48 protein-coding genes, 1 other RNA gene and 1 pseudogene (2 of these 50 running past the window's edge) are annotated in these 56,900 nt (G+C 71.1%); 11 read left to right on the top strand and 39 right to left on the bottom strand.

All coding sequences use genetic code 11. The annotated features are described in order from the left end of the window. Positions 1-594, bottom strand: the 5' portion of a protein-coding gene (gene pstS, locus ABC766_RS28095; protein ID WP_043345532.1) for a phosphate ABC transporter substrate-binding protein PstS. 447 nt of this gene lie to the left of the window's left edge; the window shows 594 of its 1,041 coding nt (coding positions 1-594); the start codon lies at positions 592-594; the stop codon falls past the left edge of the window. 267 nt (positions 595-861) lie between these two features. On the opposite strand from pstS, the gene ABC766_RS28090 reads away from it, so the two are divergent. After that, positions 862-1,107, top strand: a complete 246-nt coding sequence (locus ABC766_RS28090) for a hypothetical protein (protein WP_043345535.1) — start codon at positions 862-864, stop codon at positions 1,105-1,107. Positions 1,108-1,122: 15 nt separating this feature from the next. Here ABC766_RS28090 and ABC766_RS28085 read toward each other — a convergent pair whose 3' ends face one another. The 13 genes from ABC766_RS28085 to ABC766_RS28025 form a co-directional block, all read right to left on the bottom strand. Continuing rightward, on the bottom strand, positions 1,123-1,323 hold the full coding sequence (locus ABC766_RS28085; RefSeq protein ID WP_043345537.1) for a hypothetical protein: 201 nt from the start codon (positions 1,321-1,323) through the stop codon (positions 1,123-1,125). A gap of 116 nt (positions 1,324-1,439) precedes the next feature. Next, on the bottom strand, positions 1,440-3,113 hold the full coding sequence (gene recN / locus ABC766_RS28080; RefSeq protein WP_345820012.1) for a DNA repair protein RecN: 1,674 nt from the start codon (positions 3,111-3,113) through the stop codon (positions 1,440-1,442). A 172-nt stretch (positions 3,114-3,285) separates the two neighbouring features. Continuing rightward, positions 3,286-4,167, bottom strand: a complete 882-nt coding sequence (locus ABC766_RS28075; RefSeq protein WP_043345570.1) for an outer membrane protein assembly factor BamD — start codon at positions 4,165-4,167, stop codon at positions 3,286-3,288. Positions 4,168-4,358: 191 nt separating this feature from the next. Beyond that, on the bottom strand, positions 4,359-5,306 hold the full coding sequence (lpxC, locus tag ABC766_RS28070; protein ID WP_043345543.1) for a UDP-3-O-acyl-N-acetylglucosamine deacetylase: 948 nt from the start codon (positions 5,304-5,306) through the stop codon (positions 4,359-4,361). Positions 5,307-5,744: 438 nt separating this feature from the next. Further along, positions 5,745-7,532, bottom strand: coding sequence for a cell division protein FtsZ (gene ftsZ, locus ABC766_RS28065; protein ID WP_345820011.1), 1,788 nt, complete (start codon positions 7,530-7,532; stop codon positions 5,745-5,747). A 93-nt stretch (positions 7,533-7,625) separates the two neighbouring features. Continuing rightward, entirely contained in the window at positions 7,626-8,948 is a 1,323-nt protein-coding gene (gene ftsA, locus ABC766_RS28060) for a cell division protein FtsA (protein WP_043384227.1), read from the bottom strand. A gap of 52 nt (positions 8,949-9,000) precedes the next feature. Continuing rightward, the gene (locus tag ABC766_RS28055) at positions 9,001-9,954 is read right to left on the bottom strand and encodes a cell division protein FtsQ/DivIB (RefSeq protein WP_345820010.1); all 954 of its coding nucleotides are present in this window, start codon (positions 9,952-9,954) and stop codon (positions 9,001-9,003) included. Beyond that, on the bottom strand, positions 9,921-10,844 hold the full coding sequence (locus ABC766_RS28050) for a D-alanine--D-alanine ligase (protein WP_043356331.1): 924 nt from the start codon (positions 10,842-10,844) through the stop codon (positions 9,921-9,923). Before ABC766_RS28050 ends, ABC766_RS28055 begins: the two co-directional genes overlap by 34 nt. 120 nt (positions 10,845-10,964) lie before the next feature. After that, positions 10,965-11,891, bottom strand: a complete 927-nt coding sequence (gene murB, locus ABC766_RS28045; RefSeq protein WP_345820009.1) for a UDP-N-acetylmuramate dehydrogenase — start codon at positions 11,889-11,891, stop codon at positions 10,965-10,967. Beyond that, positions 11,888-12,424, bottom strand: a complete 537-nt coding sequence (locus ABC766_RS28040; protein WP_345820008.1) for a DUF559 domain-containing protein — start codon at positions 12,422-12,424, stop codon at positions 11,888-11,890. Before ABC766_RS28040 ends, murB begins: the two co-directional genes overlap by 4 nt. A 4-nt stretch (positions 12,425-12,428) precedes the next feature. Continuing rightward, positions 12,429-13,835, bottom strand: coding sequence for a UDP-N-acetylmuramate--L-alanine ligase (murC, locus tag ABC766_RS28035; protein ID WP_043356325.1), 1,407 nt, complete (start codon positions 13,833-13,835; stop codon positions 12,429-12,431). A 49-nt stretch (positions 13,836-13,884) separates the two neighbouring features. Continuing rightward, positions 13,885-14,994: an undecaprenyldiphospho-muramoylpentapeptide beta-N-acetylglucosaminyltransferase gene (murG, locus tag ABC766_RS28030; protein WP_345820007.1), complete on the bottom strand. Its 1,110-nt coding sequence runs from the start codon at positions 14,992-14,994 to the stop codon at positions 13,885-13,887. Continuing rightward, positions 14,991-16,157: an FtsW/RodA/SpoVE family cell cycle protein gene (locus tag ABC766_RS28025; protein WP_043356321.1), complete on the bottom strand. Its 1,167-nt coding sequence runs from the start codon at positions 16,155-16,157 to the stop codon at positions 14,991-14,993. The genes murG and ABC766_RS28025 overlap by 4 nt, the downstream gene beginning before the upstream one ends. Before the next feature lie 263 nt (positions 16,158-16,420). On the opposite strand from ABC766_RS28025, the gene ABC766_RS28020 reads away from it, so the two are divergent. Beyond that, a complete protein-coding gene (locus ABC766_RS28020) occupies positions 16,421-17,896 on the top strand; it encodes a methyl-accepting chemotaxis protein (RefSeq protein WP_053608389.1) in 1,476 nt (491 codons plus the stop codon). Positions 17,897-17,909: 13 nt separating this feature from the next. Here the strand turns inward: ABC766_RS28020 and murD are convergent, their stop codons facing one another. From murD to ABC766_RS27975, 9 genes and pseudogenes are all read right to left on the bottom strand, one after another. Then, a complete protein-coding gene (gene murD, locus ABC766_RS28015; protein ID WP_345820006.1) occupies positions 17,910-19,274 on the bottom strand; it encodes a UDP-N-acetylmuramoyl-L-alanine--D-glutamate ligase in 1,365 nt (454 codons plus the stop codon). A 201-nt stretch (positions 19,275-19,475) separates the two neighbouring features. Next, a complete protein-coding gene (gene mraY / locus ABC766_RS28010; protein WP_043356717.1) occupies positions 19,476-20,561 on the bottom strand; it encodes a phospho-N-acetylmuramoyl-pentapeptide-transferase in 1,086 nt (361 codons plus the stop codon). A 77-nt stretch (positions 20,562-20,638) separates the two neighbouring features. Continuing rightward, positions 20,639-22,087, bottom strand: a complete 1,449-nt coding sequence (locus ABC766_RS28005) for a UDP-N-acetylmuramoylalanyl-D-glutamyl-2,6-diaminopimelate--D-alanyl-D-alanine ligase (protein WP_345820005.1) — start codon at positions 22,085-22,087, stop codon at positions 20,639-20,641. Positions 22,088-22,107: 20 nt separating this feature from the next. Next, the gene (locus ABC766_RS28000) at positions 22,108-23,565 is read right to left on the bottom strand and encodes a UDP-N-acetylmuramoyl-L-alanyl-D-glutamate--2,6-diaminopimelate ligase (RefSeq protein WP_287089810.1); all 1,458 of its coding nucleotides are present in this window, start codon (positions 23,563-23,565) and stop codon (positions 22,108-22,110) included. A 10-nt stretch (positions 23,566-23,575) separates the two neighbouring features. Continuing rightward, the gene (locus ABC766_RS27995) at positions 23,576-25,417 is read right to left on the bottom strand and encodes a peptidoglycan D,D-transpeptidase FtsI family protein (RefSeq protein ID WP_427902332.1); all 1,842 of its coding nucleotides are present in this window, start codon (positions 25,415-25,417) and stop codon (positions 23,576-23,578) included. Positions 25,418-25,471: 54 nt separating this feature from the next. Continuing rightward, complete coding sequence (ftsL, locus tag ABC766_RS27990; RefSeq protein ID WP_043384256.1) at positions 25,472-25,885, bottom strand: cell division protein FtsL; 414 nt, start codon at positions 25,883-25,885, stop codon at positions 25,472-25,474. Continuing rightward, a complete protein-coding gene (gene rsmH, locus ABC766_RS27985; protein WP_427902269.1) occupies positions 25,882-26,946 on the bottom strand; it encodes a 16S rRNA (cytosine(1402)-N(4))-methyltransferase RsmH in 1,065 nt (354 codons plus the stop codon). Before rsmH ends, ftsL begins: the two co-directional genes overlap by 4 nt. Positions 26,947-27,373: 427 nt before the next feature. After that, positions 27,374-27,772, bottom strand: an RNA gene (gene rnpB, locus ABC766_RS27980) — RNase P RNA component class A. 53 nt (positions 27,773-27,825) lie between these two features. Continuing rightward, positions 27,826-28,267: pseudogene (locus ABC766_RS27975) on the bottom strand (VOC family protein). A 399-nt stretch (positions 28,268-28,666) separates the two neighbouring features. Between ABC766_RS27975 and pepN the strand changes: the two are divergent. Both pepN and ABC766_RS27965 read left to right on the top strand, forming a co-directional pair. Further along, the gene (gene pepN, locus ABC766_RS27970; protein WP_345820002.1) at positions 28,667-31,288 is read left to right on the top strand and encodes an aminopeptidase N; all 2,622 of its coding nucleotides are present in this window, start codon (positions 28,667-28,669) and stop codon (positions 31,286-31,288) included. Between the two features lie 187 nt (positions 31,289-31,475). Next, positions 31,476-33,845, top strand: coding sequence for a PAS domain-containing sensor histidine kinase (locus ABC766_RS27965; RefSeq protein ID WP_043384266.1), 2,370 nt, complete (start codon positions 31,476-31,478; stop codon positions 33,843-33,845). Between the two features lie 10 nt (positions 33,846-33,855). Here ABC766_RS27965 and ABC766_RS27960 read toward each other — a convergent pair whose 3' ends face one another. The 5 genes from ABC766_RS27960 to ABC766_RS27940 form a co-directional block, all read right to left on the bottom strand. After that, the gene (locus ABC766_RS27960; RefSeq protein ID WP_043350706.1) at positions 33,856-34,110 is read right to left on the bottom strand and encodes a hypothetical protein; all 255 of its coding nucleotides are present in this window, start codon (positions 34,108-34,110) and stop codon (positions 33,856-33,858) included. A gap of 341 nt (positions 34,111-34,451) precedes the next feature. Then, complete coding sequence (locus tag ABC766_RS27955; protein WP_345820001.1) at positions 34,452-35,591, bottom strand: GNAT family N-acetyltransferase; 1,140 nt, start codon at positions 35,589-35,591, stop codon at positions 34,452-34,454. Further along, positions 35,588-36,928 carry a lipopolysaccharide biosynthesis protein gene (locus ABC766_RS27950; RefSeq protein ID WP_287090009.1) on the bottom strand — a complete coding sequence of 447 codons (1,341 nt, stop codon included), beginning with the start codon at positions 36,926-36,928 and terminating at the stop codon, positions 35,588-35,590. The genes ABC766_RS27955 and ABC766_RS27950 overlap by 4 nt, the downstream gene beginning before the upstream one ends. A gap of 56 nt (positions 36,929-36,984) precedes the next feature. Continuing rightward, positions 36,985-37,917 carry an SGNH/GDSL hydrolase family protein gene (locus ABC766_RS27945; RefSeq protein WP_345820000.1) on the bottom strand — a complete coding sequence of 311 codons (933 nt, stop codon included), beginning with the start codon at positions 37,915-37,917 and terminating at the stop codon, positions 36,985-36,987. Continuing rightward, positions 37,878-38,975 (bottom strand): OpgC family protein, encoded by a 1,098-nt coding sequence (locus ABC766_RS27940; RefSeq protein WP_043757619.1) that lies wholly within the window; start codon positions 38,973-38,975, stop codon positions 37,878-37,880. Before ABC766_RS27940 ends, ABC766_RS27945 begins: the two co-directional genes overlap by 40 nt. A gap of 169 nt (positions 38,976-39,144) precedes the next feature. On the opposite strand from ABC766_RS27940, the gene ABC766_RS27935 reads away from it, so the two are divergent. Then, the gene (locus ABC766_RS27935; RefSeq protein ID WP_051044598.1) at positions 39,145-39,411 is read left to right on the top strand and encodes a hypothetical protein; all 267 of its coding nucleotides are present in this window, start codon (positions 39,145-39,147) and stop codon (positions 39,409-39,411) included. A gap of 28 nt (positions 39,412-39,439) precedes the next feature. Here the strand turns inward: ABC766_RS27935 and rfbA are convergent, their stop codons facing one another. The 4 genes from rfbA to rfbC all read right to left on the bottom strand — a co-directional run bounded on the left by rfbA (position 39,440) and on the right by rfbC (position 42,933). Beyond that, a complete protein-coding gene (gene rfbA / locus ABC766_RS27930) occupies positions 39,440-40,339 on the bottom strand; it encodes a glucose-1-phosphate thymidylyltransferase RfbA (protein WP_043384277.1) in 900 nt (299 codons plus the stop codon). After that, the gene (rfbD, locus tag ABC766_RS27925) at positions 40,336-41,241 is read right to left on the bottom strand and encodes a dTDP-4-dehydrorhamnose reductase (protein ID WP_342142610.1); all 906 of its coding nucleotides are present in this window, start codon (positions 41,239-41,241) and stop codon (positions 40,336-40,338) included. Before rfbD ends, rfbA begins: the two co-directional genes overlap by 4 nt. After that, a complete protein-coding gene (rfbB, locus tag ABC766_RS27920) occupies positions 41,241-42,290 on the bottom strand; it encodes a dTDP-glucose 4,6-dehydratase (RefSeq protein ID WP_179696692.1) in 1,050 nt (349 codons plus the stop codon). The genes rfbD and rfbB overlap by 1 nt, the downstream gene beginning before the upstream one ends. Positions 42,291-42,381: 91 nt before the next feature. Beyond that, a complete protein-coding gene (rfbC, locus tag ABC766_RS27915; protein WP_345819999.1) occupies positions 42,382-42,933 on the bottom strand; it encodes a dTDP-4-dehydrorhamnose 3,5-epimerase in 552 nt (183 codons plus the stop codon). Between the two features lie 175 nt (positions 42,934-43,108). Here rfbC and ABC766_RS27910 point away from each other — a divergent pair, with 175 nt between their 5' ends. Beyond that, positions 43,109-44,020, top strand: coding sequence for a DUF6925 family protein (locus tag ABC766_RS27910; protein WP_182593117.1), 912 nt, complete (start codon positions 43,109-43,111; stop codon positions 44,018-44,020). A gap of 8 nt (positions 44,021-44,028) precedes the next feature. Here the strand turns inward: ABC766_RS27910 and ABC766_RS27905 are convergent, their stop codons facing one another. From ABC766_RS27905 to ABC766_RS27895, 3 genes are all read right to left on the bottom strand, one after another. Continuing rightward, entirely contained in the window at positions 44,029-44,457 is a 429-nt protein-coding gene (locus ABC766_RS27905; protein ID WP_345819998.1) for a DUF4339 domain-containing protein, read from the bottom strand. A gap of 27 nt (positions 44,458-44,484) precedes the next feature. Next, positions 44,485-44,652 carry a hypothetical protein gene (locus ABC766_RS27900; protein ID WP_158498453.1) on the bottom strand — a complete coding sequence of 56 codons (168 nt, stop codon included), beginning with the start codon at positions 44,650-44,652 and terminating at the stop codon, positions 44,485-44,487. A 101-nt stretch (positions 44,653-44,753) separates the two neighbouring features. Then, entirely contained in the window at positions 44,754-45,170 is a 417-nt protein-coding gene (locus tag ABC766_RS27895; protein ID WP_345819997.1) for a hypothetical protein, read from the bottom strand. 538 nt (positions 45,171-45,708) lie between these two features. Here ABC766_RS27895 and ABC766_RS27890 point away from each other — a divergent pair. Further along, complete coding sequence (locus ABC766_RS27890; protein WP_342142616.1) at positions 45,709-45,927, top strand: hypothetical protein; 219 nt, start codon at positions 45,709-45,711, stop codon at positions 45,925-45,927. A 123-nt stretch (positions 45,928-46,050) separates the two neighbouring features. Here ABC766_RS27890 and queE read toward each other — a convergent pair whose 3' ends face one another. After that, complete coding sequence (gene queE, locus ABC766_RS27885) at positions 46,051-46,683, bottom strand: 7-carboxy-7-deazaguanine synthase (RefSeq protein WP_345822849.1); 633 nt, start codon at positions 46,681-46,683, stop codon at positions 46,051-46,053. A 265-nt stretch (positions 46,684-46,948) separates the two neighbouring features. Between queE and ABC766_RS27880 the strand changes: the two genes are divergently transcribed. The 4 genes from ABC766_RS27880 to ABC766_RS27865 all read left to right on the top strand — a co-directional run bounded on the left by ABC766_RS27880 (position 46,949) and on the right by ABC766_RS27865 (position 51,389). Further along, positions 46,949-48,481 (top strand): D-alanyl-D-alanine carboxypeptidase family protein, encoded by a 1,533-nt coding sequence (locus ABC766_RS27880; protein ID WP_287090296.1) that lies wholly within the window; start codon positions 46,949-46,951, stop codon positions 48,479-48,481. Positions 48,482-48,547: 66 nt separating this feature from the next. Next, positions 48,548-49,639 (top strand): CobW family GTP-binding protein, encoded by a 1,092-nt coding sequence (locus ABC766_RS27875; protein WP_043384296.1) that lies wholly within the window; start codon positions 48,548-48,550, stop codon positions 49,637-49,639. Between the two features lie 103 nt (positions 49,640-49,742). Next, a complete protein-coding gene (locus tag ABC766_RS27870) occupies positions 49,743-50,606 on the top strand; it encodes a hypothetical protein (protein WP_345819996.1) in 864 nt (287 codons plus the stop codon). Positions 50,607-50,768: 162 nt separating this feature from the next. Then, entirely contained in the window at positions 50,769-51,389 is a 621-nt protein-coding gene (locus tag ABC766_RS27865; protein WP_345819995.1) for an endonuclease III, read from the top strand. Between the two features lie 3 nt (positions 51,390-51,392). Here ABC766_RS27865 and ABC766_RS27860 read toward each other — a convergent pair whose 3' ends face one another. From ABC766_RS27860 to ABC766_RS27850, 3 genes are all read right to left on the bottom strand, one after another. Next, complete coding sequence (locus ABC766_RS27860) at positions 51,393-51,710, bottom strand: HPr family phosphocarrier protein (protein ID WP_043349643.1); 318 nt, start codon at positions 51,708-51,710, stop codon at positions 51,393-51,395. A gap of 129 nt (positions 51,711-51,839) precedes the next feature. After that, positions 51,840-56,192, bottom strand: coding sequence for a translocation/assembly module TamB domain-containing protein (locus ABC766_RS27855; RefSeq protein ID WP_345819994.1), 4,353 nt, complete (start codon positions 56,190-56,192; stop codon positions 51,840-51,842). After that, positions 56,193-56,900 carry the final stretch of an autotransporter assembly complex protein TamA gene (locus ABC766_RS27850; RefSeq protein WP_342145601.1) on the bottom strand. The gene runs 1,206 nt beyond the window's last position, so 708 of the gene's 1,914 nt are visible here — the last part of the coding sequence; its start codon lies off the right edge, out of view; the stop codon is at positions 56,193-56,195.

The raw sequence follows: 56,900 nt of genomic DNA, 5'->3' as shown, positions 1-56,900 counted from the left end.
GCCCTTGCCACCCTGCCCCACCGGCCAGGAGATCGTCGTGGCGGCGCCGTATTCCTTCTTCCAGGGCTCGGAGACCTGGGACAGGTACGTGGTGAAGATGTTGGTCGTGCCCGACGCGTCGGAGCGGTAGACCGGGGTGATGTTGGAGTCGGGGAGCTTCAGCCCGTCATTGAGTTTCGCGATCCGCGGATCGCTCCACTTGGCGATCTTGCCGGCATAGATGTCGGCCAGCACGTCGCCGGTGAGCTTGAGCTTGCCCGGCTCGATCCCGGGGATGTTCACCACCGGCACGACGCCGCCCATCACGGTCGGGAACTGGACGAGACCGTCCTTGGCGAGCTGCTCGGGCTTGAGGGGCGCGTCGGTGGCGCCGAAATCGACCGTCTTCGCCTGGATCTGCTTGATGCCGCCCCCGGAGCCGATCGACTGGTAGTTGAGGCCCGAGCCGGTCTCCTTGCGATAGGCCTCGGCCCACTTGGAGTAGACCGGGAAGGGGAACGTAGCCCCGGCGCCGGTGATATCGGCGGCGAGCGCCGCGGACGCCAGCTGAACCGTCGCGAGGCCGACGGCGAGCGCGTAAGCGAAGGGTCTCAAGGGATTCTCCGTTGCCGTCGGGCAAGAGCCTGCGCTGCCCTGCCGGCAAGCCCATGCCCGCGGCAGAGCTCTGCGGCCGATCTTCCGAAGAGACCCAGCGCCGGCCGCCCGATGGAGGGGCGCATACGACAGGCAGATGACACCGGGATGACATCGCGCCGCGGGCCGGACGGCACGGTTCGTGGATCTCGCGCGTTCATAACCCGCATGGGCAGCGGCAATGCCGGAGCAATGCCAGCGGCAGTGACAGCGGGAGGACGTCGGATCGTGGGCGGCGAGGAGGTCGATACGGGGGCGGATGCCGACCCGGTCTGGTCGGCCCTGCATGCGGAGCGGGAAGCCGTGGAGCGTGCCCTCACGCTGGCGCAGGCGCGCCAGAAATTCTCCACCGATCCGGAGCTTGCGGCCGCAGCGCGGCGCGAGGAGGCCGAGCTGCTGGTCAACCTCGACCGGGTGCTGACGTTGATTCGTGCCGCCGAGTATCGTCGACGGCCGGGGGCGCGCCGCTGGTAGCGGCGCGGGGCCGGATCAGATCGCCCGGCGCAGCTCCCGCTCCTTCTGGCGCAGTCGCAGAAGCAGCTCGACGTGCGTGTCGGTGATCGGCTGCGTGTCGACGCTGCCTTCGTAGACCGTGCGAAGGTTGAGGCCGAGCTGGCGCGTGTCGAGCGCCCGCTTCAGCGACTGTCCCGCAGGCAGATGCCCATCGGACTCGACGATAGCCGGCTTCATGGCTCCCTCCCGCCCATCGACCGCCCATGCCTTCCGCGGTACCGGGATGACGGCACTTTCAAGTCGAATAGTTAACGCATCGTTAAGCTCAACCAACGGTTAAGGCTGTCGCCGGGCTACGCCTCGGCGCCCTGAAGCAGGCGCGCGGCTGCCGCCCGGGCTTCGTCGGTGACGGTGGCGCCCGCCAGCATCCGGGCGATCTCCTCCCGGCGCTCGGCGACCGGCAGGCTCGACACGCGGGTGGCGACGCGGCCGGCCCCCTTCACGGGCGCCTTGGCGATCAGGAAATGCGTCTCGGCGCGCGCGGCAACCTGGGGGGCATGGGTCACCGCGACCACCTGCACGGTGGCCGCCAGCCGGGCGAGGCGCAGCCCGATGGCGTCCGCCACCGCGCCGCCGACCCCGGTATCGATCTCGTCGAAGATGAGGGTCGGAGCGGAGCCCTTGTCGGCCAGCACCACCTTGAGCGCCAGCATGAAGCGCGACAGCTCGCCACCCGAGGCGACCTTCATCATCGGACCGGGCTTGGTCCCCGGGTTTGTCTGGGCCCAGAACTCGACGCGGTCGGTGCCGGCGGCATCGCGGGAATCCGGATCCGTGACGATCTCGGTGATGAACCGGGCCCGCTCCAGCTTGAGGGGCGGCAGCTCGGCCTTCACGGCGGCGTCGAGCTGCTTGGCCGCCCGGCGGCGCCCGGCGCTGAGCTTCTCGGCAGCCTCGGCGTAGGCGGCCTCCGCCGTCGCGAGCCCCTCCTCGAGGCCGGACAGCGCCGCCTCGCCGGCATCGATGGCCGCGACGTCGTTGGCGTAGCGCTCCGCCAGGGCGGCGAGGTCGTCGGCGGCCACGTCGTACTTGCGCGACGCGGCGCGCAGGGCGAAGAGCCGCTCCTCCACGCGCTCCAGGTCGCGGGGATCGAACTCCGTCTCGGCCACCGCCGCATCGAGGACCGCCCGGGCTTCGTCGAGGGCGACCATCGCGGCGTCGAGGGCGTTCACGCACGGGTCGACGAGGGCCGGCAGCTGCGCGGCGCGGCGCTCCAGCTTGCGCAGGGCGGCCGAGAGATGCGGCACGCCGGAATGAGGTCCGCCGACCGCCTCCAGCGCCTCGTTGAGTTCGCGCGCCACCTTCTCGGATTGCTGCATGATGGTGCGGCGCTCGGCGAGCTGCGCCTCCTCCCCCGGAAGCGGCGCGAGTTCGGCGAGTTCCTCCACGGAATGGCGCAGGAAGTCGGCCTCCTTGCGGGCCGTCTCGACCCGGGCGCGGTGCTCGGCGAGTTCGGTCCGAGCCGTCCGGACGGCCCGAGCGGCGGTGCCGACCTTGGCGAGCTGGGGCTGAAGCCCGCCGAAGGCGTCCAGGATCGCGCGGTGCGAGGCGGGGTCGGCGAGCGCCCGGTCGTCGTGCTGCCCGTGGATCTCCACAAGGGCCGCGCCGATCGCCCGCAGGACCTGCACGCCCACCGGCTGGTCGTTGACGAAGGCGCGGGTCCGGCCGTCCGCCATCTGGGTCCGGCGCAGGATCAGGTCGCCCTCGGTGTCGATCTCGGCCTCCTCCGCGATCCGGCGCGCGGGATGGTCGACGGGCAGGTCGAAGACCGCCGTGACCACGCCCTGCGCCTCGCCGTGACGCACCAGGCGGCCGTCGCCACGACCGCCGAGGGCCAGGGCGAAGGCGTCGAGCAGGATCGATTTGCCCGCGCCCGTCTCTCCGGTCAGGACGCTGAGTCCCGATCGAAAATTCAGTTCGAGCCTGTCGATCAGGACGATGTCGCGAATCGCGAGCTGCGCCAGCATGCGGCGACGGGGATTCCTCAGGACGGGACCGCACACATAAGGCCGCTGCGGCGCGGATTCACCCCAAAAATGCGTCGCACCACGCAAGGGGGCGCCGCAACGGGAAAGGCCCGGAGCGGCGGCTCCGGGCCTCGATCTGTGCGCGGGACGGCCCGGTCGCGGGCTCCGATGCCTACTCGGCCGAGGCGGTCTTGCCGGTGACCGTGCGGTAGATCTTCGAGAGGAACGAGGACTTCTCCTCGCGGGGCTCGAGGCCGCCCTGAGCCAGGAGCGCGTGGGCGTCCTTGTACCAGGGGCTTTCCGGGAAGTTGTGTCCGAGCACCGCGGCGGCATTCTGCGCCTCCTGGGTGATGCCCAGCGCCCAGTAGGCCTCGGTCAGGCGCTCGAGCGCCTCCTCGGCGTGGCGGGTGGTCTGGTACTTGGCGACCACGTCGCGGAAGCGGTTGATCGCCGCCGGGAAATTCCGCTTCTCGAGGTAGAAGCGGCCGATCTCCATCTCCTTGCCGGCGAGCTGATCGCGGGTGATCTGGATCTTCGCCTTCGCGTCGGCAGCGTATTCCGATGTCGGATACTTCTGTACCAGTTCCTGGAGGGCGACGAGCGCCTTCTCGGACCGGTCCTGATCGCGGGTGACGTCCGGGATCTGCTTATAGTTCGACATCGCCATCAGGTACTGCGCGTAGGCGGCGTCCTTGCTGGCCGGATGCCGCTGCAGGTAACGCTTCGAGGCGCTGATGGCGTCGTCGTATTTCTGGCCTTCGTAGTTGGCGTAGGCCGTCATCAGCAGTGCCTTCCGAGACCACTCGGAATACTGATACTGCTTGTCCAGATTGTCGAATTTCTTGACTGCGCCCTCGTAGTCGCTGTCCTCGAGCTTGGCCAAGCCATCGCTGTACAGCTTGTCGGCCGGGACGTCCGGGACGACTTCGGGTTTGTACTTCTCAGCGAAGATGCTGGTCGGGTCGAAGTCGCAGCCGCCGAGGCCCAGGCCGAGGATGGCCACGAGGGGCGCCGCGAAGGCCGCTCCCCGGCGATGACGAATGGTGACAGGCATCTGGCGCTCTTTCCCGGAACCGGCGCCGTCTCGCGCCGTCATGCCATCGCGTGGGTGGATCCGGCCCGCCCCGGGCCGTGCCCGCCGTTCACGGACCGTTAAACCGTGCCGTTCGATTCGGGCACGAAAGCGGCAAGGCTGCGGCAGCCAGGATCGGTTGCCGGCTGTGTCCCACCGGCCACAGGCGCTTTCTAGAGGTCGCCCGCGAAGGCGGCGATGCCGAGGCCGACGCCGAGTTCGGACAAAACGGTCTCGCGGCGCGAGCCCTGCGCCTCGACGATGGCGTAGTTCGCCCGGTCGGCGAAGAGGGCCGAGAGCACGCCGACATTCATCCGGTGGCCGCCGCAATAGGAGCGGTACGCGCCCTGGATCGGCAGCCCGGCCAGCGCCAGGTCGCCGATCGCGTCGAGGATCTTGTGGCGGACGAATTCGTCCTGGAAGCGCAGCCCCTCGGGGTTGACTACCGCGGTCTCGCCGACCGCCACGGTGTTCTCCAGCGAGGCGCCGAGGGCGAAGCCCGCCTTCCAGTAGCGCTCCACGTCCCGCATCATCCCGAAGGTGCGGGCGCCGGCGATCTCGCGGCGATAGGTGGCGGGCGAGAGGTCCATCGCCTTGCGGGAGCGGCCGATCACCGGGCTCTCGAAATCGATCTCGACATCGAGGCGGAAGCCGCGATCGATCGGACGCAGCTCCGCGAAGGACGTGCCGGTCTCGATGCGGACGTGGCGGAGGATCTTGAGCCAGCGCCGGGGGGTGTCGCAGGTGGCGATCCCCACTTGGTCGATCGCCTGGACGAAGGGGAGCGCCGATCCGTCGAGGATCGGCATCTCCGGGCCGTCGATCTCGATCAGGGCGTTGTCGACGCCCAGGCCGAACAGGGCGGACATCAGGTGCTCGACGGTGGCGACTGCGCCCGTCTCAACGTCACCCAGAACGGTGCAGAGTTCCGTGGCGGAGACGAGGGCGTGGTGTGCCTTGATCAGCCGGTCGTTGCCGTGAGTGGTGCCGGTGCGGAGGAAGGCGATGCCATGATTGGCCGGAGCGGGCCGGATCGTGATCTCGGCGGGATTGCCGGAGTGAACTCCGATGCCCGAGAGAGTCGCCGGCCCTTTGAGGGTCGTCTGTTTGTGCGTTCGCATTCCTTAGCCCCCGGGCGCGACCAGATCCCGACACCCCGACCGGGGGTGAAGAGAAAACCGACTGATCCGTCCGCTGCTTGATGCCCTAGCCCACGCGATCAGGTTGTGTCCCGATGCGTGTCGTCTCGATCACATGGTTTCTATAGCTGCACCGCACAGGGCAGCCAAATCACGGATTCTTACGGTCTGTTACAGACACGCTTACCGGCTCGTTGCCGCAAAACGCTGGTCCACCAAAGGCTTAAAGCTTGGTTAACGCATGGCTAACCGGCGGCCGTTCTGTGGCGCGGATGCACCACGGTCCCGGCCTCGCGAGACGCCGCATGCCCACGCGATGGGGCCTGTTTCAGGCCGTAACAACCAAGAGTTGCTTTGTTGCAGCGCGAAGGGGCCGGCGGTTTCCCGCCGGCCCCCTGCCGTGTCCGCGATCTGGGCCGGTCAGTTCGCCTGACGGCGCAGGAAGGCGGGGATCTCGAGCTGATCGTCGTCCATCATCCGGGGCTGCGCGGAGACCCGGCCCTGCGCGTCGAGGTTGCCCTGGGCCGGGCGGTATTGCGGCACCGCGGGCGCGGCCGGAGCACGGGGGGCCGGCGGCACGTGGGACTGGGCCATGTGCGGCTGGGCCATGTGCGGCTGGGCCATGTGCGGTTGGGCCATGTGCGGCTGGGCCAAATGCGGCTGCGGGGCGGCGGGAGAGGCCGGCCGGGCCGCCGGGGCGCCCTCCATGTCCTCGCGGCGGCCGCCGAAGCCCACGGTGGCGAGCCGGCGCAGCAGCGAGGTCCGCTTGGATTCCGGAGCGGCCTCCTCGGCCGCGCGGTTCGCCATGATCTGGGTCTGAGCGATCGGCGGCAACTCGTGGATCTGCGGCATGCGCGGAGCGCGGGCGAGCGGCGTGCCAGTCGGGGCGGCGGGACGCGGCGGCACGAACGGGCCGGCCTCGATGGCCGGTGCCGGCTCGGCCCGCTGCGGTGCGGGAGCCGGGACGAACGGTGCCGCGGCGCGCGCCTGGGCCGGGGCGAGCACGACGTCGTCGCGGGTCACCGGCGCGGCGCTCTCCATGCGGCTCTCGATCCGCGGCTCGGCCCGCATCTCCGTGCCGGGCTGCGGCGCGGGGGCCGGCGCGGCCGACTCGGTGCGGATGCTCGGCACCGGCGAGGCGGCGCGAGAGCGAGCCTCGGCGCGCAGGCGCTCGGCAACCTCGGCGATGCGCTGCTCGGTCTCGGCGATGGCCGGGTTGTTGGGCGAGTTCGCCGAGATCAGCAGCGGCTCGATGCCGGTGGCGACCACCGACACGCGGATGATGCCGTCGAGGCTCTCGTCGAAGGTGGCGCCCAGGATGATGTTGGCGTCCTGGTCGACTTCCTCGCGGATGCGGGTCGCGGCCTCGTCGAGTTCGTACAGGGTCAGGTCCGAGCCGCCCGTGATCGAGATCAGCAGGCCGCGGGCCCCCTTCATGGAGACGTCGTCGAGGAGCGGATTGGCGATGGCCGCCTCGGCGGCACGGTTGGCGCGCTTCTCGCCGGAGGCCTCGCCGGTGCCCATCATGGCCTTGCCCATGCCGCGCATGATCGCGCGGACGTCGGCGAAGTCGAGGTTGATGAGGCCTTCCTTCACCATCAGGTCGGTGATGCAGGCGACGCCGGAGTAGAGCACCTGGTCGGCCATCGCGAAGGCGTCCGCGAAGGTGGTCTTCTCGTTGGCGACCCGGAACAGGTTCTGGTTCGGGATCACGATCAGGGTGTCGACCGCGGCCTGCAGCTCCTGGATGCCGGATTCGGCGGTGCGCATGCGGCGCATGCCCTCGAACTGGAACGGCTTGGTCACGACGCCGACCGTCAGGATGCCCATGTCGCGGGCCGCACGGGCGATGACCGGAGCGGCGCCGGTGCCGGTGCCGCCGCCCATGCCGGCGGTGATGAAGCACATGTGGGCGCCCGAGAGCTGATCACGGATCTCGTCGATCACCTCGTCGGCGGCGGCCGAGCCGACCTCCGGGTGCGAGCCGGCCCCGAGGCCCTGCGTCACGCCCAGGCCCATCTGGATCACCCGCTCGGCCTTCGAGGAGGTGAGCGCCTGGGCGTCCGTGTTGGCCACGACGAATTCGCAGCCGAGGAGGCCCGACTCGATCATGTTGTTGACGGCGTTGCCGCCGGCGCCGCCGACGCCGAAGACGGTGATGCGGGGCTTGAGTTCCCGGATGTCCGGCGCCTGGAGGGTGATGGCCATGGTGTCGAGCCTCTCGCTAACTGTGCTTTCCGTGCGACGCCTGGGCGCCGGATACTCTTCGATCCGCCCGTCCGCGGGGGCGGATGCGAAACCCTAGAAGCTGTCCCGGAGCCAGCGGCCGACCCGGTTCAGGTAGTTGTCGGTTCCGGTCGCCGCGAAGGCGCCGTGCCCCCGCGGCTCGAAATGCTCGGCATGCGCCACCTGCGGGTAGACCAGCAGGCCGACCGCCGCCGAGAAGGCCGGGCCCTTTGCGGCTTCCGGCAGACCCCGGATCCCGAGGGGCCGTCCGATTCGCACCTGACCCTGGAGGACGCGGCGGGCGACCTCCGGCAGGCCGACGAGCTGGCTGGCGCCGCCGGTGAGGACCACGCGCCGTCCGGCCTGGGCCGCGAAGCCCGCGTCCCGCAGGCGGTCGCGGACCAGCTCGACCACCTCCTCGACCCGCGGCTTGATGATCCGCACGAGCTGCGAGCGCGGGATGTGGGCCGGGGCCTCGCCCTCGTCCTCGCCGACCCCGTGCACCGCGATCATGTCGCGGTCGTCGGAAGGCGTGGACAGGGCCGAGCCGTAGAGGGTCTTCAGCCGCTCGGCCGCGGCCATCCGGGTGGAGAGGCCGCGGGCGATGTCCATGGTGACGTGGTGGCCGCCGACCGCCAGGGCGTCCACGTGGACGAGGTGCCCGCCGGAGAACACGCCGACGCTGGTGGTGCCGCCGCCCATGTCGACGACGCAGACGCCCATCTCGGCCTCGTCGTCCACGAGCGCGGAGAGTCCGGCCGCGTAGGGCGTGGCGATCACCGCCTCGACGCCGAGGTGGCAATGCTCCACCGCCAGCATGACGTTGCGGGCGGCGGCCAGCTCGCTGGTGACCACGTGCAGGTCGACGCTGAGCGCCTCGCCGATCATGCCCGACGGGTCGATGACGGCCCCCTGCCCGTCCAAGGCGTAGCCGGTCGGCAGGGCGTGGAGCACGGCCCGGCCGGGGCTGACGCCGTGGGCGCTCGCGGTCTCGAGCACCCGCTCGACGTCGCTGCCCGTGACGGTGCCGGAGCGGACGTTCACCCGCGCCTGGAAATGCTGAGAGGCGAGCCGGCCGCCCGACATGTTGACGATGACCGACTGGACCTCGACCTTGGCCATCCGCTCGGCGGCGTGGACCGCCTGACGGATCGCGCCCTCGGCGGCGGCGAGGTCGACGATGGCGCCGCCCTTCAGGCCGAGCGAGCGCTGGTGGCCGATGCCGATGATGCGCGCGAGGTGGGTGCGCCCGCGCAGCGTGGTGAGCGCCTCGGCGGGCTGCAGCTCGGCGATGAGGCAGACCACCTTGCTCGTGCCGATATCGAGCACCGAGAGGGTGGTCGAGCGCCGGGCGGAGAGCGGCTTCAAGCGCGGCGTGAGGCCGTGTTGGCTGTGCATTGACGCTACCGGACGCGGGAGGCGGGACGGGCGGAGATCGACAGGAAGGGCATCAGCTGGCCGCGCCCTTCTTCTTCGCCTTCTGGGCTTCCGCACGGGCGGCGGCGGCCTCCTCGGTCAGGCGCACCACGAGGCGGTCCGGCATGCGCAGGTCCACCGCGATGATGTCCTTCTCAAGCAGGCCGGCCTCGCGCTCGAACCGGACGAGGCGGGCGAGCGCCGCGGCCGGGTCGGCCTCGGGCAGGCGCACGTCGATGCCGTCGAACTTGAGGGTCCAGCGCCGACCGGACACGTAGGTGCCGGCCTTGATCCGCTCGGCGAGCGGACCGGCGGCGGCGATGAGGGCGAGATATTCCGGAAGCTTGGTGTTGGCGTCGTCGCCGACCACCAGGGGGAGGCTGGCATAGCGGTCGTCCCGCATGGCGTCGATGACGGTGCCGTCGGCGGCGATCACGCTGATCTCGCCGTTCTTCTGCCAGAGGGCCGCGGGCTCGCGCTCCACCTGGGTGATGGCGATCTCGTTGGGATAGATCTTCCGGACGGAGGCCTGGGCGATCAGCGGCACGCGCAGCAGCCGCTCGCGGACCTCGTTGACGTCGAGGAAGGGAACCGAGGAGCGCCAGTCGATGCCGGCGGCGGCCAGCACCTCGCGCTCGTACATCCGGGAGATGCCCGAGATGGTGACGCGCTCGACGCCGAAGCCCGCGACGCGCGCCGCGATGTCGAGGGGACGGCCCTGCTCCGCCACGAAGGCGTCGTAGCGGCCGCTCGCCACGAAACCGGCGAGCGCCATGGCGGCGGCGGACACGGAGACCGCCACCACGCCGACGCCGCGCGGCAGGCGCTCGCTCAGGCGCTGACCCGAGCGGGCCCGGCGGACCGAGAGCGACCGAGGCGAGACGCGGCCGGCGAGCCGGCCCAAGATCGCGCCAACGAGGCGCGCGGGACCGGTCCGGCCGGCGGCGTCGCCGCTCAGCGATTCAGGGAAGCGTCCTCCACCATCCATCGGACGAGCTCACCGAAACTCAGGCCCGCATGGGCCGCCATCTCCGGCACAAGGCTCGTCTGGGTCATGCCGGGTTGCGTGTTGACCTCCAGCACGACGAGCAGACCGGTTCCACCCGGTGTGTCGTCGTAGCGAAGGTCGGCACGGCTGACGCCCCGACAGCCCAGTGCTTGATGCGCCGTTAACGACAGTTCTTGGACACGCTGGTAAACATTTGGTTTAAGTTCGGCCGGGAGCACGTGCACCGACCCCCCCGGGGCGTATTTAGCGTCGTAGTCGTACCAATCCCCCGTCGCGGCCTTCACCTCGATCACGCCGAGGGCCCTGTCGCCCATCACCCCGCAGGTGAGCTCGCGGCCGGCTATGTAAGGTTCTACAAGGACTTGCTCGCCGAACGTCCACTCCTCGGAGGCGAGGATCTGGGGCGGGTGCGAGCGCCCGTCGCGCACGATGATCACACCCACCGAGGAGCCCTCGGCGATGGGTTTCACCACATAGGGTGGCGGCAGGGGGTGTGTCCTGGCGGCCTCACGACGGTTAACGATCCGGCCTTCCGGCACGTCGACGCCGGCCGCGCGCATGACGGTCTTGGCCTGCTCCTTGTTCATCGCGAGCGCCGAGGCGAGGACGCCGGAATGGGTGTAGGGGATCCTGAGGATCTCCAGGAGACCCTGGATCGTGCCGTCCTCCCCGTCCGGGCCGTGCAGCGCGTTGAAGGCCACGTCCGGCTTGAGCGCCGTCAGCACGGAGGCGATATCGGGACCGACATCGACCCGGGTGACCCGGTAGCCCTCGCCTTCGAGGGCGTCGGCGCAGGCCTTGCCGGAACTGAGCGAGACTTCGCGCTCGGCGGAGGTGCCGCCCAGCAGGACGGCGACGTGCTTGGACATCAGGGCACCTCGAATAGGTCGGCTTCAAACAGACTCTGCAGGGACCGGACGGTCACCGGTGGCAGACGAGCACCGTATCCCGGCCGCATCGGCGAGGCGGGAACACCGCGCTCACCGCGCTCACCGGGGGGCGGCCGCCGCGCCGATCCGCCGGATCTCCCAGCGCAGCTCGACGCCGCTCGTCTCGCGCACCCGGCGACGGACTTCCTCGCCCAGTCCCTCGATATCGGCGGCGGTCGCATGGCCGGTGTTGATCAGGAAATTGCAGTGCATCTCGCTGACCTGGGCGCCGCCCCGGGTCAGGCCCCGGCAACCGGCGGCGTCGACGAGCTGCCACGCCTTGCCGCCCTCGGGATTGGCGAAGGTCGAACCGCCGGTGCGCTCGCGGATCGGCTGGGCGGCCTCGCGAGCGGCCGTGACCCGCTCCATCTCCGCCTCGATGGCGGCCCGGTCGCCGGGCTTGCCCCGGAACAGGGCGCTCGTGAAGATGACGTCCTCCGGGGCATCCGAATGCCGGTAGGAGAAGCCCATGTCGGCGTGGCTGAAGGTGCGCAATGCGCCCCGGCGGTCGATTCCGCGCGCCTCCACCAGCACGTCGGTGGTCTCGCCGCCATGCGCGCCGGCATTCATGCGCAGCGCGCCGCCGATCGAGCCCGGGATGCCGCGGTAGAAGGCGAGCCCGTCGAGACCGGCCTCGGCGGCCGCCTTGGCGAGGCGCATGTCGGGAACCGCGGTGCCCACGGCCAGCGTGTCGCCGTCGATTGCGACGCTGCCGAACGCCTTGCCGCCGAGCCGGACCACCACGCCCGGCACCCCGCCGTCGCGGACGATCAGGTTCGAGCCGAGACCGATGACCGTGACCGGCACGTCGGGTTCCAGGGTGGCGAGGAGGCGCGCGAGATCCTCCTCGTCGGCCGGGGTGAACAGGACCTCGGCGGGGCCGCCGACCCGGAACCAGGTGAGGTCGGCCAGCGGCTGGTCGGCGAGCAGACGCCCGCGAAGATCGGGCGCGGCGGCGCGGATTCGGTCGTGGAGGGATGCGGTCATCTTTGGATCTCCCCGCTCCCCGCCTGCGGGGAGAGGGATGCGACGACCGTGTCGTCGCATCGGGGCGGCAGCCGAGGGTGAGGGGGCGGCTCCAGCTGTGGCTTGACTGAAGCCGCCCCCTCACCTTCGCCCTTCGGGCGGTCCCTGCCGACGACGGGGTCGTCGCGGCCCTCTCGCGGCAAGCGGTGAGAGGGGGGCGGCACGGACAAAATCGTGTCTCGGACGCCGGCGACGGTGTTCACGATCCCGACGTTCCAGAACCCCAGGACGCGAGAGCCCTGTGCGGTCAGCCACGGGGCCCGAACGCGATCATGGTCGCTGGCCGCGTGGTGGTCGCCATTCCGCTCGACAATCAGGCGTGACGTTCGGCAGCAGAACTCCGCAACAGAGCGCCTGATCGATTCCTGCCGGACGACCTCGGCCCCGCCGAGACGCCGGTCCCGCAAGCGACACCGGAGGCGGCGCTCGGCCTCGGTTTGTGATCCGCGCAGGCATCGCCGGAAACGGGCCGGTTCCGGATCGGCCCCGCGCATCCCCTCACCGTCCCCGCGCGGCCAATTCGCCCGGCAGCGCGTAGGCCCATTGGGTGATCGTACCGGCCCCGAGGCACACCACGTAGTCGCCCGGCTTGGCGAGCTCCGCGATGATCCCCGAAAGTTCCTCCGGCCGCTCCAGCGCCCGGGCGTCGCGGTGGCCGCGGGAGCGCAGGCCCGCCACGAGGCTGTCGCGGTCGAAGCCCTCGATCGGCGTCTCGCCGGCCGCGTAGACGGGCGCCACGATAACCGTGTCGGCATCGTTGAAGCAGGTGCAGAAATCGTCGAAGAGCGATTGCAGCCGGGTATAGCGGTGTGGCTGCACCACGGCGATGACGCCGTGCTCGGTCGAGGCGCGCGCGGCCTTGAGCACCGCCTTGATCTCCACCGGATGGTGTCCGTAATCGTCGAAGATCGTCGCGCCGTTCCACTCGCCGGTGCGGGTGAAGCGCCGCTTGACGCCGCCGAAGCCGGCGAGCGCCTGGCGGATCGCGTCGGGCTTCACGCCGAGCTCGTGCGCCACGGCGAGCGCCGCGGTGGCGTTGAGCGCGTTGTGCTTGCCCGGCATGGGCAGGACCAGGTCCTCCATCTCCATCCGGTAGCCGGGGCGGCGGTCGCGGATCATCACCCGGAAGCGGCTCTGGCCGCCGCGCAGGTCCACGTCGATCAGGCGCACGTCCGCCTGCGGATTCTCACCGTAGGTGATGATCCGCCGGTCCTCGATATGGCCGACGAGATCCTGCACCACCGGATGGTCGATGCACATCACCGCGAAGCCGTAGAACGGGATGTTGTCGATGAACCGCCGGAACGCGTCCTTCACGGCATCGAACGAGCCGAAATGATCGAGATGCTCGGGGTCGATGTTGGTGACGATGGCGACGTCCGCCGGCAGCTTCAGGAAGGTGCCGTCGGACTCGTCGGCCTCCACCACCATCCAGTCGCCTTCGCCCATGCGGGCATTGGTGCCGAAGGCGTTGATGATGCCGCCGTTGATCACCGTCGGGTCGAGGTTGCCGGCCAGCAGCAGCGTCGCGACCAGCGACGTGGTCGTGGTCTTGCCGTGCGTGCCCGCGATGGCCACGCAGGACTTGAAGCGCATCAGCTCCGCCAGCATCTCGGCCCGGCGCACCACCGGCAGACGGCGCTCCCGGGCGGCTTGCAGCTCGGGATTGTCGCGCTGGATCGCCGTGGAGACGACGACCAGGGCCGCCTCCTCGACGTTCTGGGCATCGTGGCCCACGAAGGTGCGCATGCCCTTCTCGGCGAGACGGCGGACATTGGTGTTGTCCGAGGCGTCCGACCCCTGCACCGTGTAGCCGAGGTTGTGCATCACCTCGGCGATGCCGGACATGCCGATACCGCCGATGCCGATGAAGTGGATGGGTCCGAGCTTGTCGGGCAGCTTCATGGGTCGAACCGTCTGGTGTCGGGATCGCCGGTGCGGAATCCCGGGAGGATCAGGTGTGGGCGGCCGTCTCGACGACGACCTCGGCCAGCCTCTCGGCGGCGTCATGGATGCCCGCGCTTCTGGCCGCATCGGCCGCTGCGGTCAATTTTGCCGGCGTCTCGAAGCAGGCCGTGAGGTCCGCGGCGAGGCGCTCGGGCGTGAAATCCGACTGTTTCACCGCCAGCGCCGCGCCGATCGCGTCGAGGGTCGCGGCGTTGGCAGCCTGGTCCTGATCCAGCGAGCCGGGCAGCGGGACCAGGATCGCCGGGCGGCCGATCGCCGCCAGTTCGGAGACCGTCGAGGCCCCCGAGCGCGAGACCACGAGGTGGCTCGCGGCCATGCGGGCCGGCAGGTCCTTGAAGAACGGCGCCGCCTCGATCCCCGCGAGACCCATGGCGAGGTAGCGGTTCTGCACCGCCGTCAGGTCCTCGGGCCGGACCTGCTGGACGAGGTGCAGCCGGGCGCGCAGCGCGGCGGGCAGACGGGCGATCGCCTCGGGCACGACCTCGCCCATGACCCGGGCGCCCTGGCTGCCGCCGAAGACCAGGAGTCGCAGGGCGTCATCCGGACCGAGGGGGGGATACGGGATCTTCGCCGCCTCGATCACCGCCGGGCGAAGCGGGTTGCCGGTGTGGATCCGCGGGGCTTTGGCCTTCTCGGGCACGCCGCGCACATCCTTGAAGCCGGTGGCGATGGTGCGGGCGCCCCGCGCCAGGAAGGCGTTGGCCCGGCCCATCACGGCATTCTGCTCGTGCAGGATCGTCGGCACGCGCAGGATCTGGCCGGCCAGCACCGGCGGGACGGTCGGATAGCCCCCGAAGCCCACGATGGCGGCCGGGTTGATCCGTCGGATCTCCTTCGCGGCCACGCCGAAGCCGCGGCCGAGCGTCAGCACGGCGCCGGCCCGCTTCAGCGGCGAGCGGCCGGACGGCGTCGCCGAGGCGATGGTGACGACCTCGGAGGCCGGGAACTCGGACGCGATGGCATCGACCCGGGCGTCGGTGGCGAGGGCCACCCGGATGCCGCGGGCGCGCAGCGCGTGGGCGAGGCTCTCGGCCGGGAACAGGTGTCCGCCGGTGCCGCCCGCGCAGAGCAGGATCGTGGGGGTGAAGACCGTCACCGCATCACTCCGGCGACGGTGGCCGGCGCGGTGCCGGGGGGCTTCTGGCTGAGCATCACGGTGCGGGGGCGCTTGCGGGTCAGGGCGACGAGGAAGCCGGTGCCGAGCGCCAGCGAGATCAGCGAGGAGCCGCCGTAGGAGACGAAGGGCAGCGTCATGCCCTTGGCGGGCATCAGCTGGGTGTTCACCGCCATGTTGATGCAGGCCTGGAGGCCGAACAGCGTGGTCAGTCCGGTGATCGCCAGCCGCGAGAAGGTGTCGTCGGTGCGGCGGGCGAGCTTGAGGCCGCGCAGGACGATGAAGGCGAACAGGGCCACGAGGCACAGGCAGACGATCACGCCGAACTCCTCGCCGGTGACCGAGAAGATGAAGTCGGTATGCGCGTCCGGCAGGTGGCGCTTGGCCACGCCCTCTCCCGGCCCGGTGCCGAACCAGCCGCCCGAGCGGAAGGATTCCCGCGACCAGAAATCCTGGAAGCCGCCGCCGGAATCCCGGTCGAGGAACTTGTTGAAGCGCTCACGCACGTGATGGAAGAACAGATAGGCAGCGAACACGCCTCCGAGGCCCAGCACGCCGAGGACGGCCACCCAGATCAGGTGGAGGCCGGCCACGAAGAACAGCGCGCACCACACCATGGTAATCAGCATGGTCTGGCCGAAATCGGGCTGGAGCAGCAGCGGCACGATGGTGATCGGCAGCAGCAGCAGGGCGAGGATCCCGCCCGGCATGTCGCGGCGCTGGGCGCCTTCCGAGAAGGCCCAGGCGGCGACGACCACGAAGGCGGGCTTCACGAATTCCGAGGGCTGCAGGCCGAAGGAGCCGAACTGGATCCAGCGGTGCGCGCCCTTGATCTCGGGCCCGAACTTGCCGGCGAGCAGGCACAGGACGACGCCGCAGACCCAGGTGACCAGCGCGAGCCGCCGGATGCCGCGCAGCGACAGGAACGACACCGCGCAGATCAGCAGGATGGTCGGCGCGAGGTACATCGCCTGCCGGTTGAGGAAGTAGAAGGTCGGGAGGCCGATGCGTTCGGCCACCGGGGGGCCGCCGCCCATCAGGAAGACCAGACCCGCGATCATCAGCGCGAACAGGGCCGCGAGCAGACCGCGGTCCACGGTCCACCACCAGTCCGTCAGGGGCGTGCGTTCCGCGCGTGACATCATGCCGGGCAACGACTCCAGGCCGCGCGGATGCCGATCCGCGCGGGTCGGGCCTGATCCTGTGCAGGAATGGTAAACGGAGCCTTATGGTCGCCGCGTGGGCTTTCGGCCGCCGCGAAACCGGCCTGCGGTGGAGTGCTGTATTCGACCGGTTTTATACTGGTATAATGACACCCTATGTTAATCTTCCCATTGCAACTTTCAGATGTACCCCCGGCGGGTCGAGGCGCGCTGCGCCTGGCCCGCCCAGAGGAAGCCGACGCGCCATGTTTTCTGCCCTGAACGTCCGTGAAGCGCATGCCAAGCTCGCGGCCCTCGACCGGGTTCAGGGCGTGATCGAGTTCGATCTGGCCGGGCGGATCCTCTCGGCGAACCGCAATTTCCTCGACGTCGTCGGGTACACGCTGCCCGAGATCGTCGGGCAGCACCACAGCCTGTTCATGGATTCGGCCCAGCGGGACGCGCCGGACTACCGGGCCTTCTGGGAACGCCTTCGGTCCGGCGCATTCGAATCCGGTCAATTTCAGCGGGTGGGCCGCGGCGGCCGGCCGATCTGGATCCAGGCCTCGTACAATCCGATGCTCGACGTCCGCGGCCGCCCCTACAAGGTGGTGAAGTTCGCCACCGACATCACGCAGCAGCGGACCGAGGAGGCCGACCGCGCCGGCCAGATCGCCGCGATCGACAAGGTGCAGGCGGTCATCGCCTTCGATCTCGACGGCACGGTGACGGCGGTCAACGACAATTTCCTGACCGCGATGGGCTACACCCGCGACGAGGTGATCGGGCAGCATCACAGCCTGTTCGTGGACCCCGCCCACCGCGAGAGCGAGGGGTACCGGGCCTTCTGGGCGGCCCTGCGGAACGGAACCTATCAGGCCGCCCAGTTCCGGCGGATCGGCAAGGACGGCCGCGAGGTCTGGATCCAGGCCTCCTACAACCCGATCCTCGATGCCGCCGGACGCCCCTACAAGGTGGTGAAGTTCGCCACCGACATCAGCGATCAGGTCCGGCTGCTCGCCAATCTCCGGACGCTCATCGACCAGAATTTCGGCGAGATCGAGCAGGCGGTGACGCATTCGACGAAGGCGGCCGCGCTGGCCTCGTCGGCGGCGGATTCCACCTCCGGCAACGTCCAGACCGTCGCGGCCGCGGCCGAGGAACTCGCGGCGTCGGTGGCGGAGATGTCCCAGAGCATCGTGCGCTCCCAGGGCGCCACCGACACCGCCTATGCCTGCGTCCAGGACGCGGATGGCCACACCAAGCGCCTCGCCGAGACCGCCACCGCGATGACCGGCATCGTCGGCCTGATCCGGGATATCGCCGGCCAGATCAACCTGCTGGCGCTGAACGCCACCATCGAGGCCGCCCGGGCGGGGGCGGCGGGCCGCGGCTTCGCGGTCGTGGCCTCGGAGGTGAAGGCGCTGGCCGATCAGGCGGCGCGCGCCACCGGCCAGATCAACGGCGAGATCGCCAGCGTGCAGCGCGTCTCGCAGGAGGTCGTGCAGGCGCTCAGTTCGATCGGATCCTCGGTCTCGGTGATGCGCGAGACCGTGGTGGCCACCGCGGCCGCCATCGAGGAGCAGAGCACCGTGACCCGGGACCTCGCCGAGAACATGCAGAGCGCCGCGGGCGCCGTCACGGCGATCACCGGCAATATCGGGGCGATCGTCCAGTCCGTGGCCAACGTCTCGCAGGCGGTCGGCACCACCCGCGACGCCGCCAAGGTTCTCGCGCGCTGAGAGCGGCGCACCCTCAGGGCAGCGCCTGGACCAGCTCGCGGAAGCGGTTGCCGCGGATCTCGAAGTTCCGGAACTGGTCGTAGGACGCGCAGGCCGGCGACAGCAGCACCACCGGCTCCGGCGCGCCCGAGGCGGCGGCGTTCTCGGCAGCCTTCGGGACGGCGTTCTCGAGGGTCTCGCAGCGGGTGTAGGGCACTGCGCCCTCCAGGGTCGCCGCGAAGGCATCCGAGGCGGCGCCGATCAGGTAGGCGTGGGCGACCCGCTCGAAATACGGCACCAGCGGGAAGATGCCGCCCTCCTTGGCCTTGCCGCCGAGGATCCAGTGGATGTCCCGGAAGGCGGTGAGCGCCTTCTCGGTGGAATCGGCGTTGGTCGCCTTGGAATCGTTGACGAACAGGACGTGGCCGCGCCGTCCCACCTCCTCCATCCGGTGCGGTAGGCCCGGAAAGGACGTCAGACCCGCCTGGATCTGCTCCGGCGACAGGCCGAGGGCCCGCGCCACCGCCACCGCAACGCCTGCATTCTGCCAGTTATGTGCCCCCCGGAGGGAGCCGATCCCGTTGACGTCCGCGAGCGCCGTGCCGTCGACATCGCGGACGATCCCCTCGCGCACCGTCAGCGCGTCGGTGCACAGCACGTCGCCGTGGGGCACGTGGACGCGCACGAGGTCAACGCCGCGCCGGTCGGCGATCGCCCGGCTCGGCGCGTCGTCGATGCCGACCACCGCGAGGCCGGCGCCCTGGATCAGGCGCTCCTTGATGGCCGCGTACTGCTCCATGGTGCCGTGGCGGTCGAGATGGTCGGGGGTGATGTTCATCAGCACGCCGACGCTCGGGTCGAGGCTCGGCGTCAGGTCGATCTGGAACGACGACATCTCGATCACGTGGACGCGGTCCGCCGCGGGGGGCTCCAGCGACAGGATCGCGGTGCCGATATTGCCGCCCATCTGAACGTCGCGGCCCGCCTGGGCGAGGACATGGGCGATCAGCGCCGTGGTGGTCGACTTGCCGTTGGTCCCGGTGATCGCCACGAACGGCGCCCCCGCCGCCTGGGCCCGCCGCTCCCGGCAGAACAGCTCGATGTCGCCGATGATCGCGACGCCCGCGTCCCGGGCGAGCCGGACGCTCCAGTGCGGCTCGGGATGGGTCAGCGGCACGCCCGGGCTGAGCACGAGGGCGGCGAAGCCGGACCAGTCGGCCTCGCGCAGGTCCCGCGTCTCGATCCCGGCCTCCCGCGCCCGCGCGAGGCTGTCGGCATTGTCGTCCCAGGCCTGCACCCCCGCGCCGCCGGCCTTCAACGCCAGCGCCGTGGCAAGTCCGGAGCCGCCGAGTCCGAACAGGGCGACGGTCTTTTCCTGGAAGACGGTGACGGGGGTCATGCGGAACTCTGGATGCGGCAGCCGAACCCGGCCGATCCCGCCCGCCGTCTCATCCCGTCGTGCCGGCGCGCGGCGGAGGTCTCGAAGGGCTCCAGGGATCGCGTGGCCGGCTGGAGGGCTCCTTCGAGGCTGCTGCGCAGCACCTCAGGATGAGGGCGAGCGTGGGATCGCCCACTTTCATCGCCCCTCTAGCACAGTTTTTCAGCGCAGCTTCAGCGTCGCCAGACCGGCCATCGCCAGGATCACCGCGATGATCCAGAAGCGGATCACCACCTGCGGCTCCTTCCAGCCCTTCTGCTCGAAATGGTGGTGGATCGGCGCCATGCGGAAGACGCGCTTGCCCGTGAGCTTGAACGAGGCGACCTGGATGATCACCGACATCATCTCCAGGACGAACAGCCCGCCGACGATGGCCAGGACGATCTCGTGCTTCGTCGCCACCGCGATGGAGCCGAGCAGGCCGCCCAGCGCCAGGGAGCCGGTGTCACCCATGAAGATCTGGGCCGGCGGCGCGTTGAACCAGAGGAAGCCGAGACCGGCGCCGATCACCGCGCCGCAGACCACGGCCAGTTCGCCCGTGTCGCGGACGTAGTTCACCTGCAGATAGCTGGCGGTGAACGAGTTGCCGACGAGATAGGCGATGAACCCGAAGGTGCCGCAGGCGATCATCACCGGCACGATCGCCAGGCCATCGAGGCCGTCGGTCATGTTCACGGAATTGCCCGCCCCGACGATCACGAAGGCGCCGAACAGCGGGTAGAACCAGCCGAGATTGAGGAGGGCGTCCTTGAACACCGGGAAGGCGAGCTGGTTCTGGAGGGCGGCGGGGGAATAGACCGCGACGGTGAAGCAGGCCGCCATGGCGATCACGGCCTCGAGGGCGAGGCGGAACTTGCCGGAGAACCCCTTGTGCGACTGCTTCGTGACCTTGAGGTAATCGTCGTAGAAGCCGATCGCACCGAAGCCGAGCGTGACGGTCAGCGTCACCCAGACATAGTGGTTGCGCGGGTTGGCCCAGAGCAGGATCGCCACCACGGCGCCGGCCAGGATCATCAGGCCGCCCATGGTCGGCGTGCCGCGCTTGGTCAGCAGATGGGTCTGCGGCCCGTCCTCGCGGATCGGCTGACCCTTGCCCTGGCGGATCCGCAGCAGCGAGATGATCCAGGGGCCGAACCAGAACACGAACAGGCCCGCGGTGAACAGCGCGCCGCCGGTGCGGAAGGTGATGTAGCGGAACACGTTGAGCGGCGTGAAGGCGCTGCTCAGGTCCGAGAGAAGGTACAGCATCCGGGCGCTCGGCCCCCTTGTTCAGGCTCAGGTTTCGGGGAGCGGCGCCGGCTGCGCCGAACGCGCGGACGTGCCGGTCACGGGACGGCCTGGGTCCGCCGGGTCGGATCGACCGCGTAGCGGGCTTTCAGCGCCTCGACAATCCGGCCCATGCGGCTGCCGTTCGATCCCTTTACCATGACGACGTCCCCGGATCTGAGATTCCGGGCGAGCGGCTCGAGCAGGTCGGCGGCGGTGTCGGTCACGGCGCCGCGGCGGCTCACCGGCAGGGCCTCGAACAGGTTGCGCATCAGCGGACCGGCCGTGAAGACGAGGTCGATCCGTGCCGCCTCGATCGCCTCCGCGAGGCCGCGGTGCAGGTCGGCCGCGGCGGCGCCGAGTTCCAGCATGTCGCCCAGCACCGCGATCCGGCGTCCGCGGGGTCCGGTCTCGATCCCGGCGAGCGTCGCCAGCGCCGCGCGGACCGCGACGGGGTTGGCGTTGTAGCTCTCGTCCACGAGGTAGGCGGTGCCGCCACCGATCTCGAGGGCGGTGCGCTCGCCGCGGCCCGCCGGCGGCGTCAGGCTGCCCAGAGACAGGGCGGCGCGGGCGAGGTCGGCCCCGAGGCTGTGGACCACCGCCATGACGCCGAGCGAGTTCAGCGCCGCGTGCCGTCCGGCCGTGCCGAGCTTGTAGGTGACGGGCTGGCCCATCACCGCCGCGTCGATCACCGACAGGTCGGGGCGGAGCACGATCTTCAGGGCGCGCACGTCGGAATCCGGGTGCTCGCCGAAGGTGACGACCCGTCCCGCCCGGGAGGCCTGCGCGTGGGCCGCGAGCCGGTCGAAATGCGGGACGTCGCGGTTGACGATCGCCACGCCGCCGGGCTGGAGCCCGGAGAAGATCTCGCCCTTGGCGTCCGCGATGGCGGCGAGCGAGGCGAAGTGTTCGATATGGGCGGGCGCGATGGTGGTGATGAGCGCGATGTCGGGGCGGACCTGGGCGGTCAGCGGCACGATCTCGCCGCCGTGGTTCATGCCGATCTCGAATACGCCGTAGCGCGTGGAGCGCGGCATCCGCGCCAGGGTCAGGGGCACGCCCCAATGATTGTTGTAGGAGGCCGCCGAGGCGTGGGTCTCCCCCTGCTCGGCCAGGACGTGGCGCAGCGCCTCCTTGGTCCCGGTCTTGCCGACCGAGCCGGTGACCGCCACGACCTGCGCGCGTGTCCGGGCGCGGGCGGCGGCGCCGAGACGCACCATCGCGGTGAGTACCGGGTCGGCGCCCGCTTCGGGCACCGCCAGGACGGGACCGTGGGACGCGAGGTCCCCGAGGCGGGACGCGCTCACCACCGCGGCGCCGGCCCCGCGGCCCAGGGCGTCGGGAACGAAGTCGTGGCCGTCGCGTGCATCGCCGCGGATCGCGAAGAACAGGTCGCCGGGCTGGAGCGTGCGGGTGTCGATCGAGGCGCCGCCGATGGCGCGCTCGGGGCCGATCAGTCGGCCGCCCGTCGCGGATTCCAGCTCCTCCCGCGTCCAGAGTGCGGTCATCGTCGATTCCCCCGTCGTCCTCAGGCCGCCGCGGCAATCGCGGCACGCAGGACCGCATGGTCCGAGAACGGCAGCGTGCGATCCCCCACGATCTGGCCGGTTTCATGGCCCTTGCCGGCCACGACCAGGACATCGCCCGGTCCGAGCCGGCCGACGGCGCTGTGAATCGCCTCGGAGCGGTCGCCGATCTCCTCTGCGCCCGGAGCGGCGTCCAGGATCGCCCGGCGGATGGTGGCGGGATCCTCGGTGCGCGGGTTGTCGTCCGTGACGATGACGACGTCGGCGAGCCGCTTCGCGATGGCGCCCATCAGCGGCCGCTTGCCCCGGTCGCGGTCGCCGCCGCAGCCGAAGACCACGATCAGCCGGCCCGACGCGAACGGGCGGAGCGCGGCGAGCACGCTCTCCAGGGCCTCCGGCTTGTGGGCGTAGTCGACGAGGCAGAGCCCGCCCCGCGCCTCGCCGATCCGCTCCATGCGGCCGGGGACGCCGGTGAGATGGTCGAGCGCGGCGAAGACGCCGTCGGGATCGGCGGCGCCCGCCGGTGTGGCGAGGGCGAGGCCGGCCGCCACCAGGGCGTTCTCCACCTGGAATTCGCCGACGAGCGGCAGGCGCAGATCCCGGGCCCGGCCGGCGAACAGGACCCGGGCGGCCTGCGCGAACCCCTCGGTCCGGACGGATTCGACGTGCAGATCCCGGCCGCCCCGCCCGACCGTGCGGACCGGACGCCCTGCGCCTTCGGCCGCGGCGATCACCCGCTCGGCATAGGCGCCGTCGGCATTGACGATGGCCGGGCAGCCCGGCGGCAGCAGGTCTGTGAACAGGCGCAGCTTGGCCGCGAGGTATTCCTCGATGCTCGCGTGGTAGTCGAGATGGTCCCGCCCGAGATTGGTGAAGCCCGCCGCGTCGAGGCGCACGCCGTCGAGCCGGCGCTGCTCGATCCCGTGGGAGGAGGCCTCCATGGCGAGGTCGGTGACGCCCTCGGCGGCGAGACGCGCCAGCGTCCGGTGCAGCGTCACCGGGTCCGGGGTGGTCAGGGAGCCGTACTGCGCGCCGCGGTTGGTGACGATACCGACGGTGCCGAGGCTCGCGGCGTCGCGGCCGAGGCGGGCCAGGATCTGGCGCACGAAGTCGGCTACCGAACTCTTGCCGGCGGTGCCGGTGACGGCCACCACGGTCCCGGGCTGCGCGCCGGCGAGGCGGGCCGCGGCGAGAGCGAGCGACCGGCGCGCGTCGGCGACCGGGATCCAGGCGACCGCGTCCGGCAGGTCGGCGGGGCGGGCCCCCTCCCCGGCCACCGCGGCGGCGCCGCGCTGGGCGGCCTGCGCGGCGAAGCGCCGGCCATCGGCCTTCGTGCCCGGCACCGCCACGAACACCGTGCCGGTGGCGACCTGCCGGCTGTCGGCCGTGAGGTCCGATACGGTCAGGTCCGCGGCCGGGCCGGTGGCCTCGGGGAAGAGGTCGGCGAGCCGCGCACTCATGAATCCACCCTCATGGGCCGCCGAGCTGGTTGACGTGGTAGGCGTTGAGCTTGACCATCTGCGGGAACGGCCTCACCGGCGGCTCGAATTGCGGCGGCAGGCCGAGGATCGGCGCCACGCGCTCGATCACCTTGCCGGTGACCACGCCGGAATTCCAGGCCGCGGTGGCATAGCCGCCGGATTCCGGCAGGCCCTGCGGCTCGTCCATGATCGTGACGAACAGGTACTTCGGGTCGTTCATCGGCGCCGCCGCCATGAAGGTCGTGAACAGGCGGTTGTGAATGTAGCGTCCGCCGATCACCTTCTCGGCCGTGCCGGTCTTGCCGCCGACGAAGTAGTACGGGATCGCGGCCTTCTTGGCCGAGCCCTCGGAGGCGTTGAGCCGCATGATGTAGCGCATCGCCTCGGAGGTCTGGCCCGACAGGACGTGGGTGGATCGCGCCTTGTCGTCGGGGTTCGCCTTGAGGAAGGTCGGGGTGATCAGGTCGCCGCCATTGGCGATGGCCGCCACCGCCGCCGCCGCCTGGATCGGCGCCACCGCGATGCCGTGGCCGAAGGCGATGGTGATGGTGTTGATCTCGGTCCAGCGGGACGGAACGATCGGCGCCGCGCTCTCGGGCAGCTCGGTCCGCAGCCGGTCGAGCAGGCCCATCTTCTTCAGGAAGGCCTTGTGACCGGGCACGCCGACGCCGAGCGCCATCTTGGCGGACCCGATGTTGGAGGAGTGGGTGAACACCTCCGGCATGGTGATGACGCGGTTGGTGCCGTGGTACTCGTGGATCTTCTGCCGGCCCCAGTTCAGCACGCCGCCCCGGGTGTCGAAGGTCGAGTTGACGTTGTACTTTCCGGAATCGAGCGCCATGGCCAGCGTCATCGCCTTGAAGGTCGAGCCCATCTCGTAGACGCCGACATTCATGCGGTTGATGCGATCCGGCGAGAGCGCATCCTTGGGATCGTTCGGGTCGAAATCGGGCATGGACACGAGCGCGATGACCTCGCCGGTCTTCACGTCGAGGATCATGGAGGCGCCGGCCTTGGCCTTGAAGTGGTCGATGCCCCAGGCCAGCTCGTCGCGGACCGCGAACTGCGCGCGCAGGTCGATCGACAGCTGCACCGGCTTCAGGTCCGCCTGCTTGTTGATCAGCCCGAAGCTGTTGAGGGCCTGCAGGCCGGTGGAGTCGATGTACTTCTCCATGCCGGCGATGCCGATGCCGTCGAGGTTCGTCGCGCCCAGGATGTGGGCGGCCGCGACGCCGTTCGGGTAGACGCGCTTGTGGTCGGGCAGGAAGCCGATGCCCGGGATGCCGAGCCGGTGGACCTCGGCCTGCTGCTTCGGGGTCAGCTCGCGCTTCACCCAGACGAAGCCGGCGCCCTTCTTGTCCTTGCGCTGGGTGAGCTTGGCGCGCAGCTCGGAGGCGTTGAGTTCCGGCAGGACCGCGGTGAGGAGTTCCACCGCCTCGTCCTTGTCGTAGATGTTCCCGGGTTCGGCGAAGACCGAGACCGTGCGGATGTCGGTGGCCAGGATCTCGCCGTTCCGGTCGATGATGTCGGGCCGGAAGGCGGTCGAGGATGCGGCCGCGACCCGGTGCTCCTGGCTGGGCGGATCCCCGAAGATCGCCATCATCAGGAGCTTGGCGGAGATCGTCCCGAACACGCCCACGAAGACCAGACCGACCAGGGCGACGCGCATGTGCGAGCGCTCGATGGCCAGCCGGAACATGCTCCGCAGGAGCAGCTTTGCGCGCTCCGACGGCGGCACCGACTCGCGCGCCTCCTCCTCGACAGGGCGCGGCGCGCCCGCGGCATGCGCCAGCGCGGCAGCCTCGAGAAGCGCGGCCTCGTGGTCCGACACGGCGGGCTCGACCGTCGGCTCTAGGGTCTGGGCGGCGTCATCGGACACGGGGGATTACCTCGAAGCCGTCGGCGGGGTGCGGGTCGTGGTGACGGTGCGGGTGATCGCGCCGGTCGTTCGCGGCTCGATCGTGCCCTTGTCTTTGGGGGTCGCCGTGGCGGCGAGCAGGCGGCCGATCTCGTCTCCGCGCTCCTGTCGGGCAGGCAGGTCCGAGAGGCGCGCCAAATGACTGGTGCCGATCGGCTCCAGAGCCAGATGTTTGTCGACGGCCGCCTGGAGGCGGTCGGGCCGGGTCAGAAGCTGCCACTCGGCGCGCAGCACGGCGATCGCCTGCCGTTCCTTGTGCAGGGCCGTCTGGAGCTTGGAGACCTGACCGCCCTGGTAGAGCGTGTCGTACTTGATCGAGTAGGCGTAGATCGCCGAGGCGACGAGGCCGGCCACCGCCAGCAGGTTCAGCAGGCGGATCATCGGCGATGGCCTCCGCGGGCCGCATCCGGCAGGCTCGCCAGGGCGGTCAGTCCCGCCAGCGGTTCGAGAACGTCGGATTCGGTACGCTCCGCAGCCCGCAGCTTGGCGGAGCGGGCGCGCGGGTTGCGGGCGGTCTCGGCCTCGCCCGGCAGGACCGGGCCCTTGGTGACGAGACGGAAGCTGCGGACGGTCTCGACCGGGGCTCCCGGGAGATGGCGAGAGCCCTGCGCGGAGCGGCCGCTCCGCGCGGCGAAGAACTGCTTGACGATCCGGTCCTCGAGCGAATGGAACGTCACGACGGCGAGCCGGCCGCCCGGCCTGAGCACGCGCTCGGCGGCGTGCAGCGCCCGCACCAATTCGCCGAGTTCGTCGTTCACGGCGATGCGCAGGCCCTGGAACGTCCGCGTCGCCGGGTGAATGTGACTGCCGGGCTCGACGCGTACGACGCTGGCGACCAGCTCCGCGAGCTGCGCCGTGGTCTCGATCCGTCCGCGGCGGCGCGCCTCGAAGATGGTCCGTGCCACCGCGCGCGAGCGACGCTCCTCGCCGTAGTGATAGAGGATGTCGGCGAGCACGGTCTCGTCGGCCTCGTTCACGAGGTCCGCGGCGCTCGGCCCGTCGCAGCCCATGCGCATGTCGAGGGGCCCGTCGCTCCGGAACGAGAAGCCCCGTTCCGGCACGTCGAGCTGCATCGAGGAGACGCCGATATCGAGGACCACCCGGTCGACCTGCGCGAGACCCGTCTCCGCCAGGAGGGTGTCGAGCGCGCCGAAGCGGCCGGGCAGGAGGCGCAGCCGCCCCCCGGATTCCGCGACGAGCGCCTGTCCGGCTGCGATCGCCGTGGGGTCCCGATCGATCGCGACGACCTGCAGGTCCGGATCCGCCGCCAGGAGGGCGCGGGTATAGCCGCCGGCACCGAACGTGCCGTCGACCGCGATCCCGCCCGCGGTGCCGAGCGCCTCGACGACTTCATCGAGGAGGACCGGCACGTGCGGTTCCGACGGCGCGACGGCGCCGCTGTGGCGGGGCGAGCTCTCGGGAGAAGGACGGCGCCGGCTCACGGGCGCCTCGCCGACGGGGCGCGACGCGGGTTGCGAGAACCGGCGGAGGATCGGCGCGGTCCGGAGATCCGGACGCGGAAGCGGCTCGTGCGTCTCATGGTGCCCTGTGCCGGGCCGCGCGAGCGCGGCGCGCGTGACGGGAACGGCACCGGATGCGGAGCGCGCAAAACGCCGCGCACGGACGGGACCTGCAGGAAGGCAGGTTGCGCCCGGCGATCCGATACACGCCGTTGACGGGAGGATGCCGGGTATCATGGGCCTCGGAGGATCGTCAACGCACAAGCTTGGCGCTGCCGCGCCGAACGATCTGAACCCGGCAAGGTTAACCGAAGGTTTTTGCCGCACCGGAATCTTCGGCGCGGCGTGCGGCGGCGCGGGCGCGGCGCCGGGCCGATAAGGCGTTGAGGACGCAGGGCTTATCGGGATGTGGATCAGCCGGCCTATAAGCCGGGTTCTGTAGGGCCGGAGCGCTCGCGCGCGCCGACGTGGCGGCCATTCCTCTGGGACGGTCGTTGCCGACCGCCTCGAGCAACCAACCCGGGCGACTGGCCTGGAGAGCCGGCCTGCCCTTCTCGCGAAGGGCGCGCCGCCCCTATTCGGTCTTGCTCCCGGTGGGGTTTGCCGTGCCGTCCGCGTTGCCGCGTCCGCGGTGCGCTCTTACCGCACCCTTTCACCCTGACCCCGGACGGATCCGGGGCGGTCTGCTTTCTGTGGCACTGTCCCTGGGGTCGCCCCCGCCGGATGTTATCCGGCACCGTCTCTCCATGGAGCCCGGACTTTCCTCCCCGGACACTCGCGCGTCCGGAGCGGCCGCCCGGCCGGCTGATCCGCGGGCAGATGCGCCCGCGGGGCCGTCCGGGTCAAGGGAGTCGACCCGCGCTACCAGGTGCCGGTGTTCTCCATGGACGTCCACGGCTCCTGCGGCGCCTTGGCGCCGCCCTTCTGGAGGATCTCGATGGAGATGCCGTCCGGCGACTTCACGAAGGCCATGTAGCCGTCGCGCGGCGGGCGGTTGATGGTCACGCCCTTCTCCTGCAGCCGCGCGCAGAAAGCGTAGATGTCGTCCACCTGATAGGCGAGATGGCCGAAGTTACGCCCGCCCGAGTAGGTTTCCGGATCCCAATTGTAGGTCAGCTCGATGAGCGGGGATCGTGTGGCCGTGGCCCGCTCGACGTCGCCGGGGGCGGCCAGGAACACGAGGGTGAAGCGCCCCTTCTCGTTCTCGACGCGGCGGACCTCCTTCAGGCCGAACGTGTCGACGTAGAAGGCGAGGGCCCGGTCGAGGGTCGGCGACCCGGACCATGGTGTGCAGGTATTCCATCGGACCTATCCTGTGGCTGGTCGGAGGTGGATCGTGCGTCCTGTTCGGGACGCGCGTCCCGCCTCCGGCTGATCGCCACCGCTAGCTAGCGGCCGGCCCGGCGGTGAGAAGGCCGCGCGCGCCGGACGGGCCATAAATCGACCCTGGCGCTCCTGCGTCCCGTGACGATCCGGCGTCCGGCGCGAGGGAGGCTACCGCCAAAAGACGACCGCGGACGCGTCCGTTGCCGCGGCCGGCCGCCAGCGCCGGGCGATGCGGCGCGGTGATCGGATCGGTTTGACGCGCGAAGGCTGTCCCGACGGCGCACTGTCTCTCCGGGGCCGTTTCGGCGGCTCCGATCGTTGCGCCGCGCGCGCCGAGGGACCAGAACGGGCCCATCCCGCACCCGGAGTGAGCCGAATGCGCACCGAGACGCCGCCGCTGATCCGCCTCGAGGAATACCGGCCCAGCGACTACCTGATCGATCGGGTCGACCTCGACATCCGTCTCGACCCGCACGCGACCCGCATCGACGCGACCTTGACGCTGCGGCCGAACCCGGCCGGTGTGCCGGCGGCTCCGCTCACCCTCGACGGCGACGATCTTCGGCTGGTCTCGGCCGAACTCGACGGGGCGCCGCTGGCGCCCGACGCGTACGCGGCGGCGCCGTCCGGCTTCATCCTCCGCGATCCGCCTCCGCGGCCCTTCGCGCTGCGCCTCGTCACGGAGGTGGATCCGACCGCCAACACCAAGCTGATGGGGCTCTACCGCTCGAACGGGGTCTACTGCACCCAGTGCGAGGCGGACGGCTTCCGGCGGATCACCTACTTCCTCGATCGTCCCGACGTGCTGGCGGTCTACACCACGCGCATCGAGGCCGACCGGACCGAGGCGCCCGTCCTGCTCGGCAACGGCAATCCCGTCGAGGCCGGCGATGCCGGGCCCGGCCGCCATTACGCCCTCTGGCACGATCCGCACCCCAAGCCCGCCTACCTGTTCGCCCTCGTGGGCGGCCGGCTCGGGAAGGTCGAGGCCCCCTTCACCACGATGGAGGGCCGCACCGTCAGCTGCGCGGTCTACGTCGAGCCCGGCAAGGAGGACCGGGCGGGCTACGCCCTGGACGCCGTCATCCGCTCCATGGCCTGGGACGAGACGGCCTTCGGCCGCGCCTACGACCTCGACGTGTTCAACGTCGTCGCGGTGTCCGACTTCAACATGGGCGCCATGGAGAACAAGGGCCTCAACATCTTCAACGACAAGTACGTGCTGGCCAGCCCCGAGACCGCCACCGATGGCGATTACGCCGCCATCGAGGCGATCATTGCCCACGAGTACTTCCACAACTGGTCCGGCAACCGCGTCACCTGCCGGGACTGGTTCCAGCTCTGCCTGAAGGAGGGTCTCACGGTCTTCCGCGACCAGGAATTCTCCTCCGACATGCGCTCCAGGCCGGTGCATCGCATCGCCGAGGTGCGCTCGCTGCGGGCGCGTCAGTTCCCCGAGGATGCCGGGCCGCTGCGGCATCCGGTGCGGCCGCGGGCCTATGCCGAGATCAACAACTTCTACACGGCGACCGTCTACGACAAGGGCGCCGAGATCGTCCGGATGCTGCGGACCCTGATCGGTCCCGAGGCCTTCCGGGCCGGCATGGACCGCTACTTCGCCGACAATGACGGGCGCGCCGCCACCGTGGAGGATTTCCTCGCGGCCTTCGCGGCGGTGACGGGGCGCGACCTCGATGCGTTCGCCCGCTGGTACGAGCGCCCCGGTACGCCCCGCCTCGCCGTCACGGCCGCCTACGATCCGGCCGCCGCGCGTTACACCCTCCGGTTCGCTCAGAGCCTGCCCGGCACCGCCGACTCCGACGAGACACCCCTGGTCATCCCCGTGGCCCTCGGCCTCGTGGGGGCCACGGGGCCACTGACCGGCGCCATCTGCCCGGATGTGCGGGACGGCGTCTACGTGCTCGACCGCCCGGAGGCCGCGATCGTGTTCGACGCCGTCGCCGAGGAGCCGGTCCCGTCGCTCCTGCGCGACTTCTCCGCGCCGGTGAAGCTCGATCTCGGCCTGACGGATGCGCAGCGGATGCGGCTCCTGGCACAGGACAGCGACCCCTTCAATCGCTGGCAGGCCGCGCAGGACGTGGCGCTGCGGCTGATCCTCGACCCGGACGCCGACCGGACCGAGGCCTTCGCGGCGGCGCTCGGCCGCTTCCTCGACGGCGAGGCCCTGGCCGACCCGGCCTTCGCGGCGCTGGTCCTGGCGCTGCCGAGCGAAGGCGAGGCCGCCGACGCCGTCCCGGCCGATGTCGATCCCGACGCCATCCACCGGGGGCGTTCCGATCTGCGGACCCGTCTCGGCCAGGTCCTGCGGCCGCGGCTCGAAGCGATCGACGCGGCGCTCGTGCCGGACGCGGGTGTCCCTTACAGCCCCGACGCCGCCTCGGCGGGGCGCCGGTCGCTCCGCAACGCCGCCCTCGACCTGATCGCCGCCGGGGATCCCCGGACCGGCGCGGCCCGCGCCGCCGAGCGCCTGGCCGAGGCGACCAACATGACCGACCGGCTCGCCGCCCTCGGCACCCTGGCGCTGATTCCGGGCGAGACCCGCGAGGTTGCCCTCGCGGAGTTCGCAACGCGCTACGCCGACGAACCCCTCGTGCTCGACAAGTGGTTTGCCATCCAGGCCCAGATCCCGGAACCCGGCACGCTCGACCGGATCGCCCGGCTCCAGGAGCACCCCGCCTTCACCATGACCAATCCGAACCGCGTCCGGGCGCTGATCGGAAGCTTCGCGTTCGGGAATCCGACCCAGTTCGCCCGGCCGGACGGGGCGGGCTTCGCCCGTGTGGCCGACACGGTCGCGGCGCTTGATTCGACCAACCCACAGGTTGCCGCGCGGCTCCTCACGGCCTTCGGATCATGGCGTCGGCTGGAAAAATCACGCGGCGCCAAAGCGGTCGAAATGCTGAATGGGATCAAGGCGATCCCCGGCCTTTCCCGGGACACGGCCGACATCCTCGCCCGCACCCTTGGAGCCGGCTAAGCGTCTGAACCTGCGGTAGAAATTGATTCTCTGGCGGCCGCGCAACACCCGACGAGCGTCAAGTCGTTATGGTAAAAAACCCGTGGACAAACGGCCCCCCGAGGTGATTGTATTCACTCAGATTCGGGGGGCCTTCGGGGGCCGGGCGCCCGTACCGGATCGCTGTTCCCACGGGTGAGGTTCGGCCATGCCGGAGGCGGCTTCCGCTTCCTTCTCCGCGCGTGCGGATTCGAATCTCACGATCTCCTGGCCGATGCGGACCCGGGATCCGCGGCTCGGCCAAGCCGAACGCTGGCTGCGCTACGCCGTGCCGGGGACGCTGGCGGTGTTCCTGGCCTGCCTCGTCGGGCTCGCGGCCCTTCACATCCAGGGCCAGCGGGCCGAGATCCTGGCCGGTGCCCGGGCCGAGGTCGAAGGCTTCGCCCGTCTGGCCGCCCGGGCGGTGGACCCGACCGGTACCGTCGCGGAGGACCTGCGAGCGCTGATGCCGGAGAGCGAACGGCATCCCGGCCGCCGCCTGCTGGTGGTCCGCCCCGACACCCGCATTCTCGCCGCCCATCCCCCGCTGCCCGCCGACCGGACGACGCTCGCCGCCGTCCTCGGCGACAGCGAGCCGCTCTCCGGCCTCGGCGAGCGCGCCGGCGCCATGGCCCTCGAGCTCCCCGGGGGCGAGAGCGTGCTCGCTGCCATGCACAGCCTCCCGGGCGGCGCGGGCCAAGTGGCGGTGTTGCAACCCATCGAGCCGCTGCTGCGTGGCTGGAGCGCCCGCACCCGCGACCAGATCGTCCTGATCGCCGCCGCCGCCCTCGTGATCGTCGGCGTCGGACTGGCCTACGGGCTGCAGACCCGTCAGGCGGCCCGGGCCGACCGCGCCCGCGAGCAGATCCGCGGTCGCCTCGAGACCGCCCTGCGCCGGGGTGCCTGTGGGCTGTGGGACTGGGACATCGCCCGGGGCCGGATCTACTGGTCCGACTCGATGTACACGCTGCTCGGCTACCGGCGACAAAACGAGTATCTCTCGTTCGGCGACGTCAACGGCTTGGTCCATCCCGATGATGGCGACCTGTACAGCCTCGCCCGGGGGCTCGCGGCCAACCAGACGCATATCGACCACGCCTTCCGGATGCGCGGCGCCGACGGGGCCTATGTCTGGCTGCGTGCCCGGGCCGAGGTCGTGGCCGACGCCGCCGATGGTGGCCGCCACCTCGTCGGCATCGCCACCGACATCAGCGAACAGCGGGCCCTCGAAGAGACCAACGCGGCGGCCGACATGCGCCTGCGCGACGCCGTCGAGGCGATCTCGGAGGCCTTCGTGCTCTGGGATACCGGCAATCGCCTGGTCCTGTGCAATTCCAAGTTCCGCCACCTCCACGCCCTGAGCCCGGAGGATGCGCAGGCCGGGCGAAGCTACACGGACGTGATGGGTCGCGGCGTGCTGCCTCAGGTCCGTCGGGAATCACCCGAGGCGGGCATGGCGTTGACCAGCATGGCGGCCCGGACCTTCGAGGCCGAACTCACCGATGGCCGCTGGCTGCAGATCAGCGAACGGCGCACCAAGGATGGGGGCTACGTCTCGGTTGGGACCGATATCACCAGCCTGAAGCGCAATCAGGAGCAGCTCCTCGCGTCCGAGCGCGAACTGATCGAGACCGTGAAGGACCTCAAGCGGTCCCGCCGCACCCTCGAGCTTCAGACCCAGCAGCTCGCCGACCTCGCCGAGCGCTATCTCGACCAGAAGGCGGTCGCCGAGGCCGCGAACCAGGCCAAGGCCGAATTCCTGGCCAATATGAGCCACGAACTGCGCACGCCGCTCAATGCCATCATCGGCTTTGCCGACGTGATGGAGAATGCCGTGCTCGGCCCGCTCGGCACCCCGCGCTACACCGAATATTGCCGCGACATCCGCGAGAGCGGCTCGCATCTGCTGTCCATGATCGACGACATCCTCGACATGGCCCGCCTCGAGGCCCGGCGGGTGCGGCTGATCCCGAAGGCGATCTCGGCGGAGGCCGCCATCACGGCTGCGCTCGCCCCGGTCGAGCCGGCCGCCCGCGAGAAGGCGATCACCGTCAGCGTCGACGTGACGTCCGGGCTGGACCTGCTGGCCGATCCGCAGGCGATCCGGCAGATCCTCGCCAACCTCCTGCAGAACGCCGTGAAGTTCACGCCCGCCGGCGGGCGCGTCGCGGTGCGCGCGCGCCGTGCCGGGGCGTGCACGCATCTGTACATCGAGGACAACGGCATCGGCATTCCGCGCTCCGATCTCGACCGGCTCGGCCGGCCCTTCACCCAGGTTGAGACGCAGATGACCCGCAGCCACAAGGGATCGGGTTTGGGCCTCGCCATCACCCGCTCGATGGTCGAGCTGCATGGCGGTTCGCTCCGGATCCGTTCCGAGGAAACGGTGGGCACGATCGTCCTCGTGCGCCTGCCGGCCGTGCCGGCCGACCGTTTGGATCCGCCGGTCCCCCTCGCGGCGGCAGGCCCCGGGTTGAAGACCCTGAGTGAGACGCCGCGGTCGGGTCGCGGCGCGGCCGGCCGATCCGCCGCGGCCTGACCGCACCCTCTCACGACCGCGAATCGAGACCGCCGAGGCGCGCGCGGCGCCCCTGTTCCACGTGCCAGCGCGCGTCCGCCACGGCCCGCGCCAGGCTCCGGATGCGCCATTGGCGATAGAGGGACAGGACAGGGTTGCGACCCAGCCCGGCTTGATGTCGGCTTAGGCGTCGCAGCAGGTCCGGCAGCTGCGCCGAAGCCGCGTCGCCGGTGGCGATGTCGATCGCCCGCAGTTCCGCCCGGAGCCCCGCTTTCCAGTCGTCCATGATGCCCCCTCCGCGCTGATCGCCCGACGCGACCGGGCCGCGGTTCCAAGCGGCCCGGCTGCCGGTCCTCCCGCGGCATGGCCACCCGGCGCTAAACCCAAGGGCCGGTCCGGTGGTGGCCCGGCAGGTGGTCCGTGCGGCGGACCGGACGTGGAGAATACGACCGATGCGGTCGCGGGCAACGCGCAGCTTCGCCCTGGCGCCCTGGCTCGGACACGCCGCCGGGCCGGCCTGCGCGCGGAGCACGGGCTTCGTCACCGGCCTTCCCGGGGCGGATGACCGGAGATCGCGCTCGCAAATCTCCGAAGGGCGCCCGTGGGTGCGACCTGCGCCGCGCCGATCTAGCGCCGCCGCAGCGCCCGCTTGGCGGCGGCGCGCGCGTCGCGCTCGAATCGGGCGAGCCGGAGTCGCCGCTCCAGGGAGATCACCTGCCGACCGGGCGGAACGGCGATGATCTCGGCGATCGGGGTCCGGTCGCGGTAGAGGCTTTCCAGAGCCGAACCGTCCAACGTCGCCGAGTCGAGGCGTTCGGCGAAGCCGGTCTCGTGGCAGGCCCGCACGATCTCGGCTTCCAGCAGGAGGCCCGGGGCGTGGCTGCGCAGGCCTTCGTCGTAGGCGGTCTTCAGCAGGGTCGCGGTGCCGCCGGTGACGAGGGCCAGGCTGACGGCAATCGGCCGCCCGTCGAGGGTCAGCGCATCGGCCCGGACGCCGACTGGGCCCGGTGTCGCCGTGAACAGGGCGCCGGCGAGCGCGGCGCTCTCCGGGCGGCAGGCCATGGCGGTGCCGGCCTTTCCCTTCCAGCCGACGCGCTCCAGGTCGAGAAATGCCGCAACGAGGCGGGCGAGGTCCGGTCCGCCCGCGGCGCTCACATGGGCGACGGCGCCGGTCTCCGCCAGACGGCGCGCCCGGCGGCGCAGATCCTTGAAGCGCGCCCGGTTGGGATGATCGGCGAGGAACGCCGCTTGGTCGGCGCGCCGGTCCATGACCGGCCGGTCGAAGGCCGCCACCGTGCCGATCGCCCAGCCGCGCCGGCGCATTTCCGCCAGCATGTCCGGCACGGCGCCTTCTCCGGTCGGCAGCAGAGGCCAGCGCCACGCCCGGCCGCCGGAAGCCGCCTCGAGGCCGGCCACCAGCGCCCGCGCGTGGGCCGTCCGGTCCGGGCCGTCGGCGATCAGCGGCGCGGTGGCGGTCACGTAGGGGGAGAGGAACGGCCGCAGGATCCGGCTGCCGAGGCCGCACAGGTCGCGGGTCGGCGCATACGGCAGCAGCGCCACGAGCCGGTCTCCCTGGCGGACCGTGACATAGCGCAGAGCGGCCGACAGGAGTCCTGCGGCCCGATGGGCATCGATCACGTGCCGCGCGAAATGCGGATGCGGGGCGGTGCTCGCTGCGACCAGCGCATCCCAGGCGACGGGATCCGGTGCGTCGGTCAGCGCGAACGCGACGTCGGAGGGCGCGCGGAGGGGGGGCGCCGCGGTCATCGGGCCATCCCGGCGGCCCACACCGGGGTCGGCAGCCCGTGGATCTGCCCGGCGGCCCGGGCCAGAAGGGCGGCACGGCCCATGGTTGCGAGCGCCACCGCCATGGCGGCGCCGAGCGTCCCGAAGGCCGGGACCAGGGCGAGGCACAGACCTGCGGCGACGACGAGGCTCCCCACGGTGATGCCGGCACAGAGCCGCTCGCCGCCCAGCATGGTGAGGAGATCCTCCCCCGGCCCGAACAGGCTCGCTCCGACGCTGCCGGCGATCAGGATGCACAGGATCGGCACGCTGGCGCCGAGTCCCGGGCCGAACATGGCGAGCAGCAGGGGGCTGACGGCCAGGATCGCGCCGCCGACCACGAGCGTCGCGGCTGCCGTCATGCGGCCCTGGCGGCGGACCAGCTCGGCCAGCAGGAAGCGGTTGGCCTGTGCCTGGGCGGCGCTGTAGCGCTGGAGCGTCGCCGCGCTGACGGCGTAGTGGACGAACACGACGAATTGCTGGATCCGCGTCGCCGCGAAGTAGACCCCGACCTCCGCCGGGCTCACCAGGGCACCGAGCACGATGACGTCGACGAAGGTGAAGCCGGCATTGGCGAGGTCGATGGCGGCGATCGGCAGGCTCGTCCCCAGCCAAGCCCGCCACCGGTAGCGGTGCGGCCCGGCCGGCAGACTCCGCCGAAGCCGCGCGGCGAGCAGGGCAGCCTGCAGGCCCGTGGCGCCGGCGGCGGCGATCAGCATGCAGGCCATCGCCACCTCGGCGCGGGGCGGCGCGCCGAGCAGGATCGCCGCGATCATGCAGCCCATCATCAGGGTCTGGCGCAGGAGGTAGGGCGGCGCGATGGCGAGCCCGACCCAGTTCTGGCTGCGGGCCACGCCCTCGAGGTAATCCTGGAGCGCGAAGAGCGGCATCACGCCGAGCGCGACCGCGATCGGGGCCCAGTAGGCCGGGGCGAACAGGTCCGGTTCGAGCATCAGCAGGGCCGCACCGAGCCCCGCGATGGCGAGGGCCGCACCGCCGGTCACCAGGGCGCCGGCCCGGATATAGCCCCGCGCGAGGTCGAGATCGCCCTGCGCCTGATCGCCCGGCACGAAGCGGCAGGCGCCCTGCGACAGGCCAAGGGTCAGGGTATGGCCGAGCATCGCGGTCCAGACCCAGACCGAGGCGAAGATCCCGTAGGCGTCCCAGCCCATCATCCGGGCCGCGAGCACCTGCGCGCCGTAGGCGAAGCCGGCTGCCCCCACGCGGATCGCGAAGACCGTGAGGGCCGCCCGCTGGGGACCGGTCTTCAGAGCCCGGAGGTGCCGGAACGCGCGGAGAGGGAGAGCCGTGGCTGACACTACGCGCTCCGCGCCCGTCCTGAACTCGGCGGGAGGCCGATCTCTGGCCGTCCGGTCTAGCCCGGGGCGCGTTGCGGCTCGGTTAAGGGCGGCTGGGCCGGGGCCGCCTTGGGTTCCTTCGGCGTCTCGGTCCGCATCAGGGAGGTTGCGATCGTCAGGGCGACATGCTCGGCCATGCACCGCAACCCGAGATCGTTGAGCCGGAACTGGCGGCCGAGCATGTGCCCCTCGCCCTTGTCGGTGCGGCTCGACAGGTAATGCAGCGCCTCGTAGCGTCGCACGAGCGGCACGCCCTGCTGGGTCGCGACGGTGCGGACCGCCTCGACGATCCGGTTGTAGTCGACGTCGGCCGCCATGCTGGCGGTATAGATCGGGTCGACCAGCACCACGTCGATTTCGTGAGAGCGGATCCAGCCGACGGCCTCGGCCAGCGCGCTCGCGAAGGCGTCGACGTCGACGCGGGCGATGGCATCGTGTGTGCCGACCTGCCAGACCACGAGGTCGGGCTCGGCCTCGGCCACCATGGTCCGCAGGCGCTCGGCGGCCCCGGAGGCGATCTCGCCCGGAAGGCCGCGATGGTCGATCGTCACGTCGACCTTCGGCAGAGCGTGCTCCAGGGCGGCTTCGAGCTTGGCCGGATAGGAGGCGGACGCCCCGGGCGCCGCGCTGCCGCCGATCGCCAGGATCTTGAGCGGGCGGTTCTCCGCCAGCGCCGCCTTGACGGCGCCGAGCTGGGCCACGGTGTACAATTGTGCGCCGGGAACCCGGCACTCCAGGGAGAGGGTTGGATCGCCCGGGGCTGGAATGGTGGGCTGCTCCGCCGCGGCCGATCCGCCCGGAAAGCCCCACAGGCTGGCCGTCAGGATCCAGGTGGCCAGCGCCGGGGCGAGCCCGCCGGCGGCACCGGTCCGGACGGCCCGGGATGGGCGCGCAGGATACCCCGCCCGGATCATGCCCGCGGTCGCGACGATCTGCTGCGGCTGCGCCATTCGACGAACCATGCCGTAAACCCCAGCCCGACGAGGCCCGAGCCGGCGACCAGCATATCGATCGGCACGCCGCCGCCAGTCTGGAAACGCACGAGCTGCCCGATCAGGCTCAGGATCGAACCCATCGAGAAGACAGCCAGCGAGTTCCGGCCCATCTGAGTTAGATAACCGACAATGCGACCGATTCGGGGGGCGAGTACCCTGTAAAGGGGCGCAAACGCTAACAATACCCCCAAGAAATGAAGCAGCCGGGCCGGTGTGAGGTAGGTCTTCTCGAACGTGAAGAGCAGGCGCGGCTCCGGAACGAGCATCGGATCCGGGCGGATCTCCGTCACCGCGAGCAGGATCCCGAGGAGAACGATGACGACGCCCATCGGAAACAGGCGTCGCGCCCAGCGGCGCAGGATATCGGAGCGCAGGTTCCAGCCCTGAAGCACGAAGCCGAGTACGAGCAGAAGCTGCCAGCAGAACGGATCGAAGAACCAGTCCCCTTCCCCCGGCCAGGACGGAAGGTTCCAGCCGAAGATGAGGCTGGCGAGATACACGCCCACGGAGAGCGCCAGGGCCGCGAGCAGGCTGACGCGCCCGACGAGCACGAAGACGGGCGCGATGCCGATCAGCAGCACGTAGAGCGGCAGGATGTTGAAGTAGCCGAGCTGGTAGGTCAGCAGCGCCATGCCGCAGACCGATTGGATCGGGTCCGCAAAGAAGCCGCCGGCATTGTGCCATTCGAGGATGAGCGGGTTGTCGAGCAGCAGCGCCGCGCCCGCGATGATCGCCAGCGCCAGCAGCATGACGGTGAGCTGCGCCCGGTAGACCTCGACGGTGCGGGCCAGCAGCCGCACCACGCTCCGTCCGGGCGGCTCGGGGTTGCCGTCGCGACCCCGTGTGGCGATGCCGATCGACCAGCCCGCGAGGAACACGAACAGCTCGGCCGCGTCCGAGATGCCGTATTGCGAAAAGGTGTAGCGCTCGAAGGTGTTGCCGGGGATGTGGTTGATGAAGATCGTGATCAGGGCGAAGCCGCGCCAGAAGTCGATCGCGTTGGGGTCCCGCATCGTCGCGGCGGCTCCGGGTTTCGACGCTTCAGAATGTCGGCTGCGGGAACGCGGCTCCTGATACGGCGCCGCATCGGTTCTGCAAAGGCGAACAAAGGTAGGGATCGGCCCGTGGGGTCGAACCGGATGGTCACACCCGCGTTATGGCCCGGCACGGAGTTCCAGACAGATGACCCGACCGCTCACCACCCTCGGCCTCGCGATCTTCCTGCCAATCCTGGCGGCCAGCGCTGCGGCGGCGCAAGCTCAGACCGGCACCGGCGGCGGTCCCGCCTCAACGGCGACCGCGCCGAACACCTCCTCCCTCGGCCGTGTGATGCCGCCGAGCCGGGGGGCCGGCGCGGCGACTCCCGACGACCGGCGCACGCTCACGCCGAACGAGGCGCAGAACGATCGGATCATGCGGGGCATCTGCATCGGATGCGCTCCGAAATAGGAGGCGCGTCCGACCGAGGGCACTCCGGCTACTTGCCGCGACGCAGCCGCAGGTCGTCCTCGCTCTCGCGGGCGAGGCGCAGCAGGTTCTGCCCGTAGGCGGTCTTGGCGAACATCTCGCCCCGGGCCACGAGCTGGTCGCGGGAGATGAAGTGCTGGAGGTAGGCGATCTCTTCCAGGCAGGCGACCTGCAGGCCCTGGCGGTGCTGCAGGGTGCGCACGAACTCGCTCGCCTCCAGCAGGCTGTCGTGGGTCCCGGTGTCGAGCCACGCATAGCCGCGTGACATGCGCTCCACGTGCAGTTGCCCGCGTTGCAGGTAGGCCTCGTTGACGCTGGTGATCTCCAGCTCGCCGCGGGCCGAGGGCTTCACGTCGGCGGCGATGTCGAGCACCTGATTGTCGTAGAAGTACAGGCCGGTCACCGCCCAGGTGGATTCCGGGTTCTGCGGCTTCTCGACGATCTTGGTCGGGCGGCCCGCCTTGTCGAGGTTGACCACGCCGTAAGCCTGCGGGTTGTCGACGTGGTAGGCGAAGACGGTCGCGCCCTGCTTGCGCGCGGCGGCGCGATCCAGGAGTTCGCCCATGCCGGCGCCGAAGAACAGGTTGTCGCCGAGGATCAGCGCCACGTCGTCGTCGCCTACGAAGTCGCGCCCGATGACGAAGGCCTGGGCGAGGCCTTCCGGCCGCGGCTGCAGCGCGTAGGAGAATTTCAGCCCGAACTGCTCGCCGGTGCCGAACAGGCGCTTGTAATTGTCGAGGTGCTCCGGCGACGAGATGATCAGGATCTCGCGGATGCCGGCCAGCATCAGCACCGAGACCGGGTAGTAGATCATCGGCTTGTCGTAGACCGGCAGGAGCTGCTTGTTGATCGACAGCGTGGCCGGGTGCAGGCGCGTGCCGGATCCGCCGGCCAGAACAATGCCCTTCATGGCTTGGAAACTCCCTCTGAAACCGGCCCGACGAGCCGGTCCAGTATATCGTCGAGTGCCGCCTGCCAGGCCCGCGGCGCGATGCCGTAAGCGGCCGTGAGGCTGTCGGTGGACAGGCGCGAATTGGCCGGCCGCCGGGCCGGTGTCGGATAGGCGGAAGTCGGGATGCCCTTGACCGGCACCGAGCGGCCGCCGCGGCGGGCCGAGCCCGCCACGATCGCTTCGGCGAAGCCGCACCATGTGGTGTCGCCGGCGTTCACGCAGTGGAACGTGCCGGTGGGAGCGTCCGCATCCCCGGCCATGCGCTGCGCGATCGTCGCGAGGGCGGCGGCGAGGTCGGTGGCCGAGGTCGGGCAGCCGTGCTGGTCGTCGACGACGGTCAGGGCATCGCGCTCGGCCGCGAGCCGCAGCATCGTCTTGACGAAGTTGCCCCTGTGCGGGCTCACCACCCAGGCGGTGCGGACGACGGCGTGGCGCGGATTGCCGGTGCGCACCGCCAGCTCGCCGGCGGCCTTGCTGGCGCCGTAGACGCTCTGCGGATCGATCGGTGCGTCGGGCGCGTAGGCCCCGTCGCGCTTCGTGCCGGCGAAGACGTAGTCGGTCGAGACGTGGACCAGCGGGATGGATTGCGCCGCCGTGGCGGCCGCCAGGATCGCCGGCGCGAGCGCGTTGAGGCGCCACGCCGCGACCACATCGGACTCGGCCTTGTCGACGGCCGTGTAGGCGGCGGTGTTGATCACCGCCCGGTAGTCGCGCGCGGCGAGCGCCGCCGCGACGGCGTCCGCGTCGGTGATGTCGAGATCCGTACGGCCCGGTGCGTGTACGCGGACGCCGTCCGGCCAGGACAGGGCCTGCAGCTCGGTGCCGACCTGGCCCGCGCCCCCGAGGACGAGGATGTCCATCAGCCGTTCAGTCCCAGGCGCTCGCCCTTGTACCGGCCCTCGCGGATCGGGCGCCACCAGCCCTCGTTGGCGAGGTACCAAGCGACGGTCTCCTCCAGCGCCTGCTCGAAGGTCTTCTGCGGGCGCCAGCCGAGTTCGGCCTCGGCCTTGGTGCAGTCGATGGCGTAGCGCCGGTCATGGCCCGGGCGGTCGGCCACGAAGCTGATCAGCTGCTCGTGCGGGGCGTTCTGCGGACGCAGCCGGTCGAAGGCCGCGCACAGCGCCTTCACCACCGCGAGGTTGTTGCGCACCGCCCGGCCGCCGAGCAGGTAGGTCTCGCCGATCCGGCCGCGCTCCAGCACGGCGACGAGGCCCTTGGCGTGATCCTCCACGTGGATCCAGTCGCGCTCGTTCAGGCCGTCGCCGTAGACCGGCAGCTTCTTCCCCTCCAGGGCGTTCAGGATCATCAGCGGGATCAGCTTCTCGGGGAAGTGCCGCGGCCCGTAATTGTTCGAGCAGTTGGTCACCAGCACCGGCAGGCCGTAGGTCTCGTGCCAGGCGCGGGCGAGGTGGTCGGAGGCCGCCTTCGAGGCCGAGTAGGGCGAGCGCGGATCGTAGCGGCTCTCCTCGGTGAAGAACGCGTCCGGCGGCAGCGAGCCGTAGACCTCGTCGGTGGAGACGTGGAGGAACCGGAAGCTCTTTTTGTCCGCCTCCGGCAGGGCTTCGTAATAGCCCCGCGCCCCATCCAGCATGGTCTGCGTGCCGATGACGTTGGTGCGCACGAAGGCGCCCGGATCGGTGATCGAGCGGTCGACGTGGCTCTCGGCGGCCAGATGCATCACCGCCTGCGGCTTGAAGTCGGCAAAGGCCTTCTGCACGGCGGCGCGGTCGCAGATGTCGGCCTCGACCAGGCGATGGCGCGGGTTGTCGGCGAGCGGCGTCAGCGAGACCGGGTTGGCCGCATAGGTCATCGCGTCGAGGGTGCAGACGTCGTGGCCGAGATCGTTGACGAGGTGCAGCACCAGCGCCGAGCCGATGAAGCCGCAGCCTCCGGTCACCAGGATGCGCATGGCGTGTCACCTCTTCGGATAGGTCAGAAACGGAATAGCCGGGCAGCGTAAGACTGGCCGGCGTGACGAAATTGCGGCCGGGCCGCGCGGTTCAGAAGACTTGGCCGAGATCGGCGAGGCGCGGGGCGCGGCGATCCTTGTCGGACAAGATGGCCGCCTCGCCCGAGACCGGCCACGGGATCCCGACTTCGGGATCGTTCCAGGCGAGCGCCCGGTCGTGCTCGGGGCTGTAGTATTCGTCGACCTTGTAGGCGACCATGACGTCGGGGGTCAGGGTGCAGAAGCCGTGGGCGAAGCCGTGCGGGATGTAGAGCTGTTCGCCCGTCTCGGCGTCGAGAGTCACGGCGACGTATTTTCCGTAGGTCGGCGACCCGCTGCGGATGTCGACCGCGACGTCGAGGATCGAGCCCTGGAGCACGCGGATCAGCTTGGCCTGGGCCCGGGGCGCGATCTGGAAGTGCAGACCGCGGATCGTGCCCTGCGGCGCCGAGAAGGACTGGTTGTCCTGTACGAACGGCGTCGTGATGCCGACCCGCGCCAGGGCGTCGGCCCGGAACGTCTCGGAGAACCAGCCCCGCGTATCGCCGAAGCGCTTCACCGCGATGCGCTTCACGTCCGGGATCTCGGTCTCGATGACGTCCATGCCAGCGCCCTTCTTGCGGATCCCGTCGCGAGGTCCAGCGGACGTCTCCGCATCGGTCGTTCCGGGCCGCGCGCCCGCCTTGCCGACCACAACCTCGGTGATGCCCCGCGACTTCCGGTCATTCGCCGTCCGTGTCAAGGCGTGCCCGCTGCGGTGGCGTGCGTGCGAGGAGCCGATGACGGCCGGACCGGGATCCGCGGTGGAGACCCTGCTGCGGGCCCAAATGGCCGATCCGGCCTGCACGTGGAGCCTCGGCAGCTACGGAGCCGGCGCCGTCTTCGCGCGGGACCCTGACGAGGCGGCCCGGCCCCTCGAGGATGGGGGGATCGGCATCGTCACGGCCCGGGGCGCCCTCGCCCTCGTGATGCCGCCGGATCTCAGGCCGTTCGCCTACGAGACCGGTTTCAACGGCGGCTGGAGCCAAGCGGTCGCGCTCTGCCTCCCCGAAGCGGCCTGTGCCATGGGCGGGCGCACCGTACTGACCGAGCTGGGGCCCGATGCGGCGGCAATCCGGCCGCAGGACCGCGCCGCGTCCCTGTTCGACCTCGGCCTCGGCCTGCGCGCCGTGGATGCCTGCCTGCGGGTGGCCGATCCCGAAGGCATCGGTAGGCTTCGGGCGCTGGCGGGCCGGCCGCTCCTGGCGTCCGGCGATGCGGGAATCCTGCGGTCGCTCGCGGCGCACCCGGATCGGGTCTTCATCACGCGCTGCGGGCGCATCGAGGTCTTCGCCCCGGGGCCCGATCCGGCCGAAGCGGGGTCCGGACCGCAGAGCCACGTCCTGCCGCAGCTGCTGCGGCTCGGACGGACCCATGCGGCCACCGCGCCGATCCCGCAGGGCTGGGTGCCCTGCGGCGCGCTCCAACCGGCGCATCCGGCCCGGGACCGGCCCGGTCGGCCGATCCCGTTCGATGCCGGACGCCACGCGGCGTTCGCGCTGGTGCTCGACGCCTGGGGCGATCCCGCGCTGGTCGCCCTGCGCCGCACGATCCTGGCCGGGCAGGATCCCGACCCGTCGCACGTCGACGGACGGTTCGCCCGCCTGGCGGTCCGAGCGGCGCGCGCCCAGCGGAGGGCCATGGCCGGCTGAGCGGGACGTCACAGGTCCGGCGGCGCCGGCACGAAGAGCGGCGCCAGCTCGGGCTGGCCGCCGGCCGGCATCCACGCTCCCCCGAGCGGATGGATCGGCGTGTCCGCCCGCAGGGCGCCCGAACGCGCCATGCCGACGAGCGCGGAGAGCGGGAACGGCCCCGTCACCGCGTCGCGATAGAGATAGAACCGCATCGCCGTCTCCTCCGGCGGGGCCGGCGGCGTCCGATCCAGAAGGCGCAGCAGGGCGTCGGTCGCGAAGGCCGCCGGATCGACGGTCGGGAGGTGGCGCTCGGCCTCGCCCCGGGCGACCCCGAAGAAGGCCGCGACCTTGTCGAGGCCGGCCTGAGCGGCGGCTTCCTCGAAGTCCAGACTCCCGCGTGTGGCGAGCACGGCTCGACCCAGCGCCGAGTAGTTCAGCGAGAACAGGGCCGTCATGGCGGTGCGGTCCGGGCCCGGCGGCGCCTATTTGCGCATCTTGTGCAGGATGCGCGGCGACGTGCGCCCGGGAACCTGGCCGTCCTGGTCGAAGGTCCCGATCGCGATCGTGCCCTCCGGCACGCGGATGGCTGCCGCCAGTGCCTCGACGAAGGGCCGGAATTGCGAGCCCTCGGCGCTCAGGAACGGCTCCATCCATCCGGAATCCTGAACGAGCACGAGCTGATGGGCGGCGACCTGGACCGGGGGCGACCAGAGGACGAGCAGCGCGAGCGCCGCGCGGGTCAGAAGCGACCTCAGGCCGTCTGAAGCCGCAGCGCGTGGCCGCTGCGCCCGGACCGGGTCCAGAGGTACAGCGCGTTGTCGTGCAGGAGCGCGTCGGCGTCGCCGCGTGACGCCACCTCCAGGGTGATCGGAAGGCGGTGAAGGCCAACCCCGTGGGCGTGGTGCAGGACGTGGCCGATCACCGGTTCGCGGAGAGCGGCGCCCTGGAGGAATGCGGCGCGCGGAGCGTCGATGTCCAGGGCGAGGAGCACGGTATCGCGGGGCAAGGCCAGCAGCGGAACGAGGAGAGCGCCCGCATGCGCTCCGAGCGTGAGCGTCTCGGCCGGCGGCTGCCAGGGCAGGTCGAAGCGGTCCGCGCCCCAGTAGGCGACGGGTCCGGCGGCGAGGCGCGGCCCGTCGAGGGGGTGGAGCGTCCGGTCCGGCGTCACTGCGGCGAGGTGGTAGCGACCCTCCGGGATGCCGAGCTGGTGGTGCTGGTCGGCCCGGTCGTGCCACGGCGCTTGCGCGGTGATCGGCGCGAAGCCGTCCGGCCAAGCAACGAAAGCCGCGCCTGCGCCGCCAGCCCGGAGCGGAGAGAAAGCGCAGGCGCGGCAGGCCCGCTTCGCCGGAGGCGAGGCGGGGACCGAGTTGCGGAAGTCCTGCCGAGACCAGCGCGTCGGCGGCGGTGTAGGCGATCCCCGCGGGAGACGCCGTCGGCGTGGTTCGCGGTGCAGCGGCGGGCAGACGGCCGCGAGGCAGGAACGTCCGGCCGTCCCAGGTGTCCAAGGCGCCCAGGTTTACCTGAAACAGGTAGAGCGCGGCCGGGCGCCCGGCCCGGAGCAGCACCGGCACGCCGCTCGGGAGAGGAAGCTCGGTCAAGCTGCCGCGGTCGATGTCGAGCGTGGCCGGCTCCTCGGCGGTTGCGGGGTTGCGCAGGATCTTGCCGGTTGCCGGTGCGTGGGTGAAATGCGCTGGATAGGGGCGGGCTTGGGTGTCCCGCCGGATGCCGAGCTGGGCGATCCGCGCGTCATCCGCGGCGATGCGGATTCCGTTTATCTCGGCCGCCACCGGTATCCCGCCCCGGAAATGCCAGAGCTGACGGCCGGACAGGTTCGTCACATGCGGATCGGGATCGACCGGCCAGATCCCGTGGCATTCGGAAGCGTGCGCATTCCGCGCTGGCGCGGAGATGATCCGCGGCTGTGAGAAAGATCCATCGGCGCTCAACGGCCCTGTTCCGCAGCTGAAACACAGGGCTGATCGTTTCCGATTCTCCGCGCGACGAGAAGAGCACTGTCGAGCGGCGTAACCCGTCTTGCGCTGATCTTGTCAGGGAATGCCGATGATCTTGTGGGTTTGCAGCGACAGCCGCCAGCGGGCATCGCGGCGGCAATAGGCGATCGCCGCCTCCGTGCTGGCGGCGCGGTCCGGCCCGTCCATGGGCTGGAGGAAGCGGTGCTGGAATGCGAGCCCGACGAAAGCCGCCGGATCGGCGTCCGCCTGCGGATAGACGAGCTTCAGTTCATGGCCGGAGGTCTGCGCCAGGGCGTTGCTTCCCTTGGGGCTGACGCAGATCCAGTCGATACCGGGCGGCGCGGGCAAAGTCCCATTGGTTTCGATCGCGATCTCGAACCCGGCCGCATGGACGGCCTCGATCAGGGGCGTGTCGAGCTGGATCAGCGGCTCGCCGCCGGTGAAGACGACGTAGCGATTCTCGGCGCCTCCCGCCCAGGTGGCGGCGATCGCGTCGGCGAGCGCCGCCGCATCCGTGAAGCGGCCGCCGCCCTCCCCGTCCATCCCGATGAAATCCGTGTCGCAGAATCGGCAGGCCGCTGACGCGCGGTCGGCTTCGCGACCGGACCACAGGTTGCAGCCGGCGAAGCGGCAGAACACGGCGGCGCGGCCGGCCTGGGCGCCCTCACCCTGAAGTGTGTGGAAAATCTCCTTGACCGCGTAAGCCACAACTGTCCCAGTCACGTCCGCGCGCGGTCCGCTCCGCGCTCTGACTGCACATAAGCCGTGCCTGGCCGGTGGGCCACCGACAACCGCGCCGAGCAGACTCGCGGTGCGATCTCGCCTTGCTCTTGCCATGGTGGACTCGTTCATGCCGAGATGCAGTCCGGCGACCGCTTTCGGCCGGCCGGGTTGCGCCGCTCTCCGGCTGGCCGGCCGGAAAACCGACGCCGCGCGGCGTCGACCAGGCGATCCTCTGATGAGTCGGGCTCGAATGTCCTCTTCTCTCTACCGACGCGTCACCGTCGGGTTTGCGGCGCTGACGGGTCTGCTCGGGGCGGGCCTGATCGGGATCGGCGCCGCGAATGCCGTGACGGTGCCGATCCTCGTGGCGGACGTGGATTCCGGCAAGGTGATCTACGCGCAGGCGCCGACCGATCCCTGGTATCCGGCCTCGATCACCAAGCTGATGACCACCTACGTCGCCCTGGATCTCGTGCGGCAGGGCAAGGTCTCGCTCGACTCGATGATCACCATCTCGGCCGCCGCCGCCGCCGAGCCGCCCTCGAAGATGGGCTTCAAGCCGGGGACACAGCTCACCCTCGACAACGCCCTGAAGATCATCATGGTCAAGTCGGCGAACGACGTCGCCTACGCGATCGGCGAGTCGCTCGGCGGCACCGTCGACAACTTCGCCGCACTGATGAACGAGACCGCGCAGCGGATCGGCATGCATGACAGCCGCTGGTACAATCCCAACGGCTTGCCCGACCCGCGGCAATGGACCTCCGCCCGCGACATGGCGGTTCTCGCCCGGTCTCTGATCCGCGATTTCCCGGATTCCCACGACCTGTTCTCGATCTCGGCGATCCAGTTCGGCCGCGCCGTGATGGCGAACCACAACGGGCTGCTCGGACGCTATCCCGGCACGGATGGCATGAAGACCGGCTTCATCTGCTCGGGCGGCTTCAACGTGGTGGCGACCGCCACGCGCAACGGTCGGCGGATCGTCACCATCGTGATGGGGCAGCCGAGCCCGCGCGAGCGCGACGTGAAGGCCGCCGACCTGTTCGACTACGCCTTCGGCCAGAGCGCCGGCTGGACGAGCCCGACCCTCGACGCGCTCCCGGCCTCGGCCTTGTCCGCGCCGCCGGATATGCGCCCCTTCATCTGCGGCGGCAAGAAGCCACCGGCCATCGAGGACGGGGCCGGCGCGCTGAGCGCCCCCGGTTCCGCCGCGCAGCTGATCGGCGGCTCGGCGGCGAATTCGCCGGCGCTGGCGCTGGCCGCCTTCTCCAATCCTGCCCTGCGGGCCCGCTCCCTGCCGCCGCGGGCGCCGCTTCAGCCGATCGCCGTCTGGATCGGCCGCAACCCGGCCGAAGGCCAGAACATCCTCGACGCGCAGGAGGCCGAGCAGAAGGCCGCCGCCGCCAACACCCGCGCCGCCAAGCTCGAGGCCGCAAAGGCCAAGCGCGCGGCGGCCCTTGAGGCGGCCAAGCAGGCCCAGGCGGCCCGACTCGAACGCGCCCAGGCCGCGAAGGCCGCCGCCAAGACGGCCCCGAAGGTCGCCGCGAAGCCGGGTCACGGCGTGCCGCGGAACGCGAGCGCCTACACGGCCGACGAGACGCCCGGGATGCCCGAGGCCAAGCCCGGCAAGGGCCTGACCAAGTCCGCGCCGAAGACCGCCGCCCACAAGTCCGGATCGACCAAGGGCGAGACCAAGCCCGATGCCAAGTCCGATGCCAAGGCGGCGGCCAAGGCGCCGGCCAGGAAGCCGGCCGCCAAGAAGGCCGCGGCGGACGAGTAGGCCATCGCGGATGTCCGGCGTGGTGCCGCGTTGCCGCGGAGCCCGACGCACCCCACTTCGCCGCCTATGTCAGACACCATCGTGCCCGCTCCGGACCCGCGTCGCCCGGAGCCCATCCCGCTGACCGTGCTCACCGGCTTCCTCGGCGCCGGAAAGACCACCCTGCTGAACCGGCTGCTGCGCGATCCCGCGCTCGCCGACACGGTGGTGATCGTCAACGAGTTCGGCGAGATCGGCCTGGATCACCTGCTCATCGAGACCGTTGACGAGGACATGATCCTTCTCGGCGCCGGCTGCCTGTGCTGCACGGTGCGGGGCGACCTGATCGCCACCCTCGAGGATCTGCTGCGCAAGCGCGACAACGGCCGGATACGGCCGTTCCGGCGCGTGGTGATCGAGACGACGGGCCTCGCCGATCCGGCACCGATCCTCCACGCCTTGATCTACCATCCCTATCTGGTGCTCCGATACCGCCTCCAGGCCGTGGTGACCCTGGTGGATGCGCTGACCGGCGCCGAGACCCTCGACGCCCATCCGGAGGCCCTGCGGCAGGCCGCGGTCGCCGATCGGATCGTGCTGACCAAGACCGATCTCGCGGGCGACCTGTCGGGCATCCGCGCACGCTTGGCGGCGCTCAACCCGGCCGCCCCGATCGTCGCGCCGGACGCCCCCGCGGAGGCGCTCCTCGGGGGTCTGTTCGGTCTCGACGGCAAGGCGGCCGACGTGCGTGCCTGGCTCGGCGACGCGGCGCTGGCGCAGGATCGCCACCACGCCGACGTGAACCGCCACGACGCCGCGATCCAGGCGATCTGCCTGACCAGCCCGGCGCCCGTGCCGCGCCCCGCCTTCGAGATGTTCATGGACCTCCTGCGCTCCGGCCACGGTCCGAAGCTGCTGCGGCTCAAGGGCATCGTCGCCCTCGCCGACGATCCCGAGCGCCCGCTCGTCGTCCACGGCGTCCAGCACGTGTTCCACGCGCCGATCACGCTGCCGGCTTGGCCTGATCCAGACCACACCTCGCGGCTCGTGCTGATCCTGCGCGATCTCGATCCCGCCTTCGTGCGCCAGCTCTGGGACGCCTTCCTGGGCCGTCCCCGGATCGACGCGCCGGACGCCGCGGCGCTCACCAACAACCCCCTGGCGATCCCCGGCCCCTGACGCCGGCGGGCGGCACCATCCTTGAAGCCATCGAGCCGAATGGCGCCCCTGAGGCGCCGGATCGTCCCGGATCGGGACGGATCGTCGACAGGCAGGACACGCGATGGTGCGACGCTTCACCGTGATACAGGGCGGCCTGTCCGAGCGGGCGGACGACACGGCAATTCCGGATGCCGGAGCCGGTCCGCAGGCCGAGACGTGGCGGGTCGATCTCCAGCGGCCCGGTGCCGTGGATGCGGCGGCGGTCGCCGCCTGGCGGGCCATGCTGGTGCGCAATGCCGTCAGCGATCCGCTCCGCGACCCGGATCATCTCCTGCCGTTGGCCCAGCATCGTCCGGCGGCGCGTTCCGTCGCCGTCGCCCTGGCCTGGAGCCGGGATGCGCGCGACGGCCGCGAGACGCTGCGCGGGGTCGTCCCGCTGGCGATGCCCCATTCGGTCTGGGGCGGCCGGGCCCGGCCCTGGCAGCTCGCGGAGCCTGACGCCGCCGCCCTGGTGGAGCACGCAGCCGCCGAGGCCGTGGACCGGGCCTTGCGGGAACGGCTCGGGGCGCTGCGCCGCCCGCTCCGCCTGGTCGGTGAGTCCGCGCCCGTACAGGATCCGGGACCGCGGCGTCCCATCCTGGCGGCGAGCCGTCCGGCGCGACCGCGTTCGGTTCCGGCCGGGAACCTGATCGGCATCCGCCCGGCAGGCTGGGAGCCCGCGGAGTCCGAGATGCTGGCCGTGACCGAACCAGCCGCCGTCCGCGATGCGGTCGAGACCTTCCTCGCCCTCGACGCCCGGACGGCTGCGCGGCCGATCATCGCCGACCCGGCCGAGGCATCGCTGGTCCGGGTGGTCACCCGGCTGTTCGCCCGTCGCGGCGCGCTGCAGATCGAGTTCCGGCGCCGGGCCGGCGCAGTCGTGTCCGGAACGCTCCACCTCTGCGCCGGCTCCAACGCGGTACCCTGGCGGCGGGCCCGGGCCTGAGCGGTCAATCCGCCGCGCGCAGGGAGCCTGTCGCGGGAGGCGTCCGAACCCTAGCTGGCGCCCATGACCCGCGACCTGACCCATGGCATTCGATCCGCTCCGCGCCGGAAGGCCGCCGCGGGACCGGCGTCTGAAGGCGGTCAGGCGGGAGACGCCGCCACGGTGGCCGCGGTGCTCGCGCGTCTCGCGGACAGGGATCCGGATCCGAAAGCCGGATTCGACCGCACCGACCCGTTCCGCCTGCTCGTGACCGTGCTGCTCTCGGCCCAGTCCACCGGACCGACCGTTTCGCGGATCGCAGAGGCATTGTTCGCCGAGGTCCGCGATCCCGCCGGCATGGTGGCACTCGGGGAAGCCCGGATCGTCGAGATCATCCGGCCGGTCGGGCTCGGGCCATCCAAGGCGCGCAACATCGTCAAGCTGTCGGCGGCCTTGGTGGCGGATTACGGCGGCGGCGTCCCGCGCAGCGCCGCGGAGATGCGCCGCCTCCCGGGGATCGGCCGCAAGAGCGCGGAGGTGACGGCGAACTTCGCCTTCCACGAACCGGTGATTGCGGTCGACACCCATGTCTTCCGTGTCTCGAACCGGATCCCTCTGGCCCCGGGCCCGACGGTCGACGCGGTGGCCGACGGCCTCGCCCGGAGCGTGCCGGAGGGCTTCAAGGACAATGCCCATGTCTGGATGTTCCGACACGGGCGCGACATCTGCACCGCCCGGAAGCCTGCCTGCCCCCGATGCCCCGTCTCCGACCTGTGCGCCTGGCCGGGCCGATCGACGGCCTAGCCGCTACTCGTCTTCGCCGAAGCGGTTGGCGAGCAGGGCCTCGATGGCGTCGAGACAGTCTTCCGCATCCGGGCCCACGGCCGTGACGGCGATGCGTGTGCCCATGGCGGCCCCCAGCGTCAGCAGGCCCATGATGGAGCGTCCGCCCACGGTCTCCCCCGCCCGGGTCACCGTCACGGCGGCGTCGTAGCGTTCAACGGTCTGGACGAACTTCGCGGATGCGCGGGCATGGAGGCCCCGCCTGTTGATGATCGGGAGCTTGCGGAGAAGGCCGCCCTCCGGAACCGGCGGATCGTCATCCGTCTCGAAAAGCTCGTCCATCGTCCGTCGTGTTTCCCGCCCGATCGGCGGCCCTGGCGGCCGCCTGTGCCGAACCTAAACCATTGACCGGGCGTGTCGATCCCGTAGCCTTGCTGAGGACGCGCAAGCCGGTCCTGTGGATCGGGCCGGCTACCACTCGTACTCGGCGCCGACGCCGAGGCTGGTGCGGCCGTCGCTCCCGGCCTCGCCCTTCAGCTTGATCCGGCGGGTGACGTCGAAATCGACGCCGACGGCCGTGTCGGCGGGCTTCGCCCCGGCCTTCACGCCGACGCTGACCCGATCCGAGATGTAGCGCGAGGCGCCGATCGCCGGCCCGCCGCTCGCGCCGGTGGAAACGTCGAGGCTGTCGAGGCCGAGGCTCTTGCGGGCCTGCTCGAACATGTCGGGACCCGCGGCGCCCCCCGAGAGCTGGGCGACTGCCTGGGCGAGCTGCAGGGCCTGGAACGGCGACAGGCCGGCCGACGCCTTCTTGAACAGGATCCGCGACAGGATCTCATCCTGCGGCAGGGCTGGATCCGAGGTCAGGGAGAATTGCGGTGCGTCCGCGAAGCCGGAGACCGCGATGCGGGCGGTCACGTCGGTGGCCTTGGTCTCGGCGACGAAATCGAGTTCCGGCGTGGTCAGGCTGCCCGCGAAGGTCAGCCGGCCGCGGCTGAAATCCAGGCGCTGGCCGACAAGCTCGAACTGACCGCGCCGCAGCGAGAAGGCGCCGTTCGCGTTGGGCGACGCGGAGGTTCCGGTGACACGCAGCGCGCCGCCGAGTTCCGCGTCGATGCCCCGCCCGCGCACGAAGATGCGGCTCGGCGCATCGATCGTGACGTCGAGGGTGGCGTCGAACGGCACGGCCGGCTTTCCGGACCGCCGCCCGGGACGTGCCGCGGCCTTCCTCTCCGCCCGCTGCGCCAGGCGCGCGCGCAGCTCCGGCGGCGTGTTGACGTGGCGGACCCCCGGCAGCGGCCGGATGGTGGCTGGGAGCCGATCCGGGACCGCGACATCGATCGACACGACATCCACGCGACCGGCGATCCGCGGTGTCCGCGCCAGCGGACCCGCCAGCGTGACGTCGACGCTCGACACGGCCGTCATCAAGGGGCTCGACACGAGTTCGGCCTTGTCGGCAACGACATGGAAACTGCCCGGGAAGTCGGGCGCGAGGGACACGCGGCCGGTGACCGAGACCCGGCCGCCGTTGCGGGCGCTCGCGGTCAGGCGCTCGACCACGACGCTGTCGCCGCGACCGGTGACGCGTCCCTCGATCCCGGTGAAGCGGAGGCCGTTCAGCGGATCGGTGAAGCTGCCGCCGGTCAGCACCGCCGCGCCCTGCGCCCGCGGCGCCGCCAGCGTACCGGTGACGCCGCCGTCGATGGCAACCTTGCCGGTGACGCTCTGGCCGCCGACGCTGAGCAGGGAATTGGCGAGGGATGCGTCCAGGGTCCCGCGTGCGCGCAGGTCCAACGGGCCCCCTGCCTCCACGGGCAGCGATCCCGAGACCGTCAGGGCGACGCCGCGCCCTGCCGTCACTCGACCGTCCAGGCTCGCCTGCCCATCCGACAGGGTGCCCTTGGCGGTGGCGTCGATCGCCGGAAGTCCGGCCTGCCGCGTCTGCGGGGCGACGAGCTTCGCGACGCTGATCGCGTAGCGTCCCTCGGGGCGCGTGACAGGCCCGTGGAGATCGGCTTCACCGTCCAGGGTCCCCGAAAGGGCGAGGCTCGGCGCGGCGATCCGGGCGAGCGACAGGGGCAGCGACCGGATCGCCACCCGCAGGTCGAGAGCCTGCCCGACACGGCCCGCGGCCGTGATGCGACCCGCGCCCGCCGCGATGGACAGGCCGTCGATCACGGCGCCGCCGTCCCGAAGCGTGATCGCCGCCGGCCCGGTGAGGGCGAAGCGATCGCCGCCCCGGGCGGCCGACAGACGCTGGATCTCGATCCGCGTGTCCTCGGCCGGAACGACCCGCGCGGCGCCGTCGAGATTGAAGCCGCGCGACCGGGCGGTCAGGGTCACGTCGCTGAAGGCGGGGCTACCGTTGGCGAGGAGCCGGATCGTGTCGACCTGCTGGCCGGCGGCCACAAGCCGGTCGGCTTCGAGCCGCCCTTCGAGAACGGGATGCGCGCGCAGGTCGCGGCCCGAGAGATCCGCATCGAGACGCGCGAGGCTGGCCTCCCCGTATCGGAGCGCGGCTCCGGTGGCGCGGATGGCCGCATCCTGGCGGCCGCCGTCACGGGCGAGGGTCAGCGCGGCGTCGAGTCGGCCCGTGACCGGCTCCGGGACCAGGGGCGCGATGTCCGTCAGATCGCCGGCCCGCACGGTGAGCGCACCGGCCGACAGCCACGTGTCGGCCGCGACCATGGCGTGGCCCGCGACGGCGACAGAGCCGAGATCGAGACCGAGCCGGTCGAGGACCCAATCGCCGCCGACGCGCGCGAGGTGGGCACCGCCCGTGAGCGCCTTGCCGGCGACGTCGCCGCTGAGTCGGACCGTTCCGTCCGGGGCGAGGAGCGCGTCCCGCAGGACCGCCTCGGCGCGCAGGTCCCGGATCGGCTTTCCCGCCGCGGTGGCGGACGGCGCCGTCAGAGCCGCGGTCACATCCGGATGTTCCAGGGATCCGGTCAGGCGCGCATCGATGCTGGCCTTGCCGGTGAGGCGTCCGTCGAGATCCGCGAGGCTCCTGAGATCGAGCCGCCCGGTGACATCCGCCCGGGACGCCGTCGCCTCGCCCTGCAGGGTCGCGGCGACGCCGGCGCCCTCCAGGCGCAGATGGTCGAAGCCGTAGCCGTCAAAGGTCTGGGAGACGCGCCCCTGAAGGGTCGGTGCGCGGCCGAGGGTGCGGTCGGCGGCCTGGATCCCGGTGACGAGGCCGCTCGTGGTCACGGCGAGGTCGGCCGCGATGGCCTTGCGCGCCGGATCGCCGCTCAGCCGCGCCTTGGCGTCGAGGCTGCCCGCAAGGCCCTGGCCCGCGAGACCCGAGAACACCGAGAGGTCCGGCAGGGCCGCGTCTACGGTGCCCGTCAGGGTGTTCTGGCCGACGCGACCGACATAGGCCGCCCGCGCCGTGTCAGAGTCGAGCCGGAGCGCCGCGATATCGATCACGCCGTCGGCGCCGGCCGAGGCGCGGAGCGTCACGTTGGCCCGGCTGCCGATCGCCCGGCGCAGGGCCGGATCGGCGAGCTTCAATCCCTCGACCCGGCCGTCCGCCGTGATGGCGAAACGCTGCGCCGATGGGTCGCCCTGCGGGTCGATCCCGAGGCTGGCCTCGATCCGGTCCAGGCTGGAATCGCGGCTGCGCAGGGCAGCCGCGTCGAGGCGGCCCCGGACCGTCGGTGCCGCGAGCGGTCCCTTCAGGCTGCCGTCGAAGACGAGCTTGCCGATCTCGGCCTCGCCGGCCCGGGTGACCTCGCCCTCCGTGGGCAGGGCGCGGGCCTGGAGCGTCAGGTCGGCGACCCGGTCGCGGGTCAGGCTGCCGCCGGCGGCCAGACGCGCCGTGCGGGAGGTCAGTTCCAGCCGGTCGATCCGGAAGGCGCCGCTATCCGCGAAGGCGATGCCGCCGTCGAGCTTGGTGGTGCCGGCGAAGATCGCGGCCGCCGGGCCCGGCATCAGACCCTCGATCCGGGCCGCGAGATCCAGGGCGAGGCGCCGCTCGGCCCCGATACGGGAGATTTTCGCACCGCCCTTGGCACCGATGTCGGGTCCGGCCGTGAAGTCGAGCTTGGCCCCCCAGGCGTCCAACGTCCCGGTTCCATCGAGTTCGAAGTCGATTGGCGGCGTGCCGGGCAGGTTGGCCGCCTTCGAGAGCAGGCCGCCTGCCGGCTCCACGAGGTTCGCCTTCAGCTCGAGCCGCTCGCCGTTCGGCACGAACAGCAGCGACAGCAGGAAGCGGCCCGGCGCGTCGAGGCGCAGGGCCCTGGCCTGGAGGTCGAGCCCTTCGCTGGCGGCGCCGAGCTTCGCCCGGCCCTCCGCGGATAGCCGCGCCGGCTGCCCGGCCACCGCCTCGCCCAGCGTCAGCTCGGCCAGCTTGAAGCCCTTGATCTCGACCTTGACGGGCAGGTCCGGGAGCAGCCGGCCATCGGGCTTCGCTTCGGGCGGCGGTGGACCGGGGATCGGTCGCCGCAGCATATCGAGATGCCCGATCTCGAGGCTGTCGACCTCCAGGCGTCCCGACAGGAGGGCGAGCCGGCGCCAGACGATGCGGGCCCGGTCGAGTTTCAGCCAGACGCCGTCGCGGTCGCTGATCGCCACGTCCCGGATGGTGGCGTCGGAGGACAGGGCGCCGTCGATGGCGCCGATCGCCACCCGGGACGAGGGCGTCGAGAGCGCCCGCGACAAGAGTCCGCCGAGCACGGACTTGTCCCCCTCTTCGGCGGAAGTCAGCGTGACGGCCCAGGGCAGCGCCAGAATCAGGCAGACCAGGACGAGGCCAAGCCACCGGCCGCCGCCGCGTCTCGGCGTGGCGCGGCGTCGCGTGAGTCCGGTCCGAAGAGCCATTCAGAACGCCTGTCCCAGGCTGAGATACAGGACGGCCGGCCGCACGTGCCCGCCCTTGTAGGGATCGAGCGGGAAGGCGAGATCCGCGCGGATCGGGCCGATACCGGTGTAGTAGCGCAGGCCGATGCCCACGGATTTGCGGATCTTCTCATCGAAATCCGGCGTCGCCGAGGCGAAGGCGGTGCCCGCGTCGAAGAACGGCACCACGCCGATCGTGTCCGTGACCTTGATGCGCGCCTCGAGGGAAGCCTCGAGCAGGCTGCGGCCGCCGATCGGGAGGTTGTAGGGGCCGATTGGTCCGAGGGTCCGATACGGATAGCCGCGCACGGAGCCGCCTCCGCCGGCGAAGAACCGGAAATTGTCCGGGATTTCTCCCAGCGGCGCCCCGGAGACCGAGCCGAACCCGATGCGGCCGGCCAGGATCATGCGGGCTTCGTCGTCCAGGGCGTAGTAGGTCGAACCCTGCGCCTTGGCCACGACGATCCCGGGTGACGAGATCGCGCCGGGATAGACCGCCAGCGACGCGATCGCCCGAACGCCCCGCGTCGGGTCGAGGAGGCTGTCGGTGGAATCGTAGGTCACCGAGGCGGGGACGCCGATCAGCCGGTAATTGACGGTGCCGAGGGCATCCTTCGACCGGCCCGCCTGGGCGTCGAGCCCGATCTGCGCCGAGAACGTGTCCGAGAAGCGGTGGCGGATCGCCCCAGA

This window comes from Methylobacterium fujisawaense (assembly GCF_039619325.1).
GTDB classification, from domain to species: Bacteria; Pseudomonadota; Alphaproteobacteria; order Rhizobiales; family Beijerinckiaceae; genus Methylobacterium; species Methylobacterium fujisawaense.
Note: the sequence above shows the minus strand (reverse complement) of the source record. Positions and strands in the feature narration are given on the sequence as shown.

Excerpts from the sequence above, each read along its gene's own strand:
- murC (WP_043356325.1), bottom strand. The coding sequence starts at position 13,835 with ATGAAGCTGCCCGACAAGCTCGGACCCATCCACTTCATCGGCATCGGC.
- ABC766_RS27855 (WP_345819994.1), bottom strand. The coding sequence starts at position 56,192 with ATGGCTCTTCGGACCGGACTCACGCGACGCCGCGCCACGCCGAGACGC.
- rfbA (WP_043384277.1), bottom strand. The coding sequence starts at position 40,339 with ATGAAGGGCATTGTTCTGGCCGGCGGATCCGGCACGCGCCTGCACCCG.
- ABC766_RS27905 (WP_345819998.1), bottom strand. The coding sequence starts at position 44,457 with ATGACGGCCCTGTTCTCGCTGAACTACTCGGCGCTGGGTCGAGCCGTG.
- ABC766_RS27910 (WP_182593117.1), top strand. The coding sequence starts at position 43,109 with ATGACGGCCGGACCGGGATCCGCGGTGGAGACCCTGCTGCGGGCCCAA.
- mraY (WP_043356717.1), bottom strand. The coding sequence starts at position 20,561 with ATGCTGTACCTTCTCTCGGACCTGAGCAGCGCCTTCACGCCGCTCAAC.
- ABC766_RS28025 (WP_043356321.1), bottom strand. The coding sequence starts at position 16,157 with ATGATGTCACGCGCGGAACGCACGCCCCTGACGGACTGGTGGTGGACC.
- ABC766_RS27960 (WP_043350706.1), bottom strand. The coding sequence starts at position 34,110 with ATGGACGACTGGAAAGCGGGGCTCCGGGCGGAACTGCGGGCGATCGAC.
- ABC766_RS27945 (WP_345820000.1), bottom strand. The coding sequence starts at position 37,917 with ATGGCGCAGCCGCAGCAGATCGTCGCGACCGCGGGCATGATCCGGGCG.
- ABC766_RS28000 (WP_287089810.1), bottom strand. The coding sequence starts at position 23,565 with ATGAGTGCGCGGCTCGCCGACCTCTTCCCCGAGGCCACCGGCCCGGCC.
- ABC766_RS27935 (WP_051044598.1), top strand. The coding sequence starts at position 39,145 with ATGACCCGACCGCTCACCACCCTCGGCCTCGCGATCTTCCTGCCAATC.
- ABC766_RS27860 (WP_043349643.1), bottom strand. The coding sequence starts at position 51,710 with ATGGACGAGCTTTTCGAGACGGATGACGATCCGCCGGTTCCGGAGGGC.
- ABC766_RS27875 (WP_043384296.1), top strand. The coding sequence starts at position 48,548 with ATGTCAGACACCATCGTGCCCGCTCCGGACCCGCGTCGCCCGGAGCCC.
- ABC766_RS28055 (WP_345820010.1), bottom strand. The coding sequence starts at position 9,954 with ATGGATGGTGGAGGACGCTTCCCTGAATCGCTGAGCGGCGACGCCGCC.
- ftsA (WP_043384227.1), bottom strand. The coding sequence starts at position 8,948 with ATGCACAGCCAACACGGCCTCACGCCGCGCTTGAAGCCGCTCTCCGCC.
- ABC766_RS28075 (WP_043345570.1), bottom strand. The coding sequence starts at position 4,167 with ATGCCTGTCACCATTCGTCATCGCCGGGGAGCGGCCTTCGCGGCGCCC.
- ABC766_RS28005 (WP_345820005.1), bottom strand. The coding sequence starts at position 22,087 with ATGACCGCACTCTGGACGCGGGAGGAGCTGGAATCCGCGACGGGCGGC.
- ftsZ (WP_345820011.1), bottom strand. The coding sequence starts at position 7,532 with ATGGCCATCACCCTCCAGGCGCCGGACATCCGGGAACTCAAGCCCCGC.
- recN (WP_345820012.1), bottom strand. The coding sequence starts at position 3,113 with ATGCTGGCGCAGCTCGCGATTCGCGACATCGTCCTGATCGACAGGCTC.
- ABC766_RS28020 (WP_053608389.1), top strand. The coding sequence starts at position 16,421 with ATGTTTTCTGCCCTGAACGTCCGTGAAGCGCATGCCAAGCTCGCGGCC.
- ABC766_RS27870 (WP_345819996.1), top strand. The coding sequence starts at position 49,743 with ATGGTGCGACGCTTCACCGTGATACAGGGCGGCCTGTCCGAGCGGGCG.
- rfbB (WP_179696692.1), bottom strand. The coding sequence starts at position 42,290 with ATGCGCATCCTGGTGACCGGAGGCTGCGGCTTCATCGGCTCGGCGCTG.
- ABC766_RS28085 (WP_043345537.1), bottom strand. The coding sequence starts at position 1,323 with ATGAAGCCGGCTATCGTCGAGTCCGATGGGCATCTGCCTGCGGGACAG.
- ABC766_RS27965 (WP_043384266.1), top strand. The coding sequence starts at position 31,476 with ATGCCGGAGGCGGCTTCCGCTTCCTTCTCCGCGCGTGCGGATTCGAAT.
- murD (WP_345820006.1), bottom strand. The coding sequence starts at position 19,274 with ATGACCCCCGTCACCGTCTTCCAGGAAAAGACCGTCGCCCTGTTCGGA.
- lpxC (WP_043345543.1), bottom strand. The coding sequence starts at position 5,306 with ATGCGAACGCACAAACAGACGACCCTCAAAGGGCCGGCGACTCTCTCG.
- murB (WP_345820009.1), bottom strand. The coding sequence starts at position 11,891 with ATGACCGCATCCCTCCACGACCGAATCCGCGCCGCCGCGCCCGATCTT.
- ABC766_RS27955 (WP_345820001.1), bottom strand. The coding sequence starts at position 35,591 with ATGACCGCGGCGCCCCCCCTCCGCGCGCCCTCCGACGTCGCGTTCGCG.
- ftsL (WP_043384256.1), bottom strand. The coding sequence starts at position 25,885 with ATGATCCGCCTGCTGAACCTGCTGGCGGTGGCCGGCCTCGTCGCCTCG.
- ABC766_RS28050 (WP_043356331.1), bottom strand. The coding sequence starts at position 10,844 with ATGTCCAAGCACGTCGCCGTCCTGCTGGGCGGCACCTCCGCCGAGCGC.
- ABC766_RS27900 (WP_158498453.1), bottom strand. The coding sequence starts at position 44,652 with ATGGAGCCGTTCCTGAGCGCCGAGGGCTCGCAATTCCGGCCCTTCGTC.
- ABC766_RS27880 (WP_287090296.1), top strand. The coding sequence starts at position 46,949 with ATGTCCTCTTCTCTCTACCGACGCGTCACCGTCGGGTTTGCGGCGCTG.
- rfbC (WP_345819999.1), bottom strand. The coding sequence starts at position 42,933 with ATGGACGTCATCGAGACCGAGATCCCGGACGTGAAGCGCATCGCGGTG.
- pepN (WP_345820002.1), top strand. The coding sequence starts at position 28,667 with ATGCGCACCGAGACGCCGCCGCTGATCCGCCTCGAGGAATACCGGCCC.
- rfbD (WP_342142610.1), bottom strand. The coding sequence starts at position 41,241 with ATGGACATCCTCGTCCTCGGGGGCGCGGGCCAGGTCGGCACCGAGCTG.
- ABC766_RS28040 (WP_345820008.1), bottom strand. The coding sequence starts at position 12,424 with ATGCGCGGGGCCGATCCGGAACCGGCCCGTTTCCGGCGATGCCTGCGC.
- ABC766_RS27940 (WP_043757619.1), bottom strand. The coding sequence starts at position 38,975 with ATGCGGGACCCCAACGCGATCGACTTCTGGCGCGGCTTCGCCCTGATC.